Annotated in this window: 52 protein-coding genes (2 of these 52 running past the window's edge); 21 read left to right on the forward strand and 31 right to left on the reverse strand. The window is 71.2% G+C overall.

Going from position 1 to position 56,318, the window contains the following annotated elements:
- The 9 genes in view from L3Q67_RS39760 to L3Q67_RS39800 are tightly spaced (at most 11 nt apart) and all read right to left on the reverse strand, a layout consistent with a single transcriptional unit that may run on beyond the window.
- Positions 1-329, reverse strand: partial view of a glycosyltransferase family 4 protein gene (locus L3Q67_RS39760; protein WP_499186565.1) — the 5' portion only. 796 nt of this gene lie to the left of the window's left edge; only the first 329 of its 1,125 coding nucleotides appear in the window; its start codon is at positions 327-329; the stop codon falls past the left edge of the window.
- Complete coding sequence (locus tag L3Q67_RS39765; protein ID WP_499186566.1) at positions 326-1,423, reverse strand: glycosyltransferase family protein; 1,098 nt, start codon at positions 1,421-1,423, stop codon at positions 326-328. The genes L3Q67_RS39760 and L3Q67_RS39765 overlap by 4 nt, the downstream gene beginning before the upstream one ends.
- Positions 1,424-1,434: 11 nt before the next feature.
- Positions 1,435-2,895, reverse strand: a complete 1,461-nt coding sequence (locus L3Q67_RS39770; RefSeq protein ID WP_499186567.1) for an MATE family efflux transporter — start codon at positions 2,893-2,895, stop codon at positions 1,435-1,437.
- Positions 2,892-4,163 (reverse strand): glycosyltransferase 87 family protein, encoded by a 1,272-nt coding sequence (locus L3Q67_RS39775; RefSeq protein ID WP_499186568.1) that lies wholly within the window; start codon positions 4,161-4,163, stop codon positions 2,892-2,894. The genes L3Q67_RS39770 and L3Q67_RS39775 overlap by 4 nt, the downstream gene beginning before the upstream one ends.
- Positions 4,160-5,074 (reverse strand): YveK family protein, encoded by a 915-nt coding sequence (locus tag L3Q67_RS39780; protein ID WP_499186569.1) that lies wholly within the window; start codon positions 5,072-5,074, stop codon positions 4,160-4,162. The genes L3Q67_RS39775 and L3Q67_RS39780 overlap by 4 nt, the downstream gene beginning before the upstream one ends.
- On the reverse strand, positions 5,071-6,147 hold the full coding sequence (locus tag L3Q67_RS39785) for a glycosyltransferase family protein (protein WP_499191751.1): 1,077 nt from the start codon (positions 6,145-6,147) through the stop codon (positions 5,071-5,073). The genes L3Q67_RS39780 and L3Q67_RS39785 overlap by 4 nt, the downstream gene beginning before the upstream one ends.
- Positions 6,122-7,330: an O-antigen ligase family protein gene (locus L3Q67_RS39790; RefSeq protein WP_499186570.1), complete on the reverse strand. Its 1,209-nt coding sequence runs from the start codon at positions 7,328-7,330 to the stop codon at positions 6,122-6,124. The genes L3Q67_RS39785 and L3Q67_RS39790 overlap by 26 nt, the downstream gene beginning before the upstream one ends.
- Positions 7,327-8,313: a polysaccharide deacetylase family protein gene (locus tag L3Q67_RS39795; RefSeq protein ID WP_499186571.1), complete on the reverse strand. Its 987-nt coding sequence runs from the start codon at positions 8,311-8,313 to the stop codon at positions 7,327-7,329. The genes L3Q67_RS39790 and L3Q67_RS39795 overlap by 4 nt, the downstream gene beginning before the upstream one ends.
- Complete coding sequence (locus L3Q67_RS39800; protein ID WP_499186572.1) at positions 8,303-9,136, reverse strand: DMT family protein; 834 nt, start codon at positions 9,134-9,136, stop codon at positions 8,303-8,305. Before L3Q67_RS39800 ends, L3Q67_RS39795 begins: the two co-directional genes overlap by 11 nt.
- Positions 9,137-9,401: 265 nt before the next feature.
- Here L3Q67_RS39800 and L3Q67_RS39805 point away from each other — a divergent pair, with 265 nt between their 5' ends.
- Positions 9,402-10,340 (forward strand): lysyl oxidase family protein, encoded by a 939-nt coding sequence (locus L3Q67_RS39805; RefSeq protein WP_499186573.1) that lies wholly within the window; start codon positions 9,402-9,404, stop codon positions 10,338-10,340.
- A gap of 87 nt (positions 10,341-10,427) precedes the next feature.
- On the opposite strand, the gene L3Q67_RS39810 is transcribed toward L3Q67_RS39805, so the two are convergent.
- Entirely contained in the window at positions 10,428-10,769 is a 342-nt protein-coding gene (locus tag L3Q67_RS39810) for a hypothetical protein (protein WP_499186574.1), read from the reverse strand.
- Between the two features lie 539 nt (positions 10,770-11,308).
- On the opposite strand from L3Q67_RS39810, the gene L3Q67_RS39815 reads away from it, so the two are divergent.
- Positions 11,309-11,851: a PadR family transcriptional regulator gene (locus L3Q67_RS39815; protein ID WP_499186575.1), complete on the forward strand. Its 543-nt coding sequence runs from the start codon at positions 11,309-11,311 to the stop codon at positions 11,849-11,851.
- Between the two features lie 144 nt (positions 11,852-11,995).
- The gene (locus L3Q67_RS39820) at positions 11,996-12,397 is read left to right on the forward strand and encodes a hypothetical protein (protein WP_499186576.1); all 402 of its coding nucleotides are present in this window, start codon (positions 11,996-11,998) and stop codon (positions 12,395-12,397) included.
- Here the strand turns inward: L3Q67_RS39820 and L3Q67_RS39825 are convergent.
- The 8 genes from L3Q67_RS39825 to L3Q67_RS39860 are packed head-to-tail and all read right to left on the reverse strand — an operon-like array spanning position 12,381 to position 21,750.
- Positions 12,381-14,327: a formylglycine-generating enzyme family protein gene (locus L3Q67_RS39825; protein ID WP_499186577.1), complete on the reverse strand. Its 1,947-nt coding sequence runs from the start codon at positions 14,325-14,327 to the stop codon at positions 12,381-12,383. The two genes, L3Q67_RS39820 and L3Q67_RS39825, sit on opposite strands and share 17 nt — an antisense overlap.
- Positions 14,324-15,199 (reverse strand): ribokinase, encoded by an 876-nt coding sequence (locus L3Q67_RS39830; protein ID WP_499186578.1) that lies wholly within the window; start codon positions 15,197-15,199, stop codon positions 14,324-14,326. Before L3Q67_RS39830 ends, L3Q67_RS39825 begins: the two co-directional genes overlap by 4 nt.
- Complete coding sequence (locus tag L3Q67_RS39835; protein WP_499186579.1) at positions 15,196-16,512, reverse strand: ADP-ribosylglycohydrolase family protein; 1,317 nt, start codon at positions 16,510-16,512, stop codon at positions 15,196-15,198. The genes L3Q67_RS39830 and L3Q67_RS39835 overlap by 4 nt, the downstream gene beginning before the upstream one ends.
- Positions 16,509-17,678 (reverse strand): ADP-ribosylglycohydrolase family protein, encoded by a 1,170-nt coding sequence (locus L3Q67_RS39840; RefSeq protein ID WP_499186580.1) that lies wholly within the window; start codon positions 17,676-17,678, stop codon positions 16,509-16,511. The genes L3Q67_RS39835 and L3Q67_RS39840 overlap by 4 nt, the downstream gene beginning before the upstream one ends.
- Positions 17,679-17,730: 52 nt before the next feature.
- Positions 17,731-18,999, reverse strand: a complete 1,269-nt coding sequence (locus tag L3Q67_RS39845; RefSeq protein ID WP_499186581.1) for an ABC transporter substrate-binding protein — start codon at positions 18,997-18,999, stop codon at positions 17,731-17,733.
- 28 nt (positions 19,000-19,027) lie between these two features.
- The gene (locus L3Q67_RS39850; protein WP_499186582.1) at positions 19,028-19,855 is read right to left on the reverse strand and encodes a carbohydrate ABC transporter permease; all 828 of its coding nucleotides are present in this window, start codon (positions 19,853-19,855) and stop codon (positions 19,028-19,030) included.
- 3 nt (positions 19,856-19,858) lie between these two features.
- Entirely contained in the window at positions 19,859-20,758 is a 900-nt protein-coding gene (locus L3Q67_RS39855; protein ID WP_499186583.1) for a carbohydrate ABC transporter permease, read from the reverse strand.
- Positions 20,755-21,750 (reverse strand): LacI family DNA-binding transcriptional regulator, encoded by a 996-nt coding sequence (locus L3Q67_RS39860; RefSeq protein ID WP_499186584.1) that lies wholly within the window; start codon positions 21,748-21,750, stop codon positions 20,755-20,757. The genes L3Q67_RS39855 and L3Q67_RS39860 overlap by 4 nt, the downstream gene beginning before the upstream one ends.
- Positions 21,751-21,975: 225 nt before the next feature.
- Between L3Q67_RS39860 and L3Q67_RS39865 the strand changes: the two genes are divergently transcribed.
- The 3 genes from L3Q67_RS39865 to L3Q67_RS39875 are packed head-to-tail and all read left to right on the forward strand — an operon-like array spanning position 21,976 to position 24,320.
- Positions 21,976-22,641 carry a DUF998 domain-containing protein gene (locus L3Q67_RS39865; protein ID WP_499186585.1) on the forward strand — a complete coding sequence of 222 codons (666 nt, stop codon included), beginning with the start codon at positions 21,976-21,978 and terminating at the stop codon, positions 22,639-22,641.
- Between the two features lie 44 nt (positions 22,642-22,685).
- Entirely contained in the window at positions 22,686-23,054 is a 369-nt protein-coding gene (locus tag L3Q67_RS39870) for a YciI family protein (protein WP_499186586.1), read from the forward strand.
- Entirely contained in the window at positions 23,055-24,320 is a 1,266-nt protein-coding gene (locus L3Q67_RS39875; RefSeq protein ID WP_499186587.1) for an RNA polymerase sigma factor, read from the forward strand.
- 280 nt (positions 24,321-24,600) lie between these two features.
- On the opposite strand, the gene L3Q67_RS39880 is transcribed toward L3Q67_RS39875, so the two are convergent.
- The 4 genes from L3Q67_RS39880 to L3Q67_RS39895 are packed head-to-tail and all read right to left on the reverse strand — an operon-like array spanning position 24,601 to position 27,952.
- Positions 24,601-24,954 (reverse strand): arsenate reductase family protein, encoded by a 354-nt coding sequence (locus tag L3Q67_RS39880; protein ID WP_499186588.1) that lies wholly within the window; start codon positions 24,952-24,954, stop codon positions 24,601-24,603.
- Between the two features lie 5 nt (positions 24,955-24,959).
- Complete coding sequence (locus tag L3Q67_RS39885; RefSeq protein ID WP_499186589.1) at positions 24,960-25,439, reverse strand: MarR family winged helix-turn-helix transcriptional regulator; 480 nt, start codon at positions 25,437-25,439, stop codon at positions 24,960-24,962.
- 12 nt (positions 25,440-25,451) lie between these two features.
- Positions 25,452-27,491 (reverse strand): xanthine dehydrogenase family protein molybdopterin-binding subunit, encoded by a 2,040-nt coding sequence (locus L3Q67_RS39890; protein ID WP_499186590.1) that lies wholly within the window; start codon positions 27,489-27,491, stop codon positions 25,452-25,454.
- On the reverse strand, positions 27,488-27,952 hold the full coding sequence (locus tag L3Q67_RS39895) for a (2Fe-2S)-binding protein (protein ID WP_499186591.1): 465 nt from the start codon (positions 27,950-27,952) through the stop codon (positions 27,488-27,490). The genes L3Q67_RS39890 and L3Q67_RS39895 overlap by 4 nt, the downstream gene beginning before the upstream one ends.
- 80 nt (positions 27,953-28,032) lie before the next feature.
- Between L3Q67_RS39895 and L3Q67_RS39900 the strand changes: the two genes are divergently transcribed.
- Positions 28,033-29,022 carry a hypothetical protein gene (locus tag L3Q67_RS39900; RefSeq protein WP_499186592.1) on the forward strand — a complete coding sequence of 330 codons (990 nt, stop codon included), beginning with the start codon at positions 28,033-28,035 and terminating at the stop codon, positions 29,020-29,022.
- A 3-nt stretch (positions 29,023-29,025) separates the two neighbouring features.
- Here the strand turns inward: L3Q67_RS39900 and L3Q67_RS39905 are convergent, their stop codons facing one another.
- From L3Q67_RS39905 to L3Q67_RS39915, 3 genes are read right to left on the reverse strand one after another with little or no spacing between them, the layout of a single operon-like run.
- Positions 29,026-29,979 (reverse strand): hypothetical protein, encoded by a 954-nt coding sequence (locus L3Q67_RS39905; protein WP_499186593.1) that lies wholly within the window; start codon positions 29,977-29,979, stop codon positions 29,026-29,028.
- Positions 29,976-30,626: an ABC transporter ATP-binding protein gene (locus L3Q67_RS39910; protein ID WP_499186594.1), complete on the reverse strand. Its 651-nt coding sequence runs from the start codon at positions 30,624-30,626 to the stop codon at positions 29,976-29,978. Before L3Q67_RS39910 ends, L3Q67_RS39905 begins: the two co-directional genes overlap by 4 nt.
- Positions 30,623-31,720: a polyprenyl synthetase family protein gene (locus tag L3Q67_RS39915; RefSeq protein WP_499186595.1), complete on the reverse strand. Its 1,098-nt coding sequence runs from the start codon at positions 31,718-31,720 to the stop codon at positions 30,623-30,625. The genes L3Q67_RS39910 and L3Q67_RS39915 overlap by 4 nt, the downstream gene beginning before the upstream one ends.
- 309 nt (positions 31,721-32,029) lie before the next feature.
- Here L3Q67_RS39915 and L3Q67_RS39920 point away from each other — a divergent pair, with 309 nt between their 5' ends.
- From L3Q67_RS39920 to L3Q67_RS39930, 3 genes are read left to right on the forward strand one after another with little or no spacing between them, the layout of a single operon-like run.
- Positions 32,030-33,802 (forward strand): 1-deoxy-D-xylulose-5-phosphate synthase, encoded by a 1,773-nt coding sequence (locus L3Q67_RS39920; RefSeq protein WP_499186596.1) that lies wholly within the window; start codon positions 32,030-32,032, stop codon positions 33,800-33,802.
- The gene (locus L3Q67_RS39925; RefSeq protein ID WP_499186597.1) at positions 33,799-34,869 is read left to right on the forward strand and encodes a terpene synthase family protein; all 1,071 of its coding nucleotides are present in this window, start codon (positions 33,799-33,801) and stop codon (positions 34,867-34,869) included. The genes L3Q67_RS39920 and L3Q67_RS39925 overlap by 4 nt, the downstream gene beginning before the upstream one ends.
- Complete coding sequence (locus L3Q67_RS39930) at positions 34,866-35,117, forward strand: hypothetical protein (protein WP_499186598.1); 252 nt, start codon at positions 34,866-34,868, stop codon at positions 35,115-35,117. The genes L3Q67_RS39925 and L3Q67_RS39930 overlap by 4 nt, the downstream gene beginning before the upstream one ends.
- Positions 35,118-35,841: 724 nt before the next feature.
- Here L3Q67_RS39930 and L3Q67_RS39935 read toward each other — a convergent pair.
- Positions 35,842-37,695 (reverse strand): pectate lyase family protein, encoded by a 1,854-nt coding sequence (locus L3Q67_RS39935; RefSeq protein WP_499186599.1) that lies wholly within the window; start codon positions 37,693-37,695, stop codon positions 35,842-35,844.
- A 126-nt stretch (positions 37,696-37,821) separates the two neighbouring features.
- Between L3Q67_RS39935 and L3Q67_RS39940 the strand changes: the two genes are divergently transcribed.
- The 4 genes from L3Q67_RS39940 (at position 37,822) to L3Q67_RS39955 (ending at position 42,258) form a co-directional block, all read left to right on the forward strand.
- Entirely contained in the window at positions 37,822-38,526 is a 705-nt protein-coding gene (locus tag L3Q67_RS39940; RefSeq protein WP_499186600.1) for a class I SAM-dependent methyltransferase, read from the forward strand.
- 280 nt (positions 38,527-38,806) lie between these two features.
- Positions 38,807-40,012: a PucR family transcriptional regulator gene (locus L3Q67_RS39945; protein WP_499191752.1), complete on the forward strand. Its 1,206-nt coding sequence runs from the start codon at positions 38,807-38,809 to the stop codon at positions 40,010-40,012.
- 93 nt (positions 40,013-40,105) lie between these two features.
- Positions 40,106-40,363 carry a hypothetical protein gene (locus L3Q67_RS39950; RefSeq protein WP_499186601.1) on the forward strand — a complete coding sequence of 86 codons (258 nt, stop codon included), beginning with the start codon at positions 40,106-40,108 and terminating at the stop codon, positions 40,361-40,363.
- 266 nt (positions 40,364-40,629) lie between these two features.
- On the forward strand, positions 40,630-42,258 hold the full coding sequence (locus tag L3Q67_RS39955) for an ABC-F family ATP-binding cassette domain-containing protein (protein WP_499186602.1): 1,629 nt from the start codon (positions 40,630-40,632) through the stop codon (positions 42,256-42,258).
- A 172-nt stretch (positions 42,259-42,430) separates the two neighbouring features.
- On the opposite strand, the gene L3Q67_RS39960 is transcribed toward L3Q67_RS39955, so the two are convergent.
- Positions 42,431-43,348: a hypothetical protein gene (locus L3Q67_RS39960; RefSeq protein WP_499186603.1), complete on the reverse strand. Its 918-nt coding sequence runs from the start codon at positions 43,346-43,348 to the stop codon at positions 42,431-42,433.
- A 126-nt stretch (positions 43,349-43,474) separates the two neighbouring features.
- Here L3Q67_RS39960 and L3Q67_RS39965 point away from each other — a divergent pair, with 126 nt between their 5' ends.
- Genes L3Q67_RS39965 through L3Q67_RS39975 form a run of 3 tightly spaced genes read left to right on the forward strand, consistent with a single transcriptional unit; the run spans position 43,475 to position 46,802 of the window.
- Entirely contained in the window at positions 43,475-44,734 is a 1,260-nt protein-coding gene (locus tag L3Q67_RS39965; protein WP_499186604.1) for a PP2C family protein-serine/threonine phosphatase, read from the forward strand.
- Between the two features lie 12 nt (positions 44,735-44,746).
- The gene (locus L3Q67_RS39970) at positions 44,747-45,622 is read left to right on the forward strand and encodes an LLM class F420-dependent oxidoreductase (protein WP_499186605.1); all 876 of its coding nucleotides are present in this window, start codon (positions 44,747-44,749) and stop codon (positions 45,620-45,622) included.
- Positions 45,623-45,647: 25 nt separating this feature from the next.
- Positions 45,648-46,802 (forward strand): metallophosphoesterase, encoded by a 1,155-nt coding sequence (locus L3Q67_RS39975; protein ID WP_499186606.1) that lies wholly within the window; start codon positions 45,648-45,650, stop codon positions 46,800-46,802.
- Here the strand turns inward: L3Q67_RS39975 and L3Q67_RS39980 are convergent.
- Complete coding sequence (locus tag L3Q67_RS39980; protein WP_499186607.1) at positions 46,780-47,400, reverse strand: TetR/AcrR family transcriptional regulator; 621 nt, start codon at positions 47,398-47,400, stop codon at positions 46,780-46,782. The two genes, L3Q67_RS39975 and L3Q67_RS39980, sit on opposite strands and share 23 nt — an antisense overlap.
- A gap of 78 nt (positions 47,401-47,478) precedes the next feature.
- On the opposite strand from L3Q67_RS39980, the gene L3Q67_RS39985 reads away from it, so the two are divergent.
- Positions 47,479-48,207, forward strand: a complete 729-nt coding sequence (locus tag L3Q67_RS39985) for an SDR family oxidoreductase (protein WP_499186608.1) — start codon at positions 47,479-47,481, stop codon at positions 48,205-48,207.
- A gap of 4 nt (positions 48,208-48,211) precedes the next feature.
- On the opposite strand, the gene L3Q67_RS39990 is transcribed toward L3Q67_RS39985, so the two are convergent.
- A complete protein-coding gene (locus tag L3Q67_RS39990) occupies positions 48,212-49,207 on the reverse strand; it encodes a BTAD domain-containing putative transcriptional regulator (RefSeq protein WP_499186609.1) in 996 nt (331 codons plus the stop codon).
- Between the two features lie 40 nt (positions 49,208-49,247).
- Here L3Q67_RS39990 and L3Q67_RS39995 point away from each other — a divergent pair, with 40 nt between their 5' ends.
- Positions 49,248-51,590, forward strand: a complete 2,343-nt coding sequence (locus L3Q67_RS39995; RefSeq protein ID WP_499186610.1) for an ATP-binding protein — start codon at positions 49,248-49,250, stop codon at positions 51,588-51,590.
- A gap of 92 nt (positions 51,591-51,682) precedes the next feature.
- Positions 51,683-54,130, forward strand: coding sequence for a penicillin acylase family protein (locus L3Q67_RS40000; RefSeq protein ID WP_499186611.1), 2,448 nt, complete (start codon positions 51,683-51,685; stop codon positions 54,128-54,130).
- A 92-nt stretch (positions 54,131-54,222) separates the two neighbouring features.
- Here L3Q67_RS40000 and L3Q67_RS40005 read toward each other — a convergent pair whose 3' ends face one another.
- Together L3Q67_RS40005 and L3Q67_RS40010 are read right to left on the reverse strand one after the other, a co-directional pair.
- Positions 54,223-55,347, reverse strand: a complete 1,125-nt coding sequence (locus L3Q67_RS40005) for a serine hydrolase domain-containing protein (RefSeq protein WP_499186612.1) — start codon at positions 55,345-55,347, stop codon at positions 54,223-54,225.
- A 19-nt stretch (positions 55,348-55,366) separates the two neighbouring features.
- On the reverse strand, positions 55,367-56,062 hold the full coding sequence (locus L3Q67_RS40010) for a chymotrypsin family serine protease (RefSeq protein ID WP_499186613.1): 696 nt from the start codon (positions 56,060-56,062) through the stop codon (positions 55,367-55,369).
- Positions 56,063-56,183: 121 nt separating this feature from the next.
- On the opposite strand from L3Q67_RS40010, the gene L3Q67_RS40015 reads away from it, so the two are divergent.
- On the forward strand, positions 56,184-56,318 hold the beginning of the coding sequence (locus L3Q67_RS40015) for a hypothetical protein (protein ID WP_499186614.1). The gene runs 180 nt beyond the window's last position; 135 of the gene's 315 nt are visible here — the first part of the coding sequence; it begins with the start codon at positions 56,184-56,186; its stop codon lies off the right edge, out of view.

The raw sequence follows: 56,318 nt of genomic DNA on the forward strand, positions 1-56,318 counted from the left end.
TGGACCACCGCCGTGGGGCCGCCTTGGCGCCGGGGCAGGCTCGCGCTGACCAGCCCGGCACGGCGGTCCTGAGCGTGCACCACGTCGGGCCGCCAGGCGTGCAGCACCGCGCGTGCCCGCCGACCGGCGGCCAGGTCCCCCTTGCGAGGGACGGAAATCTCTTCGAAGTTGCCGTTCAGCAGGTCCGCTCCCCGCGCGGGCGGCGGGCCGAAGACCCGCACTTCGGCGGCATCGGCCTCGGTCAGCGCAGTGGCCAGGCGCACGGTCAGGTCCACCGGCCCGCCCCGGTCCTGGGTCAGCAGGTAGGCGATGCGCGGGCGTCGGTTCACCGGGCCGCCCCCCATTCACCGGCGAGCTTTTCGGCGAGGGTGGCGGTCTGTTCCGCCATCCGCCGGTGGTCGAACAGGTTTACCACGCGTGCCCTGGCCCGGCGCCCTTCCGTGGCGGCGAGCGCGGGATCGGCCAGGCGGGCGGTGATCCCCTCGGCGAGCGCCGCCAGGTCACCGGGCGGCACCACCGTGCCGGTGTCACCGACGCTTTCCCGCACCCCGCCGACGTCGAAGGCGACCACCGGGCGGGCGCACGCCATGGCTTCCAGCGGCACCAGCGCCATGCCCTCCGCACGCGAGGGCAGCACCACCACGTCGGCGGCCGCGTAGAAGTCCGCCGCGCGATCGCCGTGGCCCCACCACCGCACCGACGGGTGCCCGGCCACCGGATGGTTGTCGCGCCACGCCTGGCCCAGCGGTCCCGCGCCGACCAGCACCAGCCGGGCGTCCGGCACCTCGGCGAGCACCGACGGCCAGGCGGTGAGCAGCTGGTCCTGTCCCTTGAGGTGGGCCAGCCTGCCCACGCACACCGCGGTGGGCGCGGTGACCGGGAAGCCGAGCCGGCGCCGGGCGGCGGCCCGGGCCGCCGGGTGCAGGCGCTCGGTGTCCACTCCGTTGCACACCACCTCGGCGGGCGCGTCCACCCCGGCCGCGCGCCCGGCGGCGAGTTCGTCGTCGCTCACGCACACCAGCTGGTGCGTCCACCTCGACGCGAATGCCTCCCAGCGCAGGCAGATCCGGCGCAGCGGGCCGCCCGCGGTCTGGAAGGACCACAGGTGCGGCTGGAAGAGGGTCGGCAGGCCACCACGCAGGGCCAGCCTGCCCGCCAGCCCGGCCTTGGAACTGTGCAGGTGCACCACGTCCGGCCGAAGCCCGTCGATGATCCGGCGCAGGCGCAGGGTTTCCCGTAGCAGCCGGGGTCCGGGCGCCCGGGTCGCGGGCCACGGGTGCACCTCGATGTCGCGGCCGCGGGCCTGCTCCACCAGCCACCCCGAGGGCGGGCACACGAGGTCGACCCGCCAGCCGCGGGCACGCTGGTCTTCGGCCAGGTCCAGGACGACCGCGGCCACCCCGGCATCCACCGGCTGGGTCACGTGCGTGATTCTCACCGTTGTCCTCCAGATGTCGTGTGGCGCAGGTCGCGCAGTTCACGGACGGCACCGCGATGGGCGGCCAGCGAGACCGCGGTGTAGCCGAGCAGCAGCACCACGGCCGCCACGCAGGTGCCGGTGATCGAAGTCGGCGGGCCGAAGAAGCCGGACCGGTCGAGCAGCACCACGCCACCACCGGCGACGAGTGCCGCCAGCACCACCCGCGCGGCCGTGCCGCCCAGTTCGGGCAGCGGCTGCGCCAGGTCCAGCCGCACCAGCGCCCACCAGGTGACCGGCACCAGCAGCCAGGCGGCCACGGCCTGCGCCACGGCGGCGGCGAGCACCCCGTGGCGGGTGAGCAGCACCAGCATCACCACCAGCACGAGCAGGTGCCCGGACTGCAGCGCCAGGTAGAGCCGCGTCCGCCCGGTCGCCCTGATCGCCTCGTACCAGCCGTGCAGCAGGCTGATCGCCAGGCCGTAGCAGCACAGCGCGACCAGCGGCCCGGTGGCCGGGGCCCACCGCTCGCCCAGCAGCACCACGCGGTCGCCGAGCACGGCGGCGAGCAGGTACAGCCCGCCGGTCAGCACCAGCACCGCCCGGGTGAACCGGGAGACCGCCGTGGGCAGTTCGCCGCGTCGGCCGGTGCGGATCAGCTTGCTGTAGACGGGGAAAGCCACCGCGCCGAGGACGATCGCCACGGTGATGTAGGGGACCCAGGCGATCCGGTAGGCCAGTGAGTACAGGCCGACCGCGTCGGCGCCGAGCAGGTGCCCGAGGAACAGGTAGTCGACGTTCACCAGCAGGATCGCCACGATCGCCGCCGGGCCGACCACCGCGATCCAGCGCCCGGCCTCGGTCACCGCGGCCGGTTCCCACCGGAAGCGCACCCGGACGCCCACGAGCACGCCGAGCACCGGCTGCGCGATCGCGGCACACAGCAGGCCGAGCACCAGCGCCCGCGGCCCGTCACCGAGTGCCGCCAGCACGACCGTCACCGCCGCGCCGAGCACCGCGCCACCGGCGTCCGGCAGCAGCCGCTTGCGGAAGTCGAGATCCCGGTGCATCAAGCCCATCTGCACGCCACCGGCCGCGGAGAACGGCAGGCTCAGCGCGGCGAGCCCGAGCAGAGGTGCCGCGGCGGGAGCGCCGAGCGCGGCGGCGGCCGGTTCCGCGACGAGCAGGACCACCACGGCGAGCGCGCCGGCGGTCCCCACGCTCAAGGTGAGCACGGTGCCCGCCATCCGCCGTGGCTCGCGTTCGGTCCGGCTGATCAGGTCGTAGACGCCCATGGACTGCACCACCTGGCCGATGTTGACCACGGCGACCACCAGCGTCACCACGCCGAGTTCGCCCTCGCTGAACCACGCCGCCAGCACCAGGGTGACCAGGATCTGGCTGGACTTGCTCAGCAGGTTCACCAGGCCGAGCCACAACGACCCCCGCACCGCGGCGGCGGCCAGCCGGTCGTTCACGCGGCGACCTCGTGCGGCGCCGCCTTTTCCCGGGCACGCCGGTGCAACCGCAGCCCGAACACCGCCAGCGCGAGCCAGGCGCACACCACGGCGAGACCGTCCACGGTGACCGCCGCGCGCTCGCCGAACACCGAAACCAAGGCCACGTCGAACACGTGCAGGTGCGCGAACGGCACGATCGACGCCACCACCGCGATCCCGAGCAAGCCCCAGCCGGGTTCACGCCGCCGTCGCCACCACACCACCGCGGTCAGCGCCAGCGCGGGCACCGCGATGAGGATGTCACCGGGCTGGTGCACCACGCAGACCACCACCGCGAGGCCGACGAGCAGGTCGGCCACCGCCCCGGCGTCGGGATCACCCAGCCGGTCCAGGCGGCGCACCAGCACCGCGCTGGCCGCGAGCACCCCCACGAGCGCCAGTAGTTCCCCGCCGGGCAGCAGGAACCCCGTGGCGCGGAACAACACCGCGGGAAGGTCGATGCGCTGCGCGGTCACCGAATCGACCGCGCCGTAGTCGGTGCCGCGCGCGTGCACGAGGTTCGCCACGATGGTTTCCGCGAACGGCTCCACCCCACCGGCGTTCACCACGAGCAGCACCAGCACCGGCAAGCCGGCGACGGCCGCGGCGAGCGTGCCGTACCCGGCCACCTTCCGGGAACCGCGGCAGCACAACAGGATCGTCAGCGGGAAGCCGAACTGCGGCTTCAGCCAGGCGAAGGCGAGCGCCGCGGAAGCCCACCGCGGATTGCTCTCACGCAACAGGAGCGAGCCCGCCGCGCCGACCGCGACCAGCGGGTTGACCTGCCCCACGTAGAGCTGCGCCTTGCCGACCTGGCTGCTCACCAGCAACGCGGCCGGAACCGCGGTGCCGACCACCATCGGCACGTACGGGCGCAGCCGGACGGCGGTCAGATAGGCCAGCGCGACCAGCAGCAGCAACGAAACCACGGCGAAGGCCACCGCGCCCACCCGGTAGCCGGGCAGCGCGAACGGCAGGTGCAGGGCCAGGTGGTAGGGCTGGTAGAGGTTGAAGTCCTGGCGGACCGGCCACTGCGCGAACATCTCGGCCGGGTGGTAGGGATTGCCGCCGTCGAGGAACTCCCGGATCGGGAAGTACAACGCGTCGCGGAAGTCCTGCATGCGTTCTTCGGCTTCGTTGGCCGTCGTGGGCAGCGGCACCTCCTGGGCCGGGCGCAGCGCGCGCCAGGCACCGAAGACGCCGGCGGCCAGCGCCAGCAGGGCGAGCACGCGGTGGCGCACGGTCATGCCAGCACCACCGCGACGAGGATCGAGTCGCCGGGCAGCACCCCGGCCGCCGAGGTCAGCGCCTCCTGTTTGCGACCGGCGGGCGCCAGCACTACCACCGCGGTACCCGCCGAGGTGTCGTGGTCGTCAAACTCGCTGCCGAGTTCCTTCGCCCGCACAGCCAGATCGGCGCTCAGCGGCAGCACCCGAACCGGGCGTTCGGCGGCTTCCACGAGCAGGCCGAGCCGTTCGGTGACCGTGGCATCGTCGTCGTGCAGCACCGGTACCGGCCGTCGCAGGCCCGCGGCCGCCAGCGCTTCACGCACGGCACGCTCGTCGGCCGATCCGCCCGGGCGCAGGGCGCGGTACGCCATCGCCGCCGCGAGCCCCGCCGCCGCGGCCGCCGCCAGCGCCAGCCCGGTCGCCAGCAGCCAGTCGGGCTGGATGAGGGCGACCTCGGGTCGTTCGTCCAGCAGGCGCAGGCGGCCGACCGGGGCCAGCAGATCGGCGTCGATCATCGCGGTCGCGACGGCCGAGGCGAGCCCGGCCGCGGTGGCCTCGGCCGGGGCGTGCACGGACAACCTGGCCATCCCCGACGCCGGAACCAGTTCGACCGAAACCGCCTTGGCGACCTCGTCCGGCGCGGGTGAACCGGGCACCTTCGCCGTGGCCGCCTGCAGCACCGAAGGGCTGCGGGCGAACTGGGCCAGCGCGGGCAGGGTGAGGGAGACGACCTCGCCGTACTGGGCTCCCCCGGCCGACACGGCCGGGTCCTGATCCTGCCCGGTCACCGGACCGGCGAGCAGCGCGACCCGCCCTTCGTACGTCGTGTCCCGCAGTCCGGCGGCCAGCAGCACCGCCGCGCCGACCAGCACCGCCACCGTCACGCCCACCGCGAGCAACCGCACGGTCTCACGGCCCAGCCGGCTCATCGGCGGCCGCCGAGCAGGTCCGAGCGCAGCAGTTCGTCGTAGGACTCCATCAGCGCGTCCGGGTGGTACTCGCGCCGGATGGTCGCCAGACCCGCGGCGGCGGCGCAACTGCGCTCGCCGGGGTCGTCCAGCATCTTGCGCAACGCCTGGGCCACCGCGTCCGGTTCTCCCGGTGGGACGAGCAGGCCGCCGCCCGCGCTGAGCACCTCGCGCACGCCGTCGACGTCGGTCGCCACCACCGGCCGCTCGGCGGCCAGCGATTCGAGCAGGGCGATGGGCAGGCCTTCCCAGTCACTGGTCAGCACGGTGACATCCGCCGCGGCGAGCAGCGCGGGCCCGTCGGTGCGATCGCCCAGGAACCGGACCCGGTCGCCGAGGCCGAGTTCCGCGCTGCGCTCCTGGAGTTCCTCACACAGGCTGCCGTCGCCGGCGATGAGCAGGATGGCGTCACCGCTGACCTTCGCCCAGGCGTCCAGCAGCACGTCGTGGCGCTTCTGCGGTTCCAGCCGGGCCAGGCAGAGGGCGACCGGCACCCCGGCGGACAGCCTGAGCGACGCGCGGACCGCTTCCCGTGAATCCATTTCGGATGGTAACGCGACGGCGTTGCGGATCACCTTCGGGCGGGGCAGCCCGGCCGAGCGCAGCCGCCCGGCGATCACCGGTGCCACCGCGACCACCACGTCCGAGGTGTGCCGGAGGATCCGGGCCGAGGTGCGGTAATCGGCTTCGGCGACGCCGTGGAAGACCGTCAGCAGCGGCACCCGCTGCCCGATGATCGCCAGTTTCGCCGACACGCTCGCCGAAACGTTGTGCGCGATCACCACGTCCGGCCGGAACTTCCGGACCGCGGTTCTGGTCAGGCGGGCGGCCCGGAGCACCCCGCCCGCCGTCCGCCGCGCGACGGGCACGGTGAACAGCGGAACGCCCTGCGCGTCCAGCGCTTCGGCACGATGTCCGCCACCGCTGGCCACCCCGGAGATCCAGCCGAAGCCGGGTCCGCGGTGCACCATCTCACCGACGAGGGCCTCGGCTCCCCCGGTACCCATCTCACTGATCACGTGCAGGACGCGCATGTTCAACCGTTTCTCTTCGCCGGGTCATCAGGTCGGCCGCGCACGCCAGCGCGACCACGAACCACAGGGCCAGGTAGTACTGCTGGGACAGGAAGAGCGAAGCCACGAGCACGGCCAGCAGGCTCGCCTGCAGCGGCACCACCAGGCGCCGGTCCGCGCCGTGGCGCAACGCGCGCTCGGTGGCGAGCCCCGCCACCGCGAGCACGCCGAAGAAGGCGAGCAGCCCGGGCAACCCGAGTTCCGCGCCCACTTCGAGGTACATGTTGTGCGCCACCGGTGTCTGCTCGCCGATCTCGGCCAGCCGCGACACCGGGGTGTACTCGCTGCGGAACCCGCCCGGTCCGGTGCCGAACACCGGGCTGTCCGCCAGCATCCGCGCGGCGACCTGCCAGCGCAGTTCCCGGGTATCCACATTGGACTGCGCGATGAAGGCCTTCTCGCTGCTCGCCCTGGCCAGCTCGGTGCCGGAGAACCAGGCGGCCACCGCGCCGAGCCCGAGCACCACCGCGCCCACCCCGGCGAGCACCCGTACCGGCACGGCACGGCGGGCCACCAGCCAGACCGCCGCGGCGAGCAGGGCGAGACCGCCGCCACGGGAGAAGGTGGCCGCGGCACCGGCGATCAGCACCACGGCCGCGAGCACCGCGACCGCCCGCCCGCGCCGCTGCTCTTCCGAAACCAGCGCGACGACCAGAGGTACGGCCGCCACCAGCACGTAGGAAAGGTCGTTGGGGTCGGTCATCGGCCCGCTCGCCCGCGTCTTGCCTTCGACGACCAGGCTGTACAGCGCGCCCCCGCCGGCCACCACCGCCCCGGCGACGGCGGCGGCGAGCAGCGCCCGGATCGGTACCTCACGGGACACCAGGTCGATCAGGATGACCGTGGTCAGCACGAACGGGAGCCAGCGCAGGGTGTAGGCCAGCGCGAACGGCTCCGCCACGTGCACCGCGGCGGCGGCCAAGACCGTCGCGGTGAGCACGAGGAGGACGACGTGCACCGGATGCGGGACCGGTGCCTGCCGCGCCCGGAACCGGACCACGGCCCAGACCGCCGCGAGCAGCACCACCGGCACCTTCGCCAGGTGGGGGTGCGCGGCGATCAGGTAACCCTCGACCGGGGCGAGCGCCACCGTCGAACAGGCCAGCACGCGGAGCAACCGCGCACCGGTGCCGGCGTCGTTCATGCCCCGGCTGCCAGGCACCCGGGATCACGCACGCGGGCGACCCCGCCCACCTGCAGCCGCGCGACGTGCGCACCCACCCCGACGAGTTCGAAGTGCCGCCGCAGTTCGGCCAGCACCCACTGCAGCAGTTCCACCTTCCGGGCACCCCGCAGTCCCATGCCGGGGAAGAACTCCAGGCCGGGTGCCTCCGAGCCGTCCAGCACGTCCGTCGGGTGCAGCAGCAGCGACGGGGTGACCCCGCGCAACCGGCACAGCCGCAGCGCGGTGGCGAAGTACCGGCGTGCCAGCCGCGGCGAGGCTTCGTACAGGCGGAGCAGGTAGGTGCCGTGGAAAGGCAGGCGCAGCAACGGCATCGTCGTCACGGGGAGTTCGACCAGCCGGGCGTGGTCGTCGACGCGCCAGCGGTAGGGGCCGACCGGGGCCCGCACCTGGGAGAAGCCGCCGAACAACTGCTCCTGTCCCTCGTCCGCCGATTCGACGCCCCGGTTGTGGTACGCCCTGGCGAGCGGGCCGATCCAGGTCGGCAGCGTGCTGGCGTCATAGGCGTAGCCACGCTCGTCGAGCATCCGCACGAGGTCGCTCGTGAGGCTGTACCCGGGGCCGCGGAAGCCCTTCGGCCGGGGCGCGCCCGCCGCGACGATGGCGTCCTCGGTGCGCACGAGTTCGGCTTCCAGCCGCTGCCGGTCGTAGCGGTGCAGCCAGGGTTCGTGGGAGTAGGAGTGGTTGGCGACCTCGTGCCCGGCGGCGGCGATCGCGGCGACCGCCGCGGCACCGTCGTCGCGCACCACATCGGCACCCACGACGAAAACCGTCGTGGACAACCGTTGCTCGCCGAACAGCTCCAGCAGCCGCGGCACGGCCGTGCCCAGGTAACTGGGCCGATCCTCCCAGCGGGAGTCGCCGTGTGTCTTCAGGTAGGCCCAGAGGTTGTCGAGATCCAGCGAGACGCTGGCCACCGGTCTGGCGGACGGTTCACCCGGCATTGACGGCGACCCCCGTCCGGGTCTCGCGGAGCGTGCCCAGCGCCAGCACACCGGCCACCACCAGCGCCAGGCCGAGGGTCACCCACCACTGCCGCCCGGCCGCGATCCGGTCGCCCAGCGCGGCGATCCCGGTCACCGAAGCGAGCACCACGGTCGTGGCGTCCATCGAAGCCACCATCGAGGTGACCGAACCCGTGCGCAGCGCGAGGGCGAGCGCCGCCTGACCGACCACCGCGGACAACACCATCAGCCAGGCCAAGGGGTGCAGCGGTACTTCGAGGAGCGGCTGGTCGGCCACGGCGCGGCTGATGATCGCGACCATCGAGAAGGCGACCCCGGCGAGCACCGCGAGCAGCAGCGCCGGGCCGGAGCGGGACAGGTACACCACGGCCGCCGCGCAAGCCAGCAACACCACCAGCAGGAGCACGCCCAGTTCCGGCGAGATTTCCCGCGCCTGCGAGGTTTCCGACGAGCCCGCGAGCAGCACCAGGCCGCAGGCCATCACCACCAGCACCCCGACCTCGAGCCGGCGCAGGCGCCAGCCCAGCACCACCGCCCCGAAGACCGCCGCGACCCCGACCGCGGCCGACGAACCGGCCTGCACCAGGTACAGCGGCAGCGAGGCGCGGGCGAAGTAGGCGAGCACGAAACCGCCCGCCTGCCCGGCGAAACCCAGCAGGTACAACGGATCCGACAGCAGCCGGGCCAGGAACCCGAGCCGGGAGTCCACCCGGTCGCCGGTCCGGCGAGCGGCCAGGCCCTGCGCGACGATGCCCAGCGCGTACATCGCGGTGCACAGCGCGAGAATCAGATATCCGAGCATTCCACTCCCTTGTCCGGCCAGCAAAAGTGTAGGCAAGCGCGCTCGGAGAACCTTTCGAGCGAACCCGGAAATCCGGGCGACGGCGTTGACGTCGGGAAATGCCAAGCACGCTTTTCCCGATCAGGTGAACTTCGGAGTTTCCGGTAACGCCCGGGATTCGGCGACGACGCCCCGACTGTCCGGGTGCTGCCGGGAACCGGCGAAGCCCTCAGTAATGTGACGAAGTTCCAGCCCCTTTCTCCTCCCACAAACAGGATGCGGAAACTTGCTCAGGAAATACGCCGCGCTGGCCAGCGTCATGCTGGTCACCGCGATCACGGTGTCCGTCCCGTCGCCGGCCGCGACCGGCTTTCTGCTGCCCGATCTGCGCCAGGCCCCGCCCGGCTGCGCGGGCGGCTTCGGCGGCGACCCCGCCACCTGCACGGACTGGGACGTCTGCCTGGTGATCGACCCGGACAAGCCGGGTGGCGCGTGCGTACCGGACGAACTGGCGCACGCGGCCCGGCTGCGCTTCACCAGCTCCGAGGACAACATCGGTGAAGGCCCGCTGCTGCTCTACGGCCACCGAGACAACACCGGCCAGGACAAGATGTCCGTGCGCCAGGCCCTGCGCACCAAGCAGGACGGCTGGATCCCGCCGGACTACAGCTCGGCGCAGCGGCCCACCGACGCGTTCACCTACTACGAACCGGCCAGGGATCACCGGCACTGGCACCTGATGAACTTCGAGCACTTCGCGCTGGTTTCGACGCAGGGCACCGTGGTGGTCCGCGACCGGAAGAACGGCTTCTGCCTCGGCGACCGCTACCGCGTCCCGGACGCCGACCGGCTGGACCGCGTGCCCGGCGACAGCGGTCCCGACGGCGAACTCGCCAAACGGTTGCGCGACAACATGTGCGGCCACCACGAATCGTCGGCGCTGGAAGTCGTCGAGGGAATCTCGGTCGGTTCCGGCGACGACTACAAGTACACAGTGGACTACCAGTGGCTGGACATCACCGGCGTGGCCTCCGGCGTCTACGACCTGGTCAACACGGTCAACAGCGACCGGACGCTGGCCGAACTCGACTACGGGAACAACGCCTCGTCGGTGGCCGTGTCGATCCAGTGGCCCTCGGGTCCGCCGAAGCCGAACCAGAAGATCGGCACCGCCCCGGTGGTGAAATTCCTGCGCAGCTGCCCGGGGCGTCCCCGGTGCGCGTGATCTCGGTGTAGCAAGGAAAGGTGCAGTAAGGGAAAGGGGCTCCCGGCGCGTGCCGGGAGCCCCTTTTCTTCGTGCGAGGACAGTGGGTCAGTTGTCCTGGATGCTGCCGCCGTCGAACACGCCACCGCTGGCGCAGTTGTACGGGTCCTTGCCCTCGGCCTCGTTGACACCCGGCGAGAGGATCGGGATGCCGATCCCGTTGGCGACGTCGTGCACCGGCACCTGCACGCCGAGCACGTTGACGTTGTTGTCGCACACACCGACGACCGCGTTGACGTTGTGCAGCACGTCGAGGTTGTTCAGGTTGAGCAGGCCGGCCTGGTCGTCGTGCTCGACCGGGGGCGCGACCTCACCGGCGGAGGCGACACCACCGAACATCACGAGGCCCACGCCGACGGAACCGATCGCGGCACCGAATTTCTTCAGCAAAGTTGTCTCCTTTAAGAAGTGGAACGCCGGGTGCGGCAGGCAACCGCCACAGCAGCGCCGCTTCGGGACGGTACTGGAGCATTACCGTGGGTGTCGACGCGATTACACCTTTGGAGACCGCGCTCAGCCCGCTGACCACGCCTTGACTCACCCGATCGGGAGAATCGGGGTCGGCGTCCTGCGCCGGAGGGGCCGAAACCGGTGCGTACCCATGACTTCCACCGCGTGCTGGGGCCGCCTGGAGTGGCCGATGCCCCCCGAGGCGATTGAACGGCCCCTCCAGGCGGCAAGATCATCCTGCCGCAGGCGCACGGGATCCGCGCCGCGAAGACCACGAGTCGGGGGACCCCCGCGGGAGCGGTTCACGGCCGGATCCCGCGCCTGGGACCCGGCCGCACCACCGCTCGAACCTCGGGGGGCTGGGATTCGAACACCCCCAGCTTACTAATGAGTAAGTTTCAAGAGAACTACCCGATCCGGCGAACCCGGCGTACCGTGCCCCTGAGCGATATATCTGACAGATAGCCGAGGCGGTGCGCATGGCGCGTTCGAGTCAGACCCACATGGCGGTGCTCGGCGCGCTGACCATCGAACCGATGACGGGATACGCACTGCGCCAAGCCATTCGCGACGTGCTCGGCCACTTCTGGAGCGAAAGCTTCGGCCAGATCTACCCGGCGCTCGCCGAGCTGGAACGCCAGGGCTTCGTGGCCCGCGACGGGACCGGCACCACTTTCGTCATCACCGACGAGGGCACCCGCCACCTGCGCGACCTGCTCACCCAGCCGATCCAGGCCACCCCACCCCGCAACGGCCTGCTGCTGCGCTTGTTCCTGGGACGCACCCTGGGTATCGAGGCCTGCCGCGCCCTCCTCACCACCGCCAAAGCCGATGCGCGACAACGGCTGCAGGACTTCGACGATCTGGCCGAGGAAATGGCCGCCGAACCGGAGCACGCCGCCAACACGCCGTTCTGGCAACTCACCGTCTCCGCCGGCCGCCACAGCGCCCACGCCGCCCTCGCCTGGGCCGACGAAAGCCTGGCCGCCCTGGACACCCTCGCCCCGAACGACGCCGAATGACCCCGGTGGACGGACACGAATGTGGCTTTGGAGGCGCTTTTCGCCCCGAAAGCCACATTCGTGTCCGTCGAACCGCGGCTCCGCACCTCGTGGCCACAGCGACGATCGCCCCGGTTCGCCAAGATTTCGTGACAGGAGTCGATCATGCTCACCGATGAAGCGTTCCTCGGAGCCGTGGCCACGGTGGCGGCCGTGGGGCTGGTCGGCGTGGCCTTGTTCCAGCTCGCCATCGCGGCGGGCGCGCCGTTGGGCCGGGCCTCCTGGGGCGGCACGCATGCAGGCACTTTGCCGACCCGGCTGCGGGTGATCAGTGCCGTGGCGGTGGTGTTCTGGGTCTACAGCGCGTTGGTCGTCCTACGTCGTGGTGGGGTGGGATCATTCGCGGTGCCTGAGGGCCTGGCGCGTGGGGGCACCTGGGTTCTGTTCGGCTTGCTCTTGGTCAGCGCGCTGGCGAACTTCGCGTCCCCGAGTCGCTGGGAGCGGTACTTCTGGGGCCCGGCCGTACTCCTCCTGGCCGCGTTGTGCTTCCTCACCGCCCGCGGCTGACCGCACCATCCCAGGCGCAGCGAAAACCGACCGTCGCGCAGCGGGCTTGGCCCAGGCCCGGCAGCAGCAGCTTCACGCTGTAGTCCGGCGCCCGGCGACCGCCTTCGATGTACCAGTCGGCGCCTTCCGCACGGTAGTCACTGCCGCCCTTGAGCATGACGAACCGCGTGCGGCCGTCCGAGTGTTCGCTTTCGGTCCAGTTCCACACGGCCGGTTCGCCACGACGCAAGCCGCCCGTTTCGCCGGCGAGTTGCCATTCGTCTTCGGTCGGCAGCCTGCCGCCGCGCCAGGCGCAGTAGGCACGGGCGTCGTCGAGGTCGACGTGGGTGACCGGCTCGTGCTCGCGGCCGGACGGTGGGGCGCCATCGACCCAGTGCGCGAGGAAGCGGTGCGGTTGAGCCGGGCGGTAGTCCGTCGCCGCCAGGAACGCGGCGAACTGCGCGTTGGTCACCTCGGTCGCCGCGACGGCCACCTCGACAGCGAGTTCCCCGTCGCGTTGCAGGGTCCGGGCGTCGTGCAACCGTGGCGGCAACGGCTTCCACTCGTCCACGTACGGCGCACCCTGGTACATCCCGGTTTCCCTGGCCCGATACCGGACCGTCAGCACATAGGGCCCGGCGGGCACCACGACCGCATCCGGTTCGGCGACACCAGAAGTCCTCTGTGGACTGACACGGGTAGCGAGCCGGTGCGGGAAGCGCGCATCGGGATCGTGCGGCACGTCCACCAGCTCGCGTAGCCAAGCCGGTTCCGCAACGCCCGGATCGACGCGCAGGAAAGCGTTGATCCCGCGTGCCGGTACGGGTCCTGGAAAGAGCGTGACCACCGAATCCAGTATCGGACCGGAGTAGTCCTGCTCACCGCGGTTGACGACCGTCCACAGTGTCACACCGCCGAGTTCCCAGCGGGACGCGTAGATCCCGGCGGCCTCGGCCTCCGGCGCCAGTTCCGCGAGCGGCGTCCACTCGCCGTCGAGCAGCAGGTCCCCGGCCGCGCGCTGGACGGTGGTCATGCGCCGGACGGTGGCGGCGTCTCGCGCGGACCAGCCGACCCACACCCCGAACACCACTTCCCACACCATCACACCGACGCCGTTGAGCCACGCCGACTGCAGTTCCTCGGAGTGGTCGCGGTGCCAGCGCCGGATGTGGTGCTGCATGTGCCGCCGCTCGTACCAGTGCGCGCGCAGCACACCCGGCACCGGCGAGTCCGCGAAGAACTGCGCCCACGAGCACGCGTGGTCCTCGATGCGCTCGACGGCCAGCTTCGACTCGCCCTCCAGCACGATCCCGGGCCGCGCCCGTTCCAGCCGTTCGACGAACTCGGGTTCCGCCTTCTTCAGCGTGTCCAGGAAAACCCCGTCCGCACCGAGGTCGGCGACAAGCGACGCCAGTTCGTCCACGTCCTCACCACCGCGACGCGTACCGACGTCCCACGGGTTGTAGTCGACGAACACGCGCAGGCCCGCCGAGTGCAGCGCGGCGATCAGCTCGGGAAGCCCGGGCACATCCCGGTAGAAGTCCCACTGGTTGCGGTCGTCCAGGCCGATCACCGGGTAGGCGTGCCACAGCACCACCGCGTCGAGGCCACCGAAGCGATCCCGCGCGTCGGCGAGGAAGCGGTCCGGGGTGAACCGGCCATCGCCGAACGAATAGAGCAGTTCGTCCCACAACCACACCTGCGCCACCGTGTAGCAGCGAGCCGCCCAAGCCGCGCCGGGACGCTCGTAGGCCGCACCCGTGTACCCGTGGCGGGCCCGCGCGTCCTCCCGCCACTGCCGCAGCCGCTCGCGCCACGCCGGCCGGTCCGCCGGATCCGCCGGACCGCTGAAGATCTTCGCCTCGTCCAGGCCGGCGAGCGGGCCGTCGGCGGGCACCTCGGCCGGCCGGTCGATGGGCCGGGGTACGAGCGGGTCGAACGTGGAGGTCATCGTGCCTTTCCTCGGGCCGCGGCTACTTCCTCGACGGTCGGCACGGCGGCCTGCGCGCCCCGCCGGGTGACCGAAAGCGCGGCCGCCACGCAGGCCAGTCGCGCGGACTCGGCGAGGTCCAGCCCCCGTGCCAGCGAAGCCGCGAGCACACCGCAGAAGGTGTCACCGGCACCCGTGGTGTCGACGGCGTCGACCTGGATTCCGGGGATACGCAGGTGTTCGCGGCCTCTCCTGGCGACGAGGCAGCCTTCGGCGCCGAGGGTGACGACGGCGGCGGGCACACGCTCGAGCAGGGCCTCCGCGGTGCCCGCCAGGTCGGCGGCTTCGTGCTCGTTGACCACCAGCAGGTCGAGCGTGTGCCACAGGTCATCGGGCAACTCCCGCGTGGGCGCCGCGTTGAGCACCATCAGCGCGCCCGGGTTCCGCGCCGCCGCGGCCGCGCAGACCGCGTCGAGCGGGATCTCCAGCTGCGCGAGCACCACGTCCGCCAAGGCGATGCGGCCGGTCTGCGCGGTGCCGAGTTCGAGCCGCGAGTTGGCACCCGGCGCCACCACGATCGCGTTCTCCCCGCTCGGCGCCACGGTGATCAACGCCGTGCCCGTCGGTGCGCTGACCAGTTGCACCAGGTCGACGCGCACCCCGGCATCCCGCAGCGAATCGAGCAGCAACTCCGCGGATTCGTCCCGGCCGAGCGCTCCGACGAAGGTGGTGTCCGCGCCGCCCGCGAGCGCGGCGGCCACGGCCTGGTTGGCACCCTTGCCGCCGGGGCTGCGGCGCAGGTCGCCACCGAGCACCGTCTCCCCCGCACCCGGCGTGCGCGGCACGTCGACGACCAGGTCGACGTTCGCCGAGCCGACCACCACCACGCTCATGACCGCATCAGCGCCGCCGTGCGGGCAGCCAGGCCGACGATGCGTTGTTCCCCGCCGGGCAGCGAGGTCGCGATCCGGCCGTCGAGCGGCTTCACCCACTGCTCCCCGATGCTTTCGACCCCGCGCAGGGCACCGACGACCCCGCCGACCGTGGCCGCCGCCGAGTCCGTGTCCCAGCCCGCGGTCACCGCGATCGACACGCTGGGCCCGAACTCCCCGTCGCCCTTGGCGAGCGCGTAGGCGATGACCGCGGCGTTGTTGAGCACGTGCACCCAGTGCAGGTGGCCGTATTCGGCGTGCAGTCGGTCGAGTCCGGTTCGGACGTCACCCACGGCGGCCGCCTCACGGCCGATCCGCACCGCGCGGACGAGTTCACTGTCCGGCGGGATGACGGTTCCGGCGGCATCCAGGACATTGTGGACGGTGTCGCAGACCATCGCCGCCGAGCACAGGGCCGCGGCCCACATCGCGCCGTACACCCCGTTGCGTGTGTGGCTCAGCCGTGCATCGGTGTAGGCGAGCCGCGCGGCCTCGCGCACGTCACCCGGCGACACCCAGCCGAACACGTCGGTGCGGATCAGCGCGCCGATCCATTCGCGGAACGGGTTGTGGTGCGTCGCGGTCTCCGGCACCGGGCGTGCGTCGAGGATGTTGCGGTACGCGGCTCGCTCGGCGGTGAACACGCGGCCCGCGGGGAGGTTGTCCAGCCACAGTTGCGCGACATCGTCGCTGGTGAACCCGCGTCCGCGCTGTTCGAGCAGGGTCAGCGCGAGGATCGGGTAGTTGAGGTCGTCGTCCTCCGGCATCCCGTCGATGTTCTCTTCGAGGGAGGTCGGGGCCGATCGGCGGTTCCACGGCCACCGCGCCGCCACGTCGTCCGGCAGGCCTTCCGCGGTGAACCACCGGTCGAGCGGCCACCGCCCGGTCGCCCGCAGGATCTCCTCGATGCCCTCGCGCGGGATCTTCTCCACGGGCTTGCCGAGCAGGCAACCCGCCGCGCGTCCGGTCCACGCGCCGAGCAGGCGATCCTCTCCCCCAGCGGGCAGATCCGGCGCGGGCGGGAGTGAAGCGGCTATGGCTTCCCAGGGCTCGTCCGGCGTCGCGAGCGCGTCCAGTTCGTCGAGCAGAGTCCGGGCCAGCGCCCGTAGTTCGGGTGACGCGGGCCGTGGTCCGGCGCCACTGACGGCGGGCACCGGATCGCCGCCCGCCTCGGTCCAGCGGGCCCGGATCGCCGCGACGTCCTTGCCCTCCGCGGCGGACTGGACCAGTTCGTGGGCGAGCAGGTCTTCCGGCTGGGCCCAGGTCAGCCTCACGCCCGCGCTCCCGTTTCGAGCGCGTCCAGGGTCGAAAGGCGGGCGAGCGCCCGTTCCCGGTCGGCGCGGAGGATGTCCGCCGCCGCCGAGGCCATCAGCACGCCGGTCTCCCGGATGTCCATGCGGCTGGCCTCGCTCACCGCGTCGAGCCACTCCCCCGGCACGGCCGCCGTCCCACCCAGACCGGCGCAGATCGCGCCCGCCATGGTGGCGATCGAGTCGGCGTCCCGGCCGTAGTTCACCGACGCGAGGACCGCGCCCCGGTAGTCACCGTGATGCGCCAGCACGAACGCCAGCGCGGCCGGAAGCTCCTCGATGGACTTGGTGCGCGAAGGGCGCCGCGCGTCCATCGACATCTGCCGGTACTGCGGGCCCACCGAATCGAACGGCGCGACGGTTTCCCGCACCAGCCGGGCCAGTTCCCGCTCCTCGTCGTCCGTACTCGGTGGTTTCGCCCACGTCCCGAACCTGTCCACGACCGCCCGCAACGCCTCCGCCGTGCCGTCGTGGGCCACGTCGAGGGCGGCCGAGACCACGTCGCCGACACCCGCCCCGGGCGCGATCGAAGCGGCGACCATCGCGGCCACCACCCCGGCGGCCTCGCGGCCGTAGCTCGACTGGTGCGCCCCGGTCAGGTCGATCGCCTCGGCGTAGGCACCCCGCGGATCACCCGCGTTCGCGATGCCCACCGGCGCGACGTACATGGCCGCGCCGCAGTTCACCACGTTGCCCACGCCCGCCTCACGCGGATCGACGTGTCCATAGTGGAGCCTCGTGACGATCCACTTCTCCGCCAGGAACACGCGCTGCAGCAGCAACGCCGTGGTCTCCAGCTCGGGCACCCAGCGCGGTTCGCCGATCATCAACGGCACCAGGTCCTCGGCCATGGCGTAGGCGTCGAGGTGGGCGCGGCGCTGGGCGTAGACCTCGACCAGCGCGCGGGTCATCAGCGTGTCGTCGGTGATGTGCCCGTCGCCCTTGTGGTAGGGCGCGATCGGCCGCGCGTCCCGCCAGTTCGGGTACCACGGCCCGACGATGCCGGTGACCCGGCCACCGTGCCGCTCTTCGATCTGCTCGGGCGTCCACCCCTCGGTGGCACCGCCGAGGGCGTCACCCACCGCCGCGCCCGCGATCACCGCGACGGCCCGGTCTTCCAGCCAGGTCACCGAATCTGCTCCTCTGCCTACCTGTGTCGCCCGCTCGGGGGACGACCCCGAACTACCGGGAGATGTTCTGCCAGCCGTCACGCAGCTGGTTCGCCAGCCCGGCGGCGTCGATCTTCTGCGCCAGGAATTGCTGGTACGCCGGGGTCGCGACGGTGTCCTTCCACTGCGCGTACTTGTCCGCGAACACGTACGGCGCCGAGGTCAGGTGCTGCCCGGACGACAGGATGACGTCCCAGCCGTTCTTCGTGCCCACCTTCGCGGCCAGCGCCTCGCGCGCCGAGTTCGTCGGCGGGATCAGGCCGTCGGCCTCGTTGATCGCGGCCAGGTTCTCCGTGCTGGTGAAGAAGTCGATGAAGGCGGCGGCCTGCTCGACGTGCGCGGAGTCCTTGTTCACCGACAGGGTCTGCGCGCTGCTCGCCTGCGCCGGGCCAGCCGGTCCGGCGAGCGGCGGCAGCACCGTCCAGTCGAAGCCCTGCGGGGCGTCCTTGGCGATGTTCGCGGCCTGGTAGGAACCCTGGATGGTCATCGCGACCTGGCCGCCGTAGAACGGGGCGAGCGCCTTGGTGCCGGACTGCGTCAGCGTCACCGGCAGGATCGACTTGTCCTCGTACGCCATCGCGTTGACCAGCTGCGGCAGCGCCATCTCGCCCTCGCCGATGCTGACGTTCATCGCATCGCCGGTGCCCTCGAAGTACTTGCCGCCGAACGCGGGCGCCATCGCCACGAACGACGCGGTCGGGCTGGACAGTCCCCAGCCGAGGCCGAACTTGCCGTCCTTCGTGCTCGCCTTGGCGATCTCGCGCAGCTGCTCCCAGGTCATCGTCGGCCCGGTCGGCATCGTCACCCCGGCCTGTTGCAGCAGCGCCTTGTTCGCGAAGACCACATAGGACTGGACCTCGGTCGGGTAGGCGATCACCTGCCCGTCCACGGTCACCGAGTCGAGCACGCCCTTGGTCACGTCGGCGCGCTTGGCTTCGGGCAGGTACGGCGTCAGGTCGGCGACGTAGCCGTCCTTGGCGAAGGGCACGATGCCCGCCGCCTCGTAGTGGATGACGTCCGGCGCGCTGCCCGCGTTGAACTGCGTGATCAGCTTGTCGTAGACGCCGTCCCAGCCCGCCTGCACGATCTCGACCTGCGTTTCGGGGTGCGCCCGGTTCCACTCGTCGACGGTCTTCTTCGTCTGCTCGATGGCGCCCGGCTGGTCCGAAAGGGACTGGAAGGTCAGCTTGACCGGACCCGAGTCCCCGCTTTCCCCGCTTCCGCAGGCGGTCAGCACCACACTGAGCAGGCAGGCGGCGAGCGCCGCGTGTCGAATCTTCATTGACCGACCTTTCGCGTTCTGGTGGAGGTCATCCCTTCACCGCCCCGGCCATCAGCCCACCGGTGAGCCTCCGGCGCAGGAGGGTGAAGAAGATGATGCTGGGGATCGCGGCGAGCACCGCGCCGGCCGCGAGCGGACCGAGCGAGACCTTGCCCTCACCGCCGATGAACATGTTCAGCGTGATCGGCAGGGTGTAGTTCTCCGGCGACTGCAGCAGCACCAGCGCGAAGAAGAACTCGTTCCACGAGGAGACGAAGCTGAACATCGCCGTGGCGACCACCCCGGGGGCCAGCAGCGGGAAGACGATGGTGCGCAGCACGCGCAGCCGCGTCGCGCCGTCCATCGCCCCGGCTTCCTCCAGCTCCACCGGGATCGCCGCGACGTAGCCCTGCAGCATCCACAGCGCGAACGGGAGCATGTAGGTGGTGTGCACCAGGGTCAGCCCGACCAGGCTGTCGGTCAGCCCCAGCGTCCGCAGGATGAGGAACAGCGGCAGGATGATCAGCACCACCGGGAACACCTGGCTGACCAGGATCCAGCCGATACCGGCCAGCCGCACCTTGCCCTTGAGCCGGGCCAGCACGTACGACGCGGGCAGCGCGATCAGGATGACCAGCGCGGTGGACGCCAGCGCCACGCCGAGACTGTTGCCCGCCGAGCGCACCAGCCCCTGCCGGTCGAGCGCCTCGGAGTAGTTCTGCCAGTGCCACTGCTCCGGCAGCAGACTGACCGTCAGCGAGTTCAGCTCCCCGGAGGACTTCACCGAGGCCGAAATGAGCCACAGCAACGGGAAGCCGAGGAACAGGATGTAGAGCGCCAGCGCCAGGTACTGGGCCGGCCGCACGAGCGCGCGCACGGCTCACCGCCCCCTTTCCGCGCGGTCTTCGCGGAACTGCGCGCGCAGGTAGATGGCCAGGATGGCGACGATCAGCAGCACCAGCACCAGGCCCATCGCGGCGGCCTGGCCGATCTCGCGGTTCTTGAACGCCTCGAGGTAGACGAAGAGCACCGGGACCATCGTCTTGCCGCCCGGCCCGCCCGCGGTGAGCACGTAGACCAGCGAGAACGAGTTGAAGTTCCAGATGAAGTTGAGCGAGGTGATCGAGGTGACGATCGGGCGCAGGCTCGGCCAGGTCACCGCGGTGAACCGGCGCCAGGCGCTCGCGCCGTCCACCGCGGCGGCCTCGTGCAGTTCGGCCGGGATCTGCTGCAGCCCGGCCAGCAGCGTCACCGTGGTCTGCGGCATGCCGACCCACACGCCGACGACGATCACCGCGGGCAGCGCGGTCGCGAAGTCCCCGAGCCAGTTGGTGTCCGCGGGCAGGCCGATACCGCCCAGGAAGGCGTTGAGCGGGCCGCCGTTGGCCGAGTAGATCATCTGCCACATGATCGCCACGACCACCGGTGGCATCGCCCACGGCACGAGCGCCAGCACCCTGGTCAGGCCCTCGAGCCGGAGCCCGGAGTTCAGCAGGAGCGCCAGTCCCATGGACGCCGCGAGCTGCAGCACGGTGACGCCGACCGTCCAGATCAGACCGATACGCAGGGAGTCCCAGAACAGGTCATTGCCGACGAGCTTGCCGAAGTTGTCCACGCCGGTGAAGGCGTAGTCGGGGTTGCGCACCAGGCGGGCGTCGGTGAACGCGAGCGCCACGCCGATCACCAGCGGGGCGACGCTGAGCACCAGGATCGGGATCAGCGACGGCAGCACCAGCCCGATCGCCTCGCGGCGGCGGACCCGCGCCTGCGGCGTGGTCACGGCGCACCTCCCGTGGATTCACGGACCACCAGTTCCGGCGGAACGGCGACCTGCCGCACCGCGCTGTCCGGATCGTCGGCGAGCCGCAGCATCAACTTCGCCGCCGCCCGCCCGCGCTCGGTCGAGCCGAGGGACACGCTGGTGAGGCTGGGCAGGAACACCCGCCCGATCTCGGTGTCGTCCATGCCGGTCACCGCGATGTCCTCCGGGACCGACAGGCCGCGCTCGCGCACCGCGCGGATCACGCCGATGGCGAGCAGGTCGTTGGCGGCCACGACGGCGTCGAGTTCGGCGCGCGCGAGCAGGCGGCGCGCGGCTTCGAGGCCGGCGGCGACGGTGAAGTCGCCCGCGATCTCCACCTCGGTCCGGTCGGTGTGCACGGCCGCGTCGAACCCCCGCTGCCGGGCGGCGCCCGGGGTGGTGTCGAGCGGGCCGTTGAGGAAGCCGATGCGGCGGCGGCCGATGGCGTGCAGGTGCCCGACCGCCTGGCCGATGCCGCCCGCCGAGTCGGTGGACACCGAGCTGATGCCGTGGTCGTCCAGCGCCCGGCCGATCACCACGACCGGCACCGGCGCCTCCTGGATCTCGCGGACCAGCCGGTCGTCGGTGCGCAGCGGGCTGACGATCAGGCCGTCGACCACGCCGCTGCCGAGGCTCGCGACCAGGTCGACGGTGGAGGTGGCGGTGTCGCCGGTCGACATGACCACCACCCGGTACCCGCGCGGCGCCAGCACCTCGTGGATCGCGCGCATCATCTCGACGTACACCGGGTTGCCGATGTCCGCGACGGCGAACGCCACCTGGAAGGTCTTCTTCAGCCGCAGTGACCGGCCGATGGCGTCGGGGCTGTAGCCGAGTTCGGCCGCGGCGGCCCGCACGCGCTCGACCATCGCCGGGCTCGCGCCGGTGCCGTGCAGCGCGCGGGAGGTCGAGGCCAGTGAGACCCCGGCACGGTGCGCCACCTGCATCAGCGTGGCGCGCGTTGACGTCATCGTCGCTCTACCTCGGGAAGATCTTCGGGCTGGAAACGTTTCCAGTCACGCTCGGTGCTTGCTGGAAACGTTTCCAACGTGGGTTGACCGGAATACTTGCACCCGAATGGCGGAAGAGTCAACCAGCCGGAAAAAGTTTCCGAGCCGCTGCAAAATCCGGGGCGCTCGTTCGTGGAGGTAGCGATCGGCCGGACCGACCGGCCCCCGCCACCGAGGAGTACCGCCATGACCACCTACCTCCCGACCCGGGCAGGCACCACCTCCGCCGCCGCCGAACTGACCGCCGACCGGGTGACCAAGTCGCTGCTCGGCTACGGCGTGCTCGCCGGTCCGGTGTACGTGACCGCCGCGCTCGTGCAGAGCGCGTTCCGCGACGGCTTCGACCTCACCCGCCACGCCTGGAGCCAGCTCGCGGTCGGCGAATCCGGCTGGATCCAGGTGACGAACCTGGTGGTCACCGGGCTGATGGTGCTCGCGTTCGCGGCCGGGCTGCGGCGGGCGCTGCGGACCGGACCGGCGGCCTCGTGGGCACCGGCCCTGATCGGCGTCTTCGGGGTGAGCATGGTCGTCGCCGGCGCCTTCCCCGTCGACGCACCGGGCACCGAGTCGATGAGCACCAGCGCGCTGATCCACTTCGCCGCGGGCGGGATCGGCTTCCCGTGCCTGGCCGCCGGACTGCTGGTGCTGGCCCGCCGCCTCTCCCGCGAAGGGTTCGCCCGGCACGCGCTGGCCACCCGGATCATCGCCCCGCTGTTCCTCCTTTCGTTCGCGGGCATGGCTTCGGGTGCGCTCGGGATCCTCGCCTTCGTCGCCGGGGTGGTCGGCGTGTTCGGCCTGATCGCCGTGCTCGCGGTGCACCGCTACCGTCAGATGCCCGACACCGACGGCTGAGCAGCCTCCGGCAACCCCACTCGAACCGATCAAGGAGAAAACCGATGCGCTACCTCGTCGTCCTCGAAGCCACCCAGCCCGACACCCCGCCACCCGACGAGCTGATGGCCGGGATCATGCAGCTCGGCGTGGAAGCCACGCAGTCCGGCGCGATGATCGAGAACGCGGGCCTCGCCCCGAGCGCCGCGGGCGCGAAGGTCGTCCTCGACGCCGACGGACTGTCCATCACCGACGGTCCCTTCGCCGAGTCGAAGGAGATGATCAGCTACGCCGTCTACGACACCCGCACCAAGGAGGAAGCGGTGGAGTGGACACGGCGCTTCCTCGCGCTGCACGCCGAGCACTGGCCGGGCTGGCACGGTGAAGCGCGGGTGCTGAAGGTGTTCGGGCCCGAAGACATGCCAGGCGCCTGAGTGGCAACCCCCTCGGATCGTCCGACGACCGGGCGTGGCGCCGTCGAAGCGATCTGGCGGATCGAATCCGCCCGGTTGATCGCGGCGCTCGCCCGGTTCACCGGTGACCTCGGCCTCGCCGAGGACCTCGCCCAGGATGCGCTGGTCGCGGCGCTCGAACGCTGGCCGGCAGCCGGGCTGCCGCCCAATCCAGGAGGGTGGCTGATGACCGTGGCCAAGAACCGCGCGGTGGACCTGTTCCGCCGCGACTCCACACACCAGCGTGCTGTCGAATTCCTCGGGCACGACGTGGCGCGGACCGCCGTGCCCGCCGCCGACGAGGGCCTCGACGAGAACCCGGCCGGCGACGACGAACTCGGTCTCCTGTTCGCCGCCTGCCACCCCGAGCTCAAACGGGAGTACCGGATCGCGCTGACCCTGCGCTGCCTGGCCGGGCTGAGCACCCACGAGATCGCTTCGGCGTTCCTGGTCCCGGACCCGGTGATCGGCCAGCGCATCTCGCGGGCCAAGAAGACCCTGCGGGACCAGGGGATTCGGCTGGACCTGCCGTCCTCTGAGGACCTGCGCGGGCGGCTGGCGTCCGTGCTGGAGGTCATCTACCTGATCTTCAACGAAGGCTACAGCGCCACCTCGGGCGAGCACTGGATGCGCCCGGAACTCAGCAACGACGCACTCCGGCTCGCCCGGCGCACCGCGGCGCTGGCCCCCGGGCTCGCCGAGGCGCAGGGATTGCTTGCGCTGCTCGAACTCACCCAGGCTCGTGCCCCCGCCCGGCACGACCGGGACGGCACGCCGGTGCTCCTGCAGGACCAGGACCGCCACCGCTGGGACCGCCTGCTGATCCGGCGCGGCCTGGCCGCGCTGGGCCGGGCCCACCGGCTCGGCTCCGCGGGCCCGTACGTGCTGCAGGCGGCCATCGCCGGCTGTCACGCCCTCGCCCCCACCGCCGCGGCCACCGACTGGACGCGGATCGCCGGGCTCTACGACGTCCTGGACCGGATGCGGCCCAACCCGGTCGTCACCGTGAACCGCGCCATGGCCCACGGCCACGCCGACGGACCGCTCGCCGGGCTGGCCTTGTTGGCGACGCTGCCCCCGGACGCCCTGAGCGAGTACCCGCAACGCCATGCCGTGGAAGCCGAACTGCTCGCCATGGCCGGACGGCACTCCGACGCCCGTGCCGCCTACACCCGAGCCGCCGCCCTAACCCAGAACGACGCCGAACGCACCCTCTTCCACCGCCGCGCCACCACCACAAGCCCCTGACCCGAGTGCAGAACTCAGCTACCTGAGTGTGGGGTTCAGCTGCGGGAGTGTGGAACTCGGCTACCTGAACGTGGGACTCGCCGGATACGCGAGTCCCACGTTCCCGCACCCGAACCCCACACTCAGACACCCGAACTCCACGTTCAGGGAGCCGAACCCCACGTTCGGGCAACCGAATTCCACGTTCGGGGGCTTGAAGCCCGCCAGGTTGAGGGAGCCCGGGAACGCTATGAATGGGGCATTACTAGCATTCAACGCAAGTAATGCCCCACTCATAGCACTAGCCCAGGAGTTGGGTGAGGGAGGTTTCGGTCCGGGCTACTACGGCCGTCGAGTCGTCGATGAGGATGGGGCGTTCGATCAGCACCGGGTGCTCCGCCAGCAGCTGGAGCCAGCGGTCACGGTTCGCGGCGTCCCGTGGCAGGTCGCCGAGGCCGAGTTCCTTGGCGACGGGTTCCTTGGTGCGCGTGATCTCCCACGGTTCCCGGCCGAGCTTGCCGAGCACCTCGGTCAGTTCCGCGACCGTCGGCGGGGCATCCAGGTAGCGCCGCTCGGTGTACTCCCTGCCCGCCTCGTCCAGCGCCTTCTTCGCCGCTCGCGACTTGGTGCACCGCGGGTTGTGCCAGATCTCCATGCCCGTCATTCAACAGGACCGGCGCCCCGCGCGGCGTGGCGGATGAGCTTGAGCAGCTGGCCCCGGAAGTGCTCGTAGTCGTCGACCGCGCCGAGCAGCAGTTCGGACTCGCGCTCCTCGCGGCGGGCCTTGGTCAGCACCCGCCTGCCCGCCGCGGTCAGCCGGACGATGGTCCGCCTGCGGTCGGCCGGGTCCGCTTCGGTGGTGACGAAGTCCGTGCGCCGCAACCGTTCGATGGTGCGGCTCATGGTCTGGTCGGTGACCTTGCACAACGTCGCCAGCTGCCGCTGGGTGTGCGTCCCGGTGTCGAGGTGGTGCAGCACGATCAACCCGGCGTGGGTGAGCTGATGCGTGGCGAGCACGTCGTCGAACCGGGATTCCACCATTCTCGCCGCGACCGAGAGCAACCGGCCCGTGGGCCACGAGTCGACGTCGGGGTCGCTCTCGTGGCCATCGGGCACCTGCGGGCGCGTGGTTCTCGACACGCCCCCATCCTCTCACCCGGTCTCCGCGGTGACCGGCATCCCGGTGACCGGCGAGCCGGTCAGCGCCGCCACCGCCGAGGCGATCGCCGCCGAGGCCGGTGGGTAGGCGAGCTCGCCGAGACCGCCGGGCGGCAGGCCGGACGGCACGATCGTCACGTCGATCTCCGGGGCGCGGTCGATGCGGGCCCAGGCGTAGTCGGCGAAGGAGGACTGCACCACCCGGCCTTCCCGCACGGTGATCTGCGCTCCGAGCACAGTGGACACCGCGTCGAGCACACCGCCTTCGACCTGCGCGCGTACCCCGGACGGGTGCAGTGCCGTGCCGACGTCCACTGCCGCGGTCACCCGGCTGACCACCGGCGTCCCGTCGCGGAGGCGGACGTCCGCGAGCACCGCGATGGCGGATTCGTAGTCCAGGTGGCACGCCACCCCACGGGCCACGCCCTCGGGACGCGGTGCCCGCTGGGCCGCCGCGTCGAGCACCCGCCGCAGCCGGGAGTCGACCGGCAGCAACCGCCGCCGCAGTTCCACCTGGCCCCATCCGGCGCGGTGCCCGGCCTCGGACAGGAAGCACTCCTCGGCGAAGACGAACTGCCCGGCGTAGACCGAGCGCCAGAACCCGGTGCGCAGCGGCGCGGGCCGCAGCACCACGGCCGGTTCGCCGGGGACGCGGTACGGGAAGTGATCACCGCTGGCCAGCACCAGCGCCGGGTTGTTGAACGCGGGTACCGAGGTGAGCGGCCAGGTCGCCACCCCGTGCGACCGCCAGCGCGGGATGCCGTCGCGCGCGAGCACCGCGGTGAGCCGGTGCGCCGACATCGGCCGGTAGGAGTCGTGCCGCGTGTCGTCGTCACGGGTCCACAACACCTGGACCGGCTTGCCGAGCGCACGGGCGCAGTGGACCGCTTCGAGGACGAAGTCCACTTCGAACCGCCTGCCGAACGCGCCACCGGCCAGCGTCGGCACCACGGTCACCGCCGCGGGATCGAGGCCGGTCAGCTGCGCCAGCAGCCCGCGGAGCCCGCCGGGGTCCTGCGTGGGCACCTCGACGACCAGACCACCCGAAGCGGTGAACCCCGCGGTCGCGTTGAGCGGTTCCATCGGCGCGTGCGCCAGCATCGGCAGGCGGTAGGTGCGGTCGAGGCCGACCGGCCCGGGCGCGGCCGGTGGCGCGGGGACCGCGGCGGCCAGCTCCGAGATCCACTGTCGACTGTCCACAGTGGGCGTTCCACCGGTCCAGGTGACCCGCAGCGCCGCGCGCCCGGCGATCGCCGCGGCGGTCGATTCGGCGACCACCGCGACCCCGGCCTCGATGCCCCGGCCCGCCTCCCAGCGGACCACCCCGACCACGCCGGGCACAGCACGCGCCGCCGCGTCGTCCACCGCCGAGACCGTGGCGCCCAGCCACTCCGGTCGCCGCACCACGGCGACCAGCGCGTCCGGCCCGCGGGCGTCGATGCCGAACCGAGCGCGTCCGGTGGCGATGTCGGCCGCGTCCACCCGGACGGCTTCCTTGCCCAGGAAACGCCACTGGTCCTGCGGGATCAGGGTGACCGGCACCGTGGCCGGGTCCAGCGCGGCCGCGTCGGCGGCGAGTTCGGCGTAGGACAGGCTGCCGTGTGCGGGATGGTGCACGAATCCGTCCCTGGCCCGGCATTCCTGCGCGGGCACCTGCCAGCGGCCCGCCGCCGCGGCGGTGAGCAGGCACCGGGCGGTCGCCGCCGCCTTGCGCATCGGCTCGAAGAGCTGCCGCACCGAGAACGAGTTGGCGACCAGCTGCGACCCGTACTTCGCGGTGTCACCGGGCGCCTGTTCCACCTCGATGTGCTGCGGCGAAACGGAAAGTTCCTCGGCGGCGAGCAGCACCACGACCGTGCGCACGCCCTGCCCGGTGTCCGGCCGCGGCACGGTGACCGCGATCCGGCCGTCGGCCGTGACGCGGACGAACACGTTCGGGGCCAGGTCCGCGTCCGCCGCCGATCCCGGGATCGGCACCGCCACCAGCAGGGCCGCGGCACCGGTGGAGATCAGGAAACCACGCCTGCTGATCATCGGTCCTCCTCCCGGGCCAGCGCGGCCGCCGCGTGCACCGCACGACGGATCCGCGGATAGGTCCCACACCGGCAGACGTTGTCCCGCAACGCTTCGTCGATGTCCTCGTCGGTCGGCTCCGGCTTCTCCTTCAGCAACGCCACGGTGCTCATGATCTGGCCCGCCTGGCAGTAACCGCACTGGGCCACGTCGCCGTCGATCCACGCCCGCTGCGCGGGATGCCCGACCAGCCCCTCGATCGTGGTGATCTCGCGCGCACCGACCTCACCGACCGGCAGCACGCAGACCCGCCGCGCCTCGCCGTCCACTAAGGACACACAAGCCCCGCAGGCGCCGATCCCGCAGCCGTACTTGGGGCCGGTCAGGCCCAGTTCGTCCCGCAGCACCCAGAGCAGCGCGGTTTCCGCCGGGGCTGTCACCTCTCGCTCGGTTCCGTTGACTCGCAGCCGATACACCGGCACAGCGCCTCCGCAGCTTCGCAGGGATGGGGTCCTCAGCATGGCACTTGCTCAGCATGCTGAACAACAGCATAATGCTCAGCATGCTGAACAATACCGGCCGGGTACTGGCCTGGGGCGCGGTCGCGAGTGTGGTGTTGACCGCGCTGGTCTGGCTGGCCGGTCCGCTACTGGACGACGTCGTGCTCGCGCCGGACCAGGGCGCGTCCTGGTACTACTGGAAGCTCCCCGAACCGACCTTCTGGACCAGGGCGTCCGCCTGGCTGGGCTACGCCAGCCACCAACTGGTCTCCTGGTGGCTCATCCACTACGCCCAGCGCCACGTACGCCGCTACACCAGCGGGCTGCACAAGGTGAACGTGCTCGCGCTCGCGGCCAACCTGGGTTTCATCGCGCTGCACGAGGTGCAGACCCAGGTCTTCTACGACGGCATCGCGCAGGACGTGTCGATCTTCAGCTCACAGGGCTCGGTGGTCCTGCTGCTGGTCGTGGTGCTGCTGATGGAGAACCGGCGGCGCGGCCTGTTCTTCGGCCGCCGCGCGCCGATCTCCGCCGAGGTGGTGCGCTTCGCCCGCAAGTACCACGGGTACCTGTTCAGCTGGGCGGCGATCTACACCTTCTGGTACCACCCCATGGAGAGCACCAGCGGGCACCTCATCGGCTTTTTCTACATGTTCCTGCTGTTGTTCCAGGGCAGCATCTTCCTCACCCGCGCGCACACGAACCGCTGGTGGACGCTCACGCTGGAACTCATGGTGGCCGTGCACGGCACACTGGTCGCGGTGATGAACTCCGGCCCGGACGGCATGTGGCCGATGTTCCTCTTCGGCTTCCTCGGGGTCTTCGTCATCACCCAGATGCACGGCCTCGGGCTCAGCGGCCGGGCGCGGTGGAGCATCGCGGTGGCCTACCTGGTGGGCGCGGTCGCGGTCTACGCCACCCGGTCACTGGCCGACCTCGACGAGATCGTCCGCATCCCGTTCATCGAGTACCTGCTCGTGGCCGTGGTCGCCGGGCTCATCTGGCTGGGGCTGCTCCCCCGCCGCAAACGGGTGCCCGCGGACGTGGATTAGGCCTCATTCCAGCTCGCAGTCGGTGTGCGAGCACAGCAGGATCGGTCCCTGGCGCGACTCCACGACCATCGTGCCGTCGGGCAGCGTCCGCAGGGTCACCATCGCCGTGGGCGGGGCCGGTGGTGGCGCGTCGGAATGGCTGCTGTGGTCGCGTGTCCTGGCGTAGAAGGCCACGAGCCCGAAGATCGCGAACGCCACCAGCCACATCGGCCCGAGCAGCAGGTGCCGCGCGCTGACCTCCTCGGTGAAGGTGGCCGCGACCCCGCTCTGCATGGCGCCGTAGGTCGGCAGGAACTGCACCAGCGTCTGGTCGCGGCCGGGGTTGATGACCGGGTTCTGCACCATCACGTCGACCAGGCTGATCATGATGATGACGAACATGCCCGCCAGTTCGGTCGACACCGCGACCCCGAGCACGATGCCGATCCCGCCGTAGGTCAGCCCGCTGGCGAACAGGCTCAGCCCGAGCAGCGCGCCCTGGTGCACGTCGGTGAAGAAGGTCATCGAGAGCGCCGCGTACGCGCTGACCACCACGGCCACCAGCACCAGCGCCACCAGCTTCGCCAGCAGCAGGCCCGACCGCGAGTAGCCGGCCAGCACCAGCCGCTGGTCGAACTCGCTGGACCGGCGCATGGCGGCGAACATCATGAAGCCCACGATCAGCGTCACCGCGTTGATCGCCGCCGACATCAGCCCCAGCTCGTTGGCGGGCACGGTGATCAGGTCCCCGGTGATCCGGGACTGGTACTCGATCGGCGAGCCGGGCAGGATCCCGGTGACTAGGCCGAGCCAGGCCGGGATGAAGAACAGCACCAGCATCAGCGCCAGCCGGTTCCTGGCGTGCTGCGCGGTCTCGAAACCGACCGCCTTCACCAGCGAGGCCTGCCAGGTGGTCTCGTCGGCCATCGCCGTCCACCGAGCCCTGGCGCTGCGCAGGGCGGCGGGCGCCGCGGTCACGAGGCACACTCCACGGCCGGGGGCGGCTCGGCGGGCACGACCTGACCGCACTCGAGGCGGTACAGCCGGTCGAACCGCTCGGTGTCGTGCGCCAGGTGCGAGATCACCAGCACCGAGCGCCCGCGTTCCCGCAGCTCGGTGGTCAGCTCCCAGAAGTTGAGGTAGTTCTCCCAGTCGAAGCCCTGGTACGGCTCGTCCATCAGCACCACGTCCGGGTCGTGCATCAGCGCCAGCGTCAGGTTCAGCTTCTGCTTGCTGCCGCCGCTGAGCGTGCCCGCCTTGGCGTTGCGGTAGCGCATCAGGTCGAGCCGTTCGAGCAGTTCGGCCGCGTGCTTGAGGTCCGGCACGTGGTAGGCGCACTGGAAGTACCGCAGGTGCTGCTTCACCGTCAGCTCGTCGTTGACCACGATGTGCTGCGGGCAGTAGCCGAGCCTGCCCTGGTAGCGCACCTCGCCGCGATCGGGCCGCAGCACCCCGGCGAGCACCTGCAGCAGCGTGGACTTGCCGGCGCCGTTCTCCCCGAGCACGCCGAGCAGCTCGCCGCGCCGCAGGTCGAAGTCCACCCCGCGCAGCACCGGCCGGTAGCCGTAGGACTTGTGCAGGTTCATCGCCCGGAGCACGTACCCGGTACCCTCGCCCCCGCTCACCGCGTCCGCCCGGTCACCTGGCCGACCAGCCCCGCCAGCGCCTCCGCCGCGGCGTCCGGCAGGCCCGGCCGCGCCAGCAGGAGACTGGCCTCCGCGGCCTTGTCGCTGATCAACCGGCGGACCGACTCCTCGGCACCGGTCTCCCTGATGACCGAGCGCAGTTCGTCGGCCCCTTCCTCGTCCAGGTGCGGATCTCCGTGCCGTCGCCGGATCACCTCCCGCTGCCGCGGCGTGGCGCGTTCCCAGGTCAGTCCCATGAGGACGGTCTGCTTGCCTTCGCGGAAGTCGTCCAGCGCCGGTTTGCCGGTGACGGCGATGTCGCCGAAGGCACCGAGCAGGTCGTCCCGCAGCTGGAACGCCTCCCCCAGCGGCCTGCCGTAAGCAGTGCACCAGCTCAGCATGTCCTCGTCGGCACCGGCCAGCGCCGCACCGAGCTGCAGCGGCTTCTCCACCGTGTACCCCGCGGTCTTGCAGCCGATCGCGCGCCAGCTGCGGTCGAGCGGGCTGTCGGTGTGCTCACCGCCGAGGTCGAGGTACTGCCCCACCATCACCTCCGTGCGCATCTCGTGCAACAACGGCTGAACCTGGGCCACCATCCCGCGTTCCGCGGCCACCGACTGCAGCAGATCATCGGCCCACGCCAGGCAGAGGTCGCCCAGCAGGATCGCGGCGTTCATCCCGAACCGGCGGGCGGCCTCGGGGTCGGTGTCGTCGCGGAACCTCGTCGCCAGCACCTCGTGCACCGTGGGCTTGCCGCGCCGCAGTGCCGAGCAGTCCATCACGTCGTCGTGGATCAACGCGAAGGTGTGGAACAGTTCCAGGCCGGCTCCGGCGTGGAGGACCGTGCTGTCCCCCGGCGTGCCCCCGCCGGCCACCCAGCCCCAGTGGCAGAAGACCGGCCGGAGCCGCTTGCCGCCGTCGAGGAAGTCCGCGATCACCGTCACCAGGGTGGGCAGGCAGCGGTCCGAGGCTCGTTCTGCCTGCTGCCTCAGGAAATCCGCCAGCACCCGGTCGGTTTCCGCACGCACCCAGCCGGCGTCGGCCGGTGGCCGGCGCGGCCTCGGGAAAGCATGGACGAGTTGCTCGGCTGACATTGTGTGCTCCTCGCGATACACGGGACTTCGGCGTGGCACCGCACCTGCGACCCGGCAGCGGTGGTTTCCGGCTCGGCGGATTCCCCGGCCGTGCTCCGTTTGTACCCCACCGCCGGACCGCGCGGCAGCCGTCGTCCACCGGACCGGTGACCGTTTCCGGGCAAACACTTGCCACTCGACCGGGCTGAAGATCGTCCCGGCTCTTGAACCACCCGCCGCGGCTGGGGCACCGTTGATCCGGACCGGCATCGCCGGGCAATTCCTTTTCCAACGCCATTCCCCGGATCTGCGCCGGGCTGGAGGAAACCCATGAGCGCGCCCATCCGTTCTGCGCACCTCGACCTGGAATCCCTGCTCGAAGACCCCGCCCCCGCGGCCTCGCTGCGGTGCGCCCAGCCCGCCGAACTGCGGGCGCTGGCCGGGGAACTGCGGGAGTTCCTGGTCGAAGTGGTGCGCGGAGCGGGCGGGCACCTCGGTTCGAACCTCGGTGTGGTGGAACTGACGATCGCGCTGCACCGGGTGTTCGACAGTCCGCGGGAAAGAATAATCTTCGACACCGGGCACCAGAGCTACGTGCACAAATTGCTCACCGGCCGGGGACGGGAATTCGGCGGACTGCGGGAAGCGGGCGGATTGTCCGGCTATCCGAGCCGCGCGGAATCCGAACACGACGTGGTGGGAAATTCGCACGCCTCCACCGCGCTGTCCTACGCCGACGGCCTGGCCAGAGCGGGCCACCCGGTGGTGGCGGTGGTCGGGGACGGCGCGCTCACCGGCGGGATGTGCTGGGAGGCCCTCAACAACCTGGCCACCAGCGACCGGCCGGTGGTCATCGTGCTCAACGACAACGGGCGCTCGTACGACCCGGCCGCGGGCGCCGTCGGACGGCACCTGGCCGACCTGCGCGACACCGCGGGCACCGGGCCGAACCTGTTCCGCGCACTCGGTTTTCCCTACCTCGGCCCGATCGACGGGCACGACCTGACCGCGGTCGAGGAGGCGTTGCGGGCGGCGAAGGAGTTCACCCGGCCGGTCGTCGTCCACTGCGTCACCGGGAAGGGCCGGGGCTACCGGCCCGCGGAACTGGACCTGGCCGATCACCTGCACACGGTCAGCCGGCCGGGCCCGGCCGGGTCCGGGGCGCAGTGGACGGCGGTGTTCGGGGAGCGGCTGCTCGAACTCGCCGCCGAGCACCCGCGGGTGGTCGCGCTGACCGCGGCGATGCTGCGGCCGACCGGGCTGCTGCCGCTGGCCGAGGCCTTCCCCGAGCGGGTCGTCGACGTCGGCATCGCCGAGCAGCACGCCGTGGCGGCCGCCGCCGGGCTCGCCCTCGGCGGGCTGCACCCGGTGGTGGCGGTGTACTCGACCTTCCTCACCCGCGCGATGGACCAGGTGCTGATGGACGTCGGGCTGCACCGGCTGCCGGTCACCTTCGTGCTCGACCGGGCGGGCGTCACCGGCGAGGACGGGGCGAGCCACCACGGCATGTGGGACATCGCCCTGCTGCGCACGGTCCCCGGCCTGCGCATCGCCGCGCCGCGGGACGCGGGCACGCTCGGCTCGCTGCTGCGGCAGGCGGTGGCGGACGACGAGGGGCCCACCGTGCTGCGCTTCCCCAAGGGCGGCGCGCCCGCCGACCTCACCGCGGTGGACAGCCGCGGCGACATCGACGTGCTGCGGTTCGGCGAGCGGACCGACGTGCTGCTGGTGACCGCGGGTCCGCTGGCGGCCACCGGCCTGCGAGCCGCGGTGGCGCTGGAGGACCGCGGCATCGGGGTCACCGTGTGCGATCCCCGCTGGGTGCACCCGGTCGATCCGGCGGTGGTGGAGCTGGCGGCGAAGCACCGGCTGGTGGTCACCGCGGAGGACGGCGTGCGCGGCGGCGGCTTCGGCACCGGACTCGCACAACTCGTCGCCGACGCGGGCGTCCCGGTGCCGGTGCACTCGCTCGGCCTGCCCAGCCGGTTCCTCGCCCACGGCTCACGCGCGGCGATCCTGCGTGAACACGGCCTCGACGCCGCCGGCCTGACCACCTCGATCCAGCACCTGTGGACCACCACCGAACTCGGAGGACAGCTGTGACCTCGGTCGACGTATCACCCGGCCTGCGACCGTTCTACTGCCCCATCGAACCGGCCCTGCACCCCGACGTCCGGCTGATCGAGAGCCGCGCGATCGATTGGCTCGACCGCTTCCGGTTCTACCCCGACGCCCGGGGCCGGGCGCGGTTGATCGGCACCAACAGCGCCGAGTTCTACGCCCGCTTCGCGCCTTCCGGGATCACCGGCAACCTGCAGGTCGTCGTGCACTGGGTGTACTGGGCCTTCGCCTTCGACGACGCCTGCTGCGACAGCGGCCCGTACTGCGCGGATCCAGCCGGTTTCCTGGCGATGGCGGGGGTGCTGCAGCGGGCGCTGGAGTCACCGTGGGAACCCGTGCCCGGCGGCGGCCCGTTCGTCACGGCCCTGCAGGACATCGGCCGCGATCTCCACGCCTGCGCGACACCGTTGCAGGTGCGGCGGTTCTGCGACGCGCACCGCGCGTGGTTGTTCGGCGTGGCCTGGCAGATCGCCAACCGCTCCCGCGGCCGCATGCCTTCGCTCGCCGACTACACCGCGATGCGGTTGAACAGCGCGGGCGGCCCGCCGACGCTCGCCCTGCTGGAAATCGCCAACGGCGCGGAAGTCCCGGCCGCGGAAATGGAAGCTCCGGTGGTGCGCGCGCTCACCGAGATGACCATGCTGATCGATTCCTGGGACAACGATTTGCATTCCTACCGAATGGAGGCCGACGAAGAGCAGACCGACCAGAACCTCGTGAAAGTGCTCAGCGCGCAGTACGGCTGGACGGCCGGGCGGGCGATGGACGAGGCCTACGCGCTGCGGGACCGGGTGATGACCCTGTTCCTGCGGACGCGGGCGAAGGTGGACGGCAGCGCGGCGCTGCGGTGCTACCTCGACGGCCTCGGCCACGCCATCCGCGGCAACACCGACTGGGCCCTGAACGTGCCGCGCTACAACAATTACGGCGAACCGATGCCGCACCCCGGCTGGACCGGCCGGCCGCGCGACACCAATCCCGCGCCACCGCCCATCCCCGCGATCCGCTGGTGGTGGCGCTTGTGCGAACTGGACAAGGAGAACCCATGAAACGGCTCACCGCCCGCACCCTCGTACTCGCCGCGCTGGCTTTCGCCGCGCTCAGCCCGAGCGTGGCCTCCGCCCAGCCGGGCGCCGGCTGGACCAGGTACGGGGACTTCGGCTCCTCATACCTGTGCCAGGCCGCCGGAATGGCAGGCGAACTGGCCGGCCAGTGGCACCCTGGCGACTGGATGTGCGTCCAGGGCGCACTGATGGTCCGCAACCAGATGGCCCCCCTGCCGCCGATCAACGGGTGACCAGGCCGGGCGGGCACCTCCACCCGGCCCGCCCGCCGGAACGTGGCACACGCCCGGGCCCTGTCTCCACCCGGGCGTGTCCCACCCTCCCGCACCCGAAACCCACACCCACGCACCCGAGTTCCACACTCGCGTGCCCGAGTTCCGCGCTCGTGCACCCGAGTTCGACACTCGTGCACCCGAGTTCCACGTCCGTGCACCCGAGTTCGACATTCGCGTGCACGAGTTCCGCGCTCGTGCAGCCGAATTCCGCACTCGCGTGGTCCGGCCCAGGTTCGGTGGCGCAAAAGGCGAGCAGCCGCCCGCTCCGCTCTCGGCACCGGCAGCGGCCCCCCGAATGTGGGGTTCGCGTGCCTGAACGTGGAACTCGGCTGCCTGAACGTGGAACACGCCCGGCGTACTCCTCCGGCCGGGCGTGTCCCACCCTCAAGCCGCCGAGTTCCACACTCGGGCACCCGAGTTCCACGTTCGTGCAGCCGAGTTCGACACTCGCGTGGGCAGCCTGCGCCCGCCGGACCGAAGGGGTAAGGCACCACCCGCAGTACTCCCCGGAACCGGCGACGGCCCCGAATGCGGGGTTCACCCGCCCGAATGTGGAACTCGGCTGCCTGAGTGTGGAGTTCGGGTGCCTGAACGTGGAGTTCGGCTACCTGAGTGTGGGGTTCGGCTGCACGAGTGTGGAGTTCGGGTGCGTGAGTGTGGGGTTCGGGGGGATGGGGGTGGGTTAGAGGAGGCCGGCGCCGGAGGGGACGGTGGTGGGGATGGTGGCCGGGTTGTCGACGGTGTAGGCGTAGTAGGTGCTGGGTTCGACGACGCTGCCGGAGGTCTGGGGTACGCCGGAGCCGGTGTAGATGTTGTTCCGTTCGACGGCTCGACCCGGGCCGCTGTCCGCGTAGCCGACCACGACCGGGTGCGGCACGGTCTCGAAGTAGTTCCCCTCCACCAGCACCCCGGCGTTCATCGTGGTCGCGACGCCGTAGGCACTCGTGGCGCGGTAGTAGTTGTTGTACACGTGCACCGGCTCACCGAAGCGCACCCGCGGGTGCCGCTGCGCCGAACCGTCGAAGAAGTTGTGGTGGATGGTGACCTTCAGGTGCCCGGTGTCCTCGGAGGCGTTGCCGTCCGAGTGCCCGATCAGCATGGTCTTGTCCGTGCCCTGGAACCAGTTCCACGAGATCGTCACGTAATCCGCCCCGCGCACCACGTCGATCGCGCCATCGGCCGGACCGGAGAATTCGTTGTGGTCGATCCAGATGTGGTGCGACTCCTTCCCGACGTTGATCGCGTCGTCCTCGGCCGCGGTGAACCTGATGTTGCGCACGATCACATTGGACGACCGGTGGAAGTCCAGACCCCCGCCGGTGATCTCCGCCGAAGAACCCAGCCCGACGATGGTCTTGTTCGGCCGCACGCCCTGCTTGCTCTCGATCGCGATCCGCCCCGACACCTGGATGGTCAGCGGCCCGATCGTATCGATGTACTGCAGCAGCTCCGAAGTCGTGCTCGCGGTGACCACCTGGCCACCCGCACCACCGGTGGTCCCGTTCTGCCCCAGTGCGTTCACCCCGGCGAAACCGTCCACAGCGGCCGCCGCCGCGGTGGCGACCCGGCCGACACCGGCGCCCGCCTGCACGATGCCCGGCACGTTCGCGGCCGGATCGGCGGTGTAGGAGTAGTACGTTCCCGGCTCGGTCACCGTGCCGCGGGTCTCGATCTCATGGTTGCAATCGACCAGGATGTTGTCCCGCGCCACCATCCGCCCGAGCTCGCCGCTGAATTCGACCCGGCCGGGGTTGTTCACCGTGTCGAAGTAGTTCCCCTCGGCCACCACCCCGGCGTTCATCGTCGAAGCGATGCCGTAGCTCAGCTCGCGGTAGTAGTTGTTGAACACGTGCACCGACTCGGCGAACCGCACCCGTGGATTGCGCTGGTCCGAGCCGTCGAAGAAGTTGTGGTGGTAGGTGACGCGGAGGCGGCCGATGTCCTGCGCGCCGTTGTCGTCGTCGTGCCCGAGCAGCATCGTCTTGTCGTGGTCGTGGAACCGGTTCCACGACACCGTCACGAAATCCGAACCACGCTTGATGTCCACGGCACCATCGTCCCCATTGGACAGATCGTTGTGGTCGATCCAAATGTGGTGCGAGAACATCTGGACGTTGATCAGATCGTCCGTGGCGCCCGAGAGCGAAAGGTTCCGGATGATCACGTTGTGCACCGCGTTCGACGGCGGCGTCGTCACGTCGTCGTCGACCGGCAGGCCGATGTTGAGCCCGCCACCGACCAGCCGGGCGTCGCTGCCCAGCCCGATGATGGTCTTGTCGGAGGCGACGCTGTGCATCCCGTCCGTCGACCCCGTCGGCAGGGTGATCGTGCCGGCCACCTGGATGACGTACGGGCCGGGCCGCGCGATGTGGTCGAGGAACCCGGCCGCCGTCGTCACGGTGACCACGGGACCACCCGCCCCACCCGTGGTCCCGTTCTGGCCGAGAGCGTTCACACTGGCGAAACCGACCGGGCCGTCGGCCACGGCCGCGCTCGCCGGCGGCGCGGTCACCGCCAACGCCCCGAACACCAGCACCGCGAGTAATCGACGCGATCGCACCGCAAGCTCTCCCATACCGCCACTGTCACCGCCACGGCATGCACAATCACGCCCACCACGTGCACGATTCCGTCCGGCGGCGCCAGAAGTTACCGTGGCAGCATGGACGACAGGCCGATCACGGTGGCACAACGCAACTACCGGCAGCACGCCGAAGCGCTGGAGCGCATGGGCAACCGCGAGCGCTTCACCTACATCTTCCAGTCGAACCTGTGGGAGTCGGAATCGGTGTCCGGCCCCGGTTCCGAACTCGAGCAGACCCGCGACCTGCGCACCAAGCTGCCAGAATCGCTGGCGCACTTCGGCGTGCGGACGCTGCTCGACCTTCCCTGCGGCGACTTCGGCTGGCTCAGCGGCGTGGACCTCGGCGTCGAGCGGTACATCGGCGCCGACATCGTGCCCGGCCTGATCGACCGGAACCTCGAGCGGTACGGGCAGGATCCGGCACGCGAGTTCCGCGTGCTCGACCTGACCTCGGACGCCCTGCCGCAGGCCGACGCCGTGCTCTGCCGCGACTGCCTCGTCCACCTGAGCTACGAAGACATCCGGCGCGCCATCGCCAACCTCCGCCGCAGTGGCTCCCGCTACCTCCTGACCACCACCTTCCCCGAGACGACCGCGAACACCGACATCTCCACGGGCGACTGGCGCCCGCTGAACCTGTGCCGCGAACCGTTCGGCTTCCCGGAGCCGCTGATGGTGCTGTTCGAGGGCTGCACCGAAGAGGACGGCGCCTTCGCCGACAAGGCACTGGCGCTGTGGGAGATCGACAGCCTCCCCAGCACGGCCGACGTGAAGCCGGACTAGGCGCCTCGTGCTCCCGAAGAAGGTGGAGGACACTTGTTCAGGCGAAATCGAGCTGGTCCGACCAGTGCACTACTAGCTTTTTCTCCGACAGGTCACCCCACCCCGCAGCGGCGGTGACCCCGTCGCCGACGGCGAAGCGGGGGCACCGACTCCGTTCAGTGGCCACCAACCGACACTGCCAGTCAGATAGCGGGCTTACAGCGGGCGGAGGAATGTAACGCCCTACAGTGATCACGTGGAGGATTCCCACGCCGGCAAACTCGCCCGTGTCGCAGCGGCGATGAACGAGCGCGCCTCCGAGGTGACCGCCGAGCTGGTGAACCTCTACGAGCGCGAACTCCCCCACCTCGTGCACGACGACGAGAGCATGGTCAGCCTGCTCTCCGCGAGCGTCTACCAGAACATCGACACCGCGCTGCGCATCTTCGAGCACGGCATCGATCCCACCCGGGTGGAGGCACCGGCCGCCGCGATCGAGTACGCCCGGCGGCTCGCGCAGCGCGGCACCTCGGTGATCGACCTGATCCGCGCCTACTACCTCGGCCAGATGGCCGTGCTGGACCTGGCGATCCAGGAAGGCGTGCGGCAGAACCGGAACGCCGACGACCTCGGCGCGCTGACCCGCCAGGCGCTCAGCGGCGCGTTGATCTTCATCGACCGGGTCACCCAGCAGGTCGTCGCCGCCTACGAAGAGGAGCGCGACACCTGGCTGCTCAACCGCAGCGCGGTGCGCGCGGCGCGGGTCCGCTCCCTGCTCGACGGCGAGGGCGTGGACATCGGCGCCAGCGAGACCGCCCTGGGTTACCGGTTGCGCGGCGCCCACGTCGGGCTGGTCGCCTGGTACGCCGAAGGCTCACGCCCGGCTCACCCGCTGGCCGGGCTGGAGGCGCTGGCGGGACGGCTGGCCGCCGCTCGCTCGGGCGGCGTGCGGCCGCTGTTCGTGCCCAACGACGAGTTGTGCGCCTGGGTGTGGCTGCCCGTCGAGGAGGCCACCGGGCCGACCGACGAGGAACTCGAGAGCGCGCTGGCCCCGGACGCGGAGGTGCGGGTCGCGGTCGGCGAACCCGGCCGCGGGGTCGAAGGTTTCCGGAAGAGCCACCGGCAGGCGGCCCGCGTGCACGCGCTGGCGGTCGCGGCCGGTGACGACTGTGACCGGGCACTGACCTTCCGTGACGTCGGCGCGATGGCGCTGATGACCTCGGACTTCCCGGCCATGCGGGCCTGGGTCGAGGACACCCTGGGCGAGTTGGCGCAGGAAGACGAGCAGCACGAGCGGCTGCGCGACACGCTGCGCGTCTTCCTGGCCGAGGGCGGCAGCTACACCGCCGCGGCCGAGCGGCTGCTCATGCACAAGAACTCCGTGCAGTACCGCGTGCGCAAGGCGCAGGAACTGCTCGGCAGGCCCGTGGCGGGCAACCGGCTCGACGTGGAACTGGCGCTGAACCTGTGCCACCGGCTCGGGGCCGCGGTCCTCGGAAAGCGGTAGGACGGCTTTTCGGTCCGCCGGACCAGACGGTTCGCGATTCCTTGGTCCGTTGGCACGAAGCCCGGTGCTCCGCACGGCCCTAGCCTTGCTTCCATGGAACACGTGGATCCGGCTCAGCCGATGATGGTCGTTCGCTTGCTGCGCGGCGTCGTCGGTGAGACGAGACGCGTGTCCCACCTCGTGCCCGCGCATCTGGACAGCGCGCTGCCGAGCGAGCTTGAGGCGTTGTGCGGCGAACTGCTTCAGGCCGGTCAAGCGGAACTGCTGTCCGGGCTGCGCGGCATGCCGTGCGACCGGTGCCTGGCGCTGTCCGCCCGCCGCCTCCGGCAGAGTCTGGTCCGCGCTTCGTAGCTCACAGGCATTGAATCGCTGACGCGGGCCAGCATCCCGGCCAGTTCGGGATGGGACGGGCAGCGGGCGCGGAAGCTGCTATCGTCGAAGGCGGTATTTCCGGATCAGGAGCGTTGACGTGGCAGGTGCAGACGACATCTCCGGGTGAGACCCGGACCTAGCAGGCCATCGGCGGGCTGTTCGCACAGCCGGCGTGGCCATGTCGTCGTCCACCGAAGCCATTCGGGGCGCTTCCTGCCCCGACCACGTTCCCCGAGGTCTTTTCCATGTCCGACGCCTTCGTCGTCTGCTCCGCGCTGTCCTTTTCCTGGCCCGACGACACGCCCGTGTTCGACCGGTTGTCCTTCTCCCTGCCCGGCGGCCGCACCGGGCTGGTCGCGCCGAACGGTGCCGGGAAGTCCACTTTGCTCAAACTGGTCGCCGGTGAGCTGCGGCCTGCGGCGGGCAGCGTCTCGGTCGGCGGCCTGTTCGGCTACCTCCCCCAGGACCTGCCACTGACCGGTGAGCTGAGCGTCGCCGAAGTGCTGGGCGTCGCGGAATCCCTGCGAGCACTGGAAGCCATCGAATCCGGGGACACCGACGAAAAGCACTTCACCGCCATCGGCACCGACTGGGACATCGAGGAGCGCACCCGCGCCCAGCTCGCCCGGCTCGGCCTCGGTGAGATCGAGCTCGACCGCCGCCTGAACACCCTCAGCGGCGGGCAGATCGTGTCACTCGGGCTGGCCGCCCAGTTGCTCAAGCGACCCGACGTGCTCCTGCTCGACGAGCCCACCAACAACCTCGACCTCGACGCCCGGCGCAAGCTCTACGAGGTGCTCGACGACTGGACCGGCTGCCTGCTCGTGGTCAGCCACGACCGCGCCCTGCTCGACCGGATGGACCGCATCGCCGAGCTGGACTCCGACGAAATCCGGTTCCACGGCGGCAACTTCACCGACTACGAGCAGGCGGTGCGGGCCGCGCGCGAGGTCGCCGAGAAGAACATCCGCAACGCCGAGCAGGACGTCAAGCGCGAGAAGCGCGAGATGCAGCAAGCACGTGAGCGGGCCGCCCGCCGGGCAGGCAACGCCAACCGCAACCTCGGCAACGCCGGACTGCCCAAGATCTTCGCGGGCACGATGAAGCGCAACGCGCAGGAGTCGGCCGCCAAGGCCGACGGTACGCACGCCGCCCGGCTCAGCTCGGCCAAGGCCAAGCTGGACCAGGCCGAACGGTCCCTGCGCGAGGATCAGAAGATCGCACTGGAGCTGCCGCAGACCGCGGTGCCCGCCGGGCGCACGCTCTTCCTCGGGGAACGGCTGAAGGTGCGGGACCTGTTCGCCGGCGAGGGCGCCGACCTGGCCATTCGCGGTCCCGAGCGGATCGCGCTGACCGGGGCCAACGGCTCGGGCAAGTCCACGCTGCTGCGCATCGTGCACGGCGAGAACGAGCCGGACAGCGGCGAAGTGCGCCGGGTCGACGGGCGGATCGCCTCCCTGTCCCAGCGCCTCGACCTGCTCGACCCGGACCGCACGGTGGCTGAAAACTTCGCCGCTTTCGCGCCGGGAATGCCGCCGGCGCAACGGATGAACACGCTGGCCCGCTTCCTGTTCCGTGGGGCGCGGGTGCAGTTGCCGGTCGGCGTGCTCTCCGGCGGGGAACGACTGCGCGCCACCCTGGCCTGCGTCCTGTTCGCCGAACCGGCGCCACAACTGCTCCTGCTGGACGAGCCCACCAACAACCTCGACCTTGTCAGCGCCGAGCAGTTGGAAAGCGCGCTGAACGCGTACGAGGGCGCGTTCGTTGTGGTCAGCCACGACGAACGCTTCCTGGCCGCCGTCGGGATCGAGCGCTGGCTACGGCTCGAGCACGGCAGCCTGCGGGAAACCGGTGCGCCCGTCCAGGCCGACTGAGGCGGGAAAGCCATGCCTCACACGGCTTTGGTCGCGCGCGACCTCGTGCGCGCCTTCGATGGACGGCGCACTGCTCCGCGAAGCAGCCCTCGGTCTGCCGGGTGAGTCCGATGTGGACAAACCGAACCACCTCTCCCCCAGCCTGTGCGATGAACTGTTGAAGCAGAGTCCGCTACCAGGCGGTCCTGACGTGCGAAGGGCTGTTCAGCTGCTCGATCAGATCGCCGAAACCGGGCGGGAACCGGGTGACGAGGCTGTCGCCGATGACCCCGGTCGCGCTGTCGTCGTGGTGGGCGACCGGTTCGAGAACCGGGGAGCCGGGTTGCCACCAGTACACCGCCGGGCTGAGCTGGGCGGGACCGGAACTGGCTGCCTCCTCGTAGTGCTCCGCGGCCAGCTCGGCGATCTCCCGCAGGGCGAACTGGGCGTCGGCGCCTTCGCGCAGCACGTGGAAGACCAGCATGCCGTGGTTCGGCATGGCGACCAGCACACCGTACGGCGACTCGGGCGAGCCGGTGACGGCTTCGACGACGTAGGGCATGACCAGCACGGTCGAGGCGACGTAGTCCCCGCCGGTGAAGACGAAGACCTCGTCGCTCGCCGCGAACTCGGTGGGCAGCTGCCCGCACAGGTTGTGCAGCCCGGCCTCCATGAGCCGGTCGAACCCGTGCCGCCGGACCTGGTCGTCGTTGAGGATGGCGATGTGGCCGGGGTGGTCGATGGCGAGCACCAGCAGCAGGCCGGGCGCGACCTGTCTGGCGTAGGACCACCATTCGACCGGGCTCCCGTCGACCGGCCGCACCCGCGCGTAGACGCGATCGAGGAGTTGCTCGGTGGGCAGATCCGCGTCGGAACCGCCGGTCAGAGCGCCGAGGACGCGCTCGAGGCAGGCGTCGACCAGATCGGCCCACTGGTCCATCGGGGCGCCGTCCACCGCGTCGGCCACCGGGGCGAGGCCGAAGCCGAGCTGCTCGGGCTCGAGCACCTCCACCTCGTCCTCGTGGACCGCGATCCGCATGCCGATGAACACCGGGCTGCGCCGGACCAGGTGCCGCAGCCGCTCGTACTGGTTCGCCGTGAGGTTGTGCACCGCCGGGAGGCTACAAGATCAACAGCCCGGGTCCGGGGCGTTTTTCGGATACTCCGCTGTGGACGCGGCGACATCCCCGGCGGGGACCGGGGTGCTCGGGGTCGCGTTCATTGTTAGGCTGGCTCAGTGTCCGAAGAGCCTCGCTCAGACGATCGGCTCCGGGTACTGGAAGCCATCACCGATTCGGCGCTGAGCCATCTAGAGTTCGACAAGTTGCTGGTCGCCCTGCTCGAACGCGTTCGCACGCTGCTCGAGGTCGACACCGCGACCGTCCTGCGGCACGACCCGGCCGCCGGGGTGCTGAGCGCGGTCGCCTCCTCCGGCATCGAGGAGGAGGTCTTCCAGGGCGTCCGCGTGCCGGTCGGCGCCGGGTTCGCCGGCACCATCGCCGCCACCCGCCGCCCGCTGGCGCTGGACCAGGTCGGCCCCGACACCGTGGTCAACCCCCTGCTGTGGGAACGCGGCCTGGCCACCCTGCTCGGCGTCCCGCTGCTGGCCGCGGAAAGCCTGGTCGGCGTGCTGCACGTCGGCTCGGTGACCCAGCGGGAGTTCACCGACACCGACGTCGAACTGCTGCAGATGGTCGCCACCCGGCTCGCGCTGGCGGTCCAGCTCGAGGACGCCGCCGCCGACCAGGCCGCCGCCACCGCGCTGCAACGCGGGCTGCTCCCCGCGCACCTGCCCGCCATCGGCGAACTCGACTTCGCCGCCCGGTACGTGCCCGGCACGAACACCGGGGTCGGCGGCGACTGGTACGACCAGTTCGAACTGCCCGGCGGCCGGATCGGAGTGGTGATCGGCGACGTGGCAGGCCACGGACTCGGCGCCGCCGTGGTGATGGGCAGACTACGCAGCGCCCTGCGCGCGTACGCGCTGGACTACGAGGATCCCGCGGACGTGCTCACCAAACTCGACCGCAAGGCCAAGCACTTCGAAACCGGCGTGATGGCCACCGTCGGCTACGGCGTGCTCGACGCGGCGCACGAGCGGATGACCATCTCGCTGGCCGGGCACCTCCCGCCGGTGCTGGCCGGGCCCCACGGTCCGGCGGCGGCCGTGCCGATCGAGCCGGACCCGCCCATCGGCCTGCCGATCGCCGTGCCCCAGCGCCACAGCACCACGATCGACGTGCCACCGGGCACCCTGCTCTGCTGGTACACCGACGGGCTGGTCGAGCGCCGCGGCAGCTCGATCGACGACGGCCTGCGCAAACTCGTCGCCACCGTCACCGCCGGCCCGCCGGAGCAGGTGTGCGCCGCGGTGATGACCGAACTCGTCGGCCGGGACCCGGTACCGGACGACATCGCGATGCTCCTGCTCCGGCGCCGGGCACTTGCGCTGGAGCGCGCTCCAGGTCCTAGCGTGGGTGGCACGCCACCCGACTGAGGAGACCGAACCATGGAGCTGGGCTTTCACCTCCCAATTTTCGACATCGACGGCGGCACCGGCGCCATCGCCGGTGAGCTGGCCAGGGTGGGGGCGGCCGCCGAGGCGTCCGGGGCGAGCTGGCTGTCGTTCATGGACCACTACTTCCAGATCGAGCCGACCGGCCTGCCCGCGGAAGCGAACATGCTCGAGGGCTACACCACACTCGGCTTCCTCGCCGCCCACACCAGCACGATCGACCTCGGCCTGCTGGTGACCGGCGTGACCTACCGCCATCCCGGCCTGCTCGCCAAGATCGTCACCACGCTGGACGTGCTCTCCGGCGGCCGGGCCGTGCTCGGCGTCGGCGCGGCGTGGTTCGAGCGCGAGCACCACGGCCTCGGCGTGCCCTACCCGCCGGTCAGCGAGCGGTTCGAGCGCCTGGAGGAGACGCTGCGCATCTGCGCGCAGATGTGGGACCCGGCCGACAACGGGCCGTTCGAGGGCAAGCACTACCAGCTGACCGAGACGCTCTGCTCGCCGCAGCCGATCAACCGCCCCCAGGTGCTCATCGGCGGTGGCGGGGAGCGCAAGACGCTGCGCCTGGTCGCGCAGTACGGCGACGCGTGCAACCTCTTCGGCTCCTCGCCGGAGGACGTCCGGCACAAGCTGGACGTTTTGCGCGGGCACTGCGACGACGTCGGGCGGGACTACGCGGACATCCGCAAGACGATCATCGCCAACAACCCGCAACCGGGCCCGGACAACCGGGACGAGTTCGTCCGCGCCATGGCTCCCTACGCCGAACTCGGCGTGCAGACCGTGATCGTCACGCCGACCACCGGCTCACCGGCGGCCTGGATCGACGGCATGGCCCCGGCCGTGCCGCGGCTCGCCGAACTCGGCTAGGACGATTCGCAGGTAACGTTGGGGCATGACCCAGACAGAGCAGCGAACCCGGCCTCCCCGCGCGCGGCGGCGCGGGGTGTTCGCGGGTGTGGTCGTGCTCGCCCTGCTGCTGTTGTTCGGCGTGCCGTGGGCGACGATCGTGCTGCCGTGGCCGGAACCCGTCGCACTGGCCGGCTCTGTCCTTTTCGGACTCGCGATGCTTTCGTTCCCGGTGCTGATGTTCCTCGGCCACGGCCGCGGGAGTGACCGGGCCGCGGTGGTGGCGGACACCACACTCGGCGTCGTCTGGGTGCTGTTCTCGTGGTCGGTGCTGAGCCTGCTCGCGCGGGTGGCGCTGCTGGGCGTCGCCGAACCGCTGCGGTCGCAGCTGGTGGCCGTGCTCGTGCTCGGCGTGAGCCTCGTACTGGTGCTCTACGGGGTGCGCGAGGCGATGCGGGTGCCGCGGGTGCGCCGTGTCGAGGTGACGCTGCCCCGGCTCGCCGCCGGTTTCGACGGCACCACCGTGGTCGTGCTGACCGACACCCACTTCGGGCCGATCGACCGGACGCGGTGGTCGGAGCGCACGGCCGCGGTGGTGAACGGGCTGGAGCCGGACATCGTGTGCCACGCGGGCGATGTGGCCGACGGCACGGTGCAGCAACGGCGATCCCAGGCGGCACCGCTCGGCACCATCAGTGCGCGCCTGGCCAAGGTGTACGCCACCGGCAACCACGAGTACTTCGGCGAGGCGCAGGCGTGGCTGGACCACCTGGCCTCGCTCGGCTGGGAACCGCTGCACAACCGCCACATCGTCGTCGAACGCGGCGGGGATCGCCTGGTGCTGGCCGGGATCGACGATGCCACCGCCCAGGCGTCCGGCCTCGAAGGCCATGGCGCCCGGCTCGACGCGGCACTCGACGGCGTGCCGGAGAACACCGCGATCCTGCTGCTGGCCCACCAGCCCAAGCAGATCGCCGGAACCGCCGGGCAGGTCGACCTGCAGATCGCGGGACACACGCACGGCGGGCAGATCTGGCCGTTCCACTACCTCGTGCGCACCGACCAGCCGGTGTTGCAGGGGCTGTCCCACCACGGCACGACGCAGCTCTACACCAGCCGGGGCTCGGGTTTCTGGGGTCCGCCGCTGCGGGTGTTCGCACCGAGCGAGATCACCCTGCTCACCCTGCGCGCGCCGAACTGAGCGACCCGCGCAGCAGCGTGACGACCGCCCGCGTGGCACGGGTGGCGACGTCCTCTTCGGACACTCGCGCGCCGGTCAGGAAGTCGCCGGTGTCCAAGGTCACGTAACCGTGGGCCAGCGCGATGATCTGCTCGATCGACCGCAGCGCCTCGGCGGGCTCCGGGTGCCCGGCGTCGCGGGCCAGGTCGAGCAGCAGCGCCATGAGTTTCCGCCCGGCCTCGGCCAGGGCCTCGTCCCGCAGCGGGCGTAGTTCCCGCGCGAAGATCACATCGAACCCGGCCCGGCGCGTGGCGGCGAAGCGCACGTAGGCACCGGCGGTGGCCGCCAGCCGGTCGACCGGGTCTTCGCCGGCGTCCGCCGCGGCGGCTTCCATCGCCTCGGTGAGCTCGCCCGCCGCCTGGGTGGCGACGGCGGCGAGCAACTGGTCGCGATCCCGGAAGTGGCGGTAGGGCGCCGCCGTGCTCACGCCGAGCCGACGCGCGAGTTCGGCGACGGAGAACCCGGCGAGCCCGCTCTCGGCCAGTAGCTCGAAGCTCGCGGTGATCAGCGCCTGCCGCAGCTCTCCACGAGGACGGCGAGCTGGTTTCCCGGTGGCCACGGCACCGCTCCCTTGACTCGAAGTAAGAAGGCTCTTACTTTATAAGTGATAGACCTCTTACTTCAAGGAGACACGCTGATGGACAGCAAGGTCGTGGCGATCACCGGCGCGAGCAGCGGGATCGGGGAAGCCACCGCGCTCCTGCTCGCCGCCGACGGCGCGAAGGTGGTGCTCGGGGCACGGCGCTCCGAACGGCTCGAAGCACTGGCGGACCGCATCACCGCCGCGGGTGGCACGGTGGCCTGGATCCGCACGGACGTCCGGCGGCGGGAGGCCCTGGCAGCGCTCGTCGCCTGCGCTCAGGCCGAGTTCGGCAGGCTCGACGTCCTGGTCGGCAACGCGGGCATCGGCCCGATCTCACCCCTCGACGACCTGCGCGTCGAGGACTGGGAGCAGATGGTCGAGGTCAACTTCAAGGGCGTGCTCTACGGGGTCGCGGCCGCGCTGCCGGTGTTCCGGGAGCAGCGGAGCGGGCACTTCGTCAACGTCGTGTCCACCGCGGGCCTGCGCGTGGTCCCGAACCAGGCGGTCTACGCCGCGACGAAGAACGCGGTCCGCACCTTCTCCGAAGGCCTCCGCCAGGAAGCGGGCCCCGACCTGCGCGTGACCTTGATTTCGCCGGGCGTCATCGGCACGGAGTTCGCCGACTCGATCACCGCGCCGGCGGTGCGGGCGCAAATCCTCACGGCTCGCGACAGCTTCGGCATCCCACCGGAGTCGATCGCGCGGGCCATCGCCTTCGCCATCGACCAGCCCGCCGCCGTCGATGTGGGCGACATCGTGGTCCGGCCGACCGCGCAGGCCTGAGCCGTCAGCGCCGCGCGATGGTGAGGTCGTCGCCGCGGAGGACGGCTTGATGGAGGCGGCGGGGCAAGGGGCCGGGTTCGACGCCGAGGTCGTCCACCAGGCGGCGGCGCAGGCGGTTGAACACGCCCAGGGCGTCGGCGCGTCGGCCGCTGCCGTAGAGGGCGCGCATCAGCAGGGCGGCGAGTGGCTCGCTGTGCGGGTGGGCCGAGGTCAGGACAGCCAGTTCGCCGATCGCGTCGGCGTATCGGCCCATACGCAGTTGCAGTTCCAGTTTTTCTTGCAGCACAACGATCCTGCGTTCGGTCAGCCGCCGTCGCGCGCCTTCGGCGAAGGGGCCGGGCAGGCCGGACAGCGGCTCGCCCTGGTACAGCGCCAATGCGTCGGTGTACCGGCCGACCGCGGCGGTCAGGTCTCCGGCATCGGCGAGGGTGGCCGCGTCGGCGGTGATTCGCTCCAGCGTGTCCACGTCCGACTCGACGCCCTCGCCGGAAAACCGGTAGCCGCCCCGATCCCGGCCGATCACCGACTCCCCCGGGCCGTCACCGGGCCGCAGGCACTTGCGCAGCCGGTAGACGTACACCGGCACCACCTGCGCGGCAGGCGGGTCCATGCCCCACACCGCGCCGAGCAGTTCACCGCGGCTGACCGGCACTCCGGCGCGCAGCACCAGCACCGCGAGCAGTGCCTGCTGCCGCACCGGCCCCAGGTCCACCGGTTCCGCGCCACGCCAAGCCCGCAGCGGACCGAGGACCGCCAGCCGGAGCGGAAGTACCGGGACCGGCTGGGAACCGACCACGGAAAGCCGGGGTTCCTCCTCGCCCAGCCCGAGCCTGGCCACGATCCGCCCGAGGTGGTGCTTCACCGCGACCTCGGCGATGGACAGCTCGGCGGCGATCTCCGCGGTGGACAGGCCACGGCCGACCGCCCGCAGCACACCCCGCTCGCGCGCGGTCAGCAACGCGGCGGGCGAGTGGACCTCTTGGGCTTGGGTCAGCACCACGGCGGGCTCTCCGTTCTCGGCTGTCTGGCCTTCTTCCTCGATGCTGCTGCCGGTGCCCGGCCCGAACCAGGCCGGGCACCGGCCGTATGTGGCCGGTCCCGCTAGAGTCCGGTTCGTGACGGGCCGGTTCAGTGCGCTGCTGCGGCAGTTGCGGCTACAGGCGGGGCTGACGCAGGAGCAACTGGCGGAACGCGCCGAAGTGGGGATCCGCACCATCCGCGGCTTCGAGACCGGCGAGCGGGCCAATCCCCGCGTGTTCACCGTGCGGCGGCTGGCCGACGCGCTGGGCGCGGAGCCGGGCGAGCGCGACGAACTGCTGGCTGCCGCGGTCAACGCCGAAGCAACCGGAACAACTGAGACCTCCGTCGACCCAGCGCCCCGGCAACTGCCCGCGCCACCGGGCCGGTTCGTCGGCAGGCGCCGTGAACTCGACCACCTGACCGCCACCCTGGACGGTGCCGCCGCCGAGGGGGCGACGGTGGTGGTCTCGGCGATCAGCGGCGGTGGCGGCGTCGGCAAGACCTGGCTGGCGCTGCACTGGGCCCACCAGCACCTGGCGGACTTCCCGGACGGCCAGTTGTTCGTCGACCTGCGTGGGTTCTCCCCCAGCGGCCGGCCGATGACCTCGGGTGAGGCGATCAGGGGCCTGCTCGAAGCGCTCGGCGTGCAGCCCGCCGCGATCCCGGCCGACGCGGACGCCCAGGCCGGGCTGTACCGGAGCCTGGTGGCGGGCAGGCGGATGCTGATCGTGCTGGACAACGCCCGCGACAGCCACCAGGTCGCGCCCCTGCTGCCCGGCGGCCCGGCCTGCACGGTCGTGGTGACCAGCCGCGACCGCCTGGCCGGGTTGGTCATCGCGCACGACACCCGGCCGATCACGCTGGACCTGCTGTCCGAAGTGGACGCCCGTGACCTACTGCGGGCCCGGCTCGGCGAGCAGCGGCTGGCCGCGGAGCCGGACGCGACCGCGGATCTGCTGGCGTCCTGCGCGGGGCTGCCGCTGGCGCTCGCCGTGGTGGCCGCCCGCGGCGCGCTCCGGCCCGACATCCCGCTGGCCGCGCTGGCCGCCGAACTGCGCGACGCCGCCACCCGGCTGGGCGCGCTCGACGCCGACGATCCGGCCGCCAGCGTGCGTGCCGCCGTCTCGTGGACCCACGCCGCGCTCGAACCCGAGCAGGCCGAGTTGTTCGCCCTGCTCGGGCTCGCCCCCGGGCCGGACATCAGCCTTCCCGCCGCCGCCTGCCTCGCCGGGCTCCCGGTCGAGCGCGTGGCCCAGGCATTGCGCCGGCTGGAACGGATCTCCCTGCTGGAGGAGCACACGGCCGGGCGCTTCCGCATGCACGACCTGGTCCGGCTCTACGCGACCGAACGCGCGCACCAGGACCTCTCCCCCGGTACGCCGGACGCGGCCTTGCGGCGGCTGGCCGAGTTCTACCTGCACACCTCGTTCGCCGCCGACCGCTTGCTCAGCCCGCAGCGCCAGCCGATCGAACTGCCCGAGCCCGACGAGGCGTGCCCGCCACAGCGGCTGGCCGACCAGGGCGCGGCCTGGGCCTGGTTCGACGCCGAGCACACCAACCTGCTGGCCACGCACCACCTCGCGGTCGACCGGGGCTGGCACGCCCTGATCTGGCGACTGGCGTGGGCGCTGCAGAGCTTCCGGTGGCGGCGGGGTCTGCTCGACGAGAACGTGTCGATGTGGCGGGCCGGGCTGCTCGCCGCCGAGCGCTCGGGCGATCCGGCCGCGCAGATCCTGGCCCACCGCCTGCTCGCCCGCGCCTACGTGCTGACCGGCCTGCGCGCGGACGCGTCGCAGCACATCCGGCGGTCGCTGAGCCTGGCCGAGGAGGCCGGTGACGTGCTCGCTCAGGCCAACGCCCACCACGGCTTCACCCTGATCTGGTCGGGGCAGGACGCCCGGAGGGCGGTGAAGCACGCCCTCGCCGCACTGGAGCTCTACCAGTCCATCGGCTACCGAGTCGGGGAAGCCGACGCGCTCAACACCGCGGGCTGGCACGAGGCTCACCTGGGCGAGTACGACCAGGCGCGCGTCCACTGCGAAGCCGCTCTCGTCCTGCACCGCGAGCAGCAGGACCGCTTCGGCGAGTGCCTCACGGTGGACAGCCTCGGCTACATCGCCCTCCACAGCGGGCGCCACGCCGAGGCACGCGATCACTACGAGCAGGCCATTGTCCTGCACCGGGGCAACGGCAACACCTACGCCGAACCCGACGCGCTCGAATCGCTCGCCCGGACCGAAGTCCTGCTGGGCAGGCCCGAGAAGGCACGGGCCGCGCTGGAACAGGCACTGGAACTGTACGAGAGCCAGCACCGCGAAGAGGAAGCCGAACGGGTCCGGCTGGCACTCGGCTCGCTGAACTGAATCGCTTGCGGCAACGGGAAATCATCGGGATTTCATTGCCCGGCGCTAGCGTGCGCCGCGACGAGCACGCTGACGTTAGGGAGGGACGCGCGATGGCGCGCAAGAAAAGATGGCTCGCGGTGGCAGCAGTGGCGCTGGCCACCACCGCGACCGTGACGGCCACGGCACCCGGCGCCGAGCCGGGCGCGACGACGATCCGCTACACCGAATTCGGCATCCCGCACATCACCGCGTCGAGCTTCGAAGGTCTCGGCGAGGGCTACGGGTACGCGGCCGCCAAGGACAACATCTGCACGCTGGCGAGCACCTACCTGATGGTGAACGCCGAGCGGTCGCGGTACCTCGGCCCGGACGGTTACGCGAACACCGGGACCTCGGGCGGCACGAACAACCTCAACAGCGACCTGTACTTCCAGCGGATCAAGGACAACGGCACGGTGGAGCGGCTGGTCGGCCTGCCCGCGCCCAACGGTCCCGAGCCGGAGGTGAAGGAGACCGTCCGCGGTTACGTCCAGGGGTACAACCGGTACCTGGCCGAAACCGGCGCCGGCGGCATCACCGACCCGGCCTGCCACGGCGCCGCCTGGGTCCGGCCGATCACCGAACTGGACGTCTACCGGCACGTGCACTCCGAGGTCATCATGGGCGCCGCCCAGTACCTCCTGGACGGGCAGGTCACCGCGGCACCGGCGGTCGGCTCGGCCGAGGCACCCGCCGAAGACACCGAGAACTCCGAAGACACCACGGCCACCGGCGAGAAGATCGTCGAGGCGATCTCCGCGGGGCACCGGCACGGGGTCGGCAGCAACGCGCTCGCCGTCGGTTCGCAGGGCGTCGCCGGTGGCGGCAGCATGCTGCTCGGCAACCCGCACTTCCCGTGGCAGGGCAAGAACCGCCTGTGGCAGAGCCAGCTGACCATCCCCGGCCGGTTCAACGTCTCCGGCGCGAGCCTGCTCGGCCTGCCCGTGGTCAACATCGGGCACAACGACGACGTGGCGTGGAGCCACACGGTGGCGACCGTGGCGCCGTTCGGCCTGTTCGACGTGCAGGTCGACCCGCTGAACCCGACCAAGTACCTGGTCGACGGCCAGTGGGAGGACATGACCGCCCAGCAGGTCAGCGTGGCCGTGCGCAACCCGGACGGCACGACGGGAGAGGTGAGCCGGACGCTGTGGTCCACGCGGTACGGCCCCATCACCACCTCGCTGGCCGGTGTCCCGCTGCCGTGGGTGGTCAGCGCGCACGCCGTGCGTGACGTGAACATGGACAACCTGCGCGCGGTGAACACCTGGTTCCGGCTGGACCAGGCCCGCGACACCGACGACGTGGTGCGCATCCTGGAAAGCACGCAGGGCAGCCCGTTCTTCAACACCGTCGCCTCGGACCGCAAGGGCAACGCGCTGTACGCGGGCATCCAGGCGGCGCCTAACATCACCGACGAGCACGCCCAGTCCTGCCTCACCCTGACCGGCCAGGCCACGTTCTACGGCCTGCGGCTGCCCGGCACGCCACCGGTGTCCATTCTGGACGGTAAGCGCAGCGCATGCGATTGGCCCGCCGATCCGAACGCGGTCGCGCCCGGCCTGCTCGACCCGAAGAAACAGCCGCGGCTCACCCGTGCCGACTTCGCGGGCAACGCGAACGACAGCCCCTGGCTGGCGAATCCGGCCGAGCCGTTGTCCTACCCGCGCGTGATGGGCGACATGAACACGACCCGATCGACCCGGACGCAGGAGCTCATCCTGACCGCGCAGAAGCGCCTCGACGGCACCGACGGGTTGCCCGGCAAGGGTTTCACGCCGGAGTCGATGCGAAGCCTGCTGTTCGCCGACCGCAGCCGGACCGCGGAACTGGCCCTCGCGGACACGGTGAAGATGTGCCGGGGCTTCCTCGGCGGGCTGGCACCGTACAGCGGTGGCCTGGTCAACGTGAGCGAGGCCTGCCCGATCCTCGCCGCGTGGGACGGTACGTACCGATCGGACAGTCGCGGGGCCTGGCTGTTCGAGAAGTTCTGGGCGAACCTGCCCGTGCCGGACCTCGGCGTGGGCCCGGTCGAGACGGCGCCGTGGAAGGTGGGCTTCAACCCGGCTGATCCGGTGCACACGCCCCACACGCTGGACACCGGCCGGGCGGACGTGTGGCTGGCGTTCGGCAACGCCGTGCACGCGCTGCGGAAAGCCGGAATTCCTTTGGACGCCCCGATTTCGGCCGTGCAGACGGTGACCCGCGACGGCGAGCGCATCCCGATCCACGGCGCTCCGGGCTCGCTGGGCGTGCTCAACGTGATCACGCCGGGCGTCGGCGCGGCGGGTGAGCCGGAGGTCACCTGGGGCTCGAGCTTCATCCAGCAGGTGTCGTTCACCGGCGACGGCCCGCCGCAGGTGTCGACGCTGATGACGTACTCGCAGTCGGCCGATCCCACGTCACCGCACCACGCCGACCAGACGAAGCTGTTCTCGGCGGGCCAATGGGTCACCGGCCGGTTCACCGAAGAGCAGATCGCCGCTTCCCCGGCCCTGCACACCACCACGCTCGACTAGCGCCCACCCACCGAGCAACGCTATGAGTGGGGCATTACTTGCGTTCAATGCTAGTAATGCCCCATTCATAGCATTGGCCACCGCCTCCGGGGTCAGCTCTGGTCGCAGAGCACGGTGGTCACGGTGACCCCGCGGTGCACCGATCCCCCGCCGCCGACGGAATCGCTTTCGCCGCCGATGTTGTTGATGACGTTCGCCGCGACGAAGGCGGACCGGCCGTCGGTGGTGGCCGCGGCGACCGACTGGTAACCGGGCCAGAGGCCGTAGTGACCCCACGCCTCACCACCGCACGGCAGCGGGAACCGTTCCAGCCCCAGGCCGTAGCCGTGCACCGGACCGCCGGGCGCCGGCTCCAGCATTTCGGCCAGTTGCGCGGGCGGAACCACTTCCCCGGCCATCAGCGCCTGGAAGAACCGGGTCGCGTCGGCCCCGGTGGTCACCAGGCCACCGCCGGACAGGCCGACGCTCGGCTCGATCAGCTCGGTGAAGTCGACATAGAGGTACCGGCCGACGTACCCGCGGACGTGTCCCGGCGGCAGGCGCTTGTCCCCCGGCGTGGGCAGGTAGGTGCCGGTCAGGCCGAGCGGGCCGGTGATCCGGCCTGCCAGCTCCTGGTCGTAGCTGTTCCCGGTGACCCGCTCGATGATCATCCCGGCCAGGATGAAGTTGGTGTTCGAGTACTGCTGGCCCGCGCCCGGCGCGAACAGCGGCGGCTGCGCGAGACCCCAGCCCGCGACCTGGGCCAGCGTGTGCGGCCGGAGGTGCTCGATCGGGTTGATCCCGCCGCCCAGCCACAGGTACTCGTTGACCCCGCTGGTGTGGTTGAGCAGCTGCCGGACGCTGATCAGGTCGCCGTCGTAGCCGTTGCCCTGGACCACGCCGGGCAGGTAGGTCTCGACCGACGCGTCCAGGTCGACCCGCCCCTCGGCGACCAGTTGCAGCACGATGGCCGCGGTGAACGGCTTGGTCAGGCTGCCCGCGCGGAGCCTGTCACCGGAACCGAACGGGCGGTTTTGGCCCAGCGCAGTGGTTCCGCTGGTGACGCCCCACATCCGGGCCTGTTCGCGGACGACGGCGGCGGCGCCGGGAGCGCCGTTGCTGCTCCGGTAGGTGTCGACGGCCGCCTGGGTGACGGCGTGGTCCTGCGCGGACGCGGGCGCGACGAGCACCACGCCCGCCGAGAGGACCAGTGCGGTGAGCGCGGCTTTCGCCTTCATGGCCGAGTCCTCCCCGCGCTCAGTTGTCCACCGGCGTGAACCCGGCGCCGGGGGCGTCCGGGCCGCGCGTGGCGATGTCGTCGAGGATGTTCTTCGCGCTGGTGTAGACGAACGGCGGCATGGTCAGCGCCACCCGCGTCACGATGCCTGCCCACTCGGTCGCGGTGCCGTCGTTCCTGGCCACCACCAGCGGGCCGCCGGAGTCACCCGGCACGTTCACCGCGAACGAGGTGATCAGCCCGTCCGCGTTGGACCCCACCAGCCCGCAGGTCTTCCCGGTGGTCCGGCCGTCCTTGCACACGTTCGAGCCCACCGCGGGCAGGCCGCCCTCGAGCACGCGGTCGATCCGCAGGGCCGGGCCGTTGCTGCTCAGCGTCACCTTGGCGGGGTCGTACTCGATCACCGCGTAGTCGTGGAACGCCTGGTCCGCCGAGACGTGGGCGTAGTGCCCGATCGGCCCGAGGTCCCGCTTGCCGGGGTAGTACAGGTCGCCGCCACCGGCGCAGTGGGCCGCGGTGATCCCGATCAGCCTGCCCGCGTTGTCCGTGCCGACCGGCCCGAGGGTGCACAGGGTCAGCCCGGCGCCGTGGTCGAGCTGCAGCCCGTTGGTGACGACCACCTTTTCCTGCGCACCGGCCCCCGGTGCGAGCACCAGCCCGGCCGCCGCCACCACACCGGCCACCAGCGCCCAGCGCGAAGCCCTTGTGGAAACCATGAAGAACCACCCCTCGTCTCTCGCCCGGCACCCGTCGCGCCGAGCGAAGCCAACCTAGGCAGCGGCGATGAAATCCTGACGAAACCCCGATTCCGGGCCGGTGACCCGCCAGGATGACGGGATGATAGCCAGAACCTGGTCCGCGCGAGCGACCGAGCAGGGCGCGGAGAACTACCGCGTCTACTTCGAGCACACCCTCCTTCCCCGACTCCGCGAGTTACCCGGTTTCTCCGGTGCCTACCTGCTCTCCCGCGAG

It is taken from the genome of Saccharothrix sp. AJ9571, from assembly GCF_021725495.1.
In the GTDB taxonomy this organism is placed as follows: domain Bacteria; phylum Actinomycetota; class Actinomycetes; order Mycobacteriales; family Pseudonocardiaceae; genus Amycolatopsis; species Amycolatopsis magusensis.

Excerpts from the sequence above, each read along its gene's own strand:
- L3Q67_RS39945 (WP_499191752.1), top strand. The coding sequence starts at position 38,807 with ATGAACGAGCGCGCCTCCGAGGTGACCGCCGAGCTGGTGAACCTCTAC.
- L3Q67_RS39985 (WP_499186608.1), top strand. The coding sequence starts at position 47,479 with ATGGACAGCAAGGTCGTGGCGATCACCGGCGCGAGCAGCGGGATCGGG.
- L3Q67_RS39900 (WP_499186592.1), top strand. The coding sequence starts at position 28,033 with ATGCTGAACAATACCGGCCGGGTACTGGCCTGGGGCGCGGTCGCGAGT.
- L3Q67_RS39825 (WP_499186577.1), bottom strand. The coding sequence starts at position 14,327 with ATGACCTCCACGTTCGACCCGCTCGTACCCCGGCCCATCGACCGGCCG.
- L3Q67_RS39860 (WP_499186584.1), bottom strand. The coding sequence starts at position 21,750 with ATGACGTCAACGCGCGCCACGCTGATGCAGGTGGCGCACCGTGCCGGG.
- L3Q67_RS39865 (WP_499186585.1), top strand. The coding sequence starts at position 21,976 with ATGACCACCTACCTCCCGACCCGGGCAGGCACCACCTCCGCCGCCGCC.
- L3Q67_RS39795 (WP_499186571.1), bottom strand. The coding sequence starts at position 8,313 with ATGCCGGGTGAACCGTCCGCCAGACCGGTGGCCAGCGTCTCGCTGGAT.
- L3Q67_RS39790 (WP_499186570.1), bottom strand. The coding sequence starts at position 7,330 with ATGAACGACGCCGGCACCGGTGCGCGGTTGCTCCGCGTGCTGGCCTGT.
- L3Q67_RS39845 (WP_499186581.1), bottom strand. The coding sequence starts at position 18,999 with ATGAAGATTCGACACGCGGCGCTCGCCGCCTGCCTGCTCAGTGTGGTG.
- L3Q67_RS39800 (WP_499186572.1), bottom strand. The coding sequence starts at position 9,136 with ATGCTCGGATATCTGATTCTCGCGCTGTGCACCGCGATGTACGCGCTG.
- L3Q67_RS39955 (WP_499186602.1), top strand. The coding sequence starts at position 40,630 with ATGTCCGACGCCTTCGTCGTCTGCTCCGCGCTGTCCTTTTCCTGGCCC.
- L3Q67_RS39950 (WP_499186601.1), top strand. The coding sequence starts at position 40,106 with ATGGAACACGTGGATCCGGCTCAGCCGATGATGGTCGTTCGCTTGCTG.
- L3Q67_RS39870 (WP_499186586.1), top strand. The coding sequence starts at position 22,686 with ATGCGCTACCTCGTCGTCCTCGAAGCCACCCAGCCCGACACCCCGCCA.
- L3Q67_RS39970 (WP_499186605.1), top strand. The coding sequence starts at position 44,747 with ATGGAGCTGGGCTTTCACCTCCCAATTTTCGACATCGACGGCGGCACC.
- L3Q67_RS39880 (WP_499186588.1), bottom strand. The coding sequence starts at position 24,954 with ATGGAGATCTGGCACAACCCGCGGTGCACCAAGTCGCGAGCGGCGAAG.
- L3Q67_RS39785 (WP_499191751.1), bottom strand. The coding sequence starts at position 6,147 with ATGCGCGTCCTGCACGTGATCAGTGAGATGGGTACCGGGGGAGCCGAG.
- L3Q67_RS39940 (WP_499186600.1), top strand. The coding sequence starts at position 37,822 with ATGGACGACAGGCCGATCACGGTGGCACAACGCAACTACCGGCAGCAC.
- L3Q67_RS40010 (WP_499186613.1), bottom strand. The coding sequence starts at position 56,062 with ATGGTTTCCACAAGGGCTTCGCGCTGGGCGCTGGTGGCCGGTGTGGTG.
- L3Q67_RS39780 (WP_499186569.1), bottom strand. The coding sequence starts at position 5,074 with ATGAGCCGGCTGGGCCGTGAGACCGTGCGGTTGCTCGCGGTGGGCGTG.
- L3Q67_RS39830 (WP_499186578.1), bottom strand. The coding sequence starts at position 15,199 with ATGAGCGTGGTGGTGGTCGGCTCGGCGAACGTCGACCTGGTCGTCGAC.
- L3Q67_RS39775 (WP_499186568.1), bottom strand. The coding sequence starts at position 4,163 with ATGACCGTGCGCCACCGCGTGCTCGCCCTGCTGGCGCTGGCCGCCGGC.
- L3Q67_RS39890 (WP_499186590.1), bottom strand. The coding sequence starts at position 27,491 with ATGATCAGCAGGCGTGGTTTCCTGATCTCCACCGGTGCCGCGGCCCTG.
- L3Q67_RS39975 (WP_499186606.1), top strand. The coding sequence starts at position 45,648 with ATGACCCAGACAGAGCAGCGAACCCGGCCTCCCCGCGCGCGGCGGCGC.
- L3Q67_RS39815 (WP_499186575.1), top strand. The coding sequence starts at position 11,309 with ATGGCGCGTTCGAGTCAGACCCACATGGCGGTGCTCGGCGCGCTGACC.
- L3Q67_RS39930 (WP_499186598.1), top strand. The coding sequence starts at position 34,866 with ATGAAACGGCTCACCGCCCGCACCCTCGTACTCGCCGCGCTGGCTTTC.
- L3Q67_RS39995 (WP_499186610.1), top strand. The coding sequence starts at position 49,248 with ATGCTGCTGCCGGTGCCCGGCCCGAACCAGGCCGGGCACCGGCCGTAT.
- L3Q67_RS39820 (WP_499186576.1), top strand. The coding sequence starts at position 11,996 with ATGCTCACCGATGAAGCGTTCCTCGGAGCCGTGGCCACGGTGGCGGCC.
- L3Q67_RS39920 (WP_499186596.1), top strand. The coding sequence starts at position 32,030 with ATGAGCGCGCCCATCCGTTCTGCGCACCTCGACCTGGAATCCCTGCTC.
- L3Q67_RS40000 (WP_499186611.1), top strand. The coding sequence starts at position 51,683 with ATGGCGCGCAAGAAAAGATGGCTCGCGGTGGCAGCAGTGGCGCTGGCC.
- L3Q67_RS39915 (WP_499186595.1), bottom strand. The coding sequence starts at position 31,720 with ATGTCAGCCGAGCAACTCGTCCATGCTTTCCCGAGGCCGCGCCGGCCA.
- L3Q67_RS40005 (WP_499186612.1), bottom strand. The coding sequence starts at position 55,347 with ATGAAGGCGAAAGCCGCGCTCACCGCACTGGTCCTCTCGGCGGGCGTG.